General features: G+C 33.6%; 50 protein-coding genes and 2 pseudogenes (1 of these 52 running past the window's edge). 26 read left to right on the top strand and 26 right to left on the bottom strand.

All coding sequences use genetic code 11. The features are described from left to right. From A9G32_RS05020 to ilvA, 3 genes are all read left to right on the top strand, one after another. Positions 1-629: the 3' portion of a branched-chain amino acid transaminase gene (locus A9G32_RS05020; protein WP_065589311.1), read on the top strand. The gene continues 301 nt to the left of window position 1, outside the view; 629 of the gene's 930 nt are visible here — the last part of the coding sequence; its start codon lies off the left edge, out of view; its stop codon occupies positions 627-629. 116 nt (positions 630-745) lie between these two features. Continuing rightward, complete coding sequence (gene ilvD / locus A9G32_RS05015) at positions 746-2,596, top strand: dihydroxy-acid dehydratase (protein WP_065589312.1); 1,851 nt, start codon at positions 746-748, stop codon at positions 2,594-2,596. 2 nt (positions 2,597-2,598) lie between these two features. Beyond that, positions 2,599-4,134: a threonine ammonia-lyase, biosynthetic gene (gene ilvA / locus A9G32_RS05010; protein ID WP_065589313.1), complete on the top strand. Its 1,536-nt coding sequence runs from the start codon at positions 2,599-2,601 to the stop codon at positions 4,132-4,134. A 450-nt stretch (positions 4,135-4,584) separates the two neighbouring features. Here ilvA and A9G32_RS05005 read toward each other — a convergent pair whose 3' ends face one another. Both A9G32_RS05005 and radC read right to left on the bottom strand, forming a co-directional pair. Further along, positions 4,585-4,989 (bottom strand): helix-turn-helix domain-containing protein, encoded by a 405-nt coding sequence (locus tag A9G32_RS05005; protein WP_065589314.1) that lies wholly within the window; start codon positions 4,987-4,989, stop codon positions 4,585-4,587. Positions 4,990-5,133: 144 nt separating this feature from the next. Continuing rightward, the gene (gene radC / locus A9G32_RS05000) at positions 5,134-5,607 is read right to left on the bottom strand and encodes a RadC family protein (RefSeq protein WP_081296755.1); all 474 of its coding nucleotides are present in this window, start codon (positions 5,605-5,607) and stop codon (positions 5,134-5,136) included. An 89-nt stretch (positions 5,608-5,696) separates the two neighbouring features. On the opposite strand from radC, the gene A9G32_RS04995 reads away from it, so the two are divergent. From A9G32_RS04995 to A9G32_RS04970, 7 genes and pseudogenes are all read left to right on the top strand, one after another. Then, complete coding sequence (locus tag A9G32_RS04995) at positions 5,697-6,203, top strand: helix-turn-helix transcriptional regulator (RefSeq protein ID WP_065589315.1); 507 nt, start codon at positions 5,697-5,699, stop codon at positions 6,201-6,203. Then, a pseudogene (locus tag A9G32_RS13580) lies at positions 6,200-6,307 on the top strand (WYL domain-containing protein); the annotation flags it as partial. The gene A9G32_RS04995 and the pseudogene A9G32_RS13580, both read left to right, overlap by 4 nt. Positions 6,308-6,346: 39 nt before the next feature. Continuing rightward, positions 6,347-6,676: a helix-turn-helix transcriptional regulator gene (locus A9G32_RS04990; RefSeq protein WP_065589316.1), complete on the top strand. Its 330-nt coding sequence runs from the start codon at positions 6,347-6,349 to the stop codon at positions 6,674-6,676. A gap of 209 nt (positions 6,677-6,885) precedes the next feature. Next, a complete protein-coding gene (locus tag A9G32_RS04985; protein ID WP_065589317.1) occupies positions 6,886-7,194 on the top strand; it encodes a hypothetical protein in 309 nt (102 codons plus the stop codon). A 17-nt stretch (positions 7,195-7,211) separates the two neighbouring features. After that, a complete protein-coding gene (locus A9G32_RS04980; RefSeq protein WP_065589318.1) occupies positions 7,212-7,538 on the top strand; it encodes a hypothetical protein in 327 nt (108 codons plus the stop codon). A 63-nt stretch (positions 7,539-7,601) separates the two neighbouring features. Beyond that, a complete protein-coding gene (locus tag A9G32_RS04975) occupies positions 7,602-8,288 on the top strand; it encodes a hypothetical protein (protein WP_065589319.1) in 687 nt (228 codons plus the stop codon). Positions 8,289-8,441: 153 nt separating this feature from the next. Further along, positions 8,442-9,059, top strand: a complete 618-nt coding sequence (locus A9G32_RS04970) for a hypothetical protein (protein ID WP_065589320.1) — start codon at positions 8,442-8,444, stop codon at positions 9,057-9,059. Between the two features lie 78 nt (positions 9,060-9,137). Here the strand turns inward: A9G32_RS04970 and A9G32_RS04965 are convergent, their stop codons facing one another. Beyond that, entirely contained in the window at positions 9,138-9,656 is a 519-nt protein-coding gene (locus A9G32_RS04965) for a hypothetical protein (RefSeq protein WP_141672659.1), read from the bottom strand. Between the two features lie 490 nt (positions 9,657-10,146). Between A9G32_RS04965 and mutS the strand changes: the two genes are divergently transcribed. Then, the gene (mutS, locus tag A9G32_RS04960; RefSeq protein ID WP_065589322.1) at positions 10,147-12,705 is read left to right on the top strand and encodes a DNA mismatch repair protein MutS; all 2,559 of its coding nucleotides are present in this window, start codon (positions 10,147-10,149) and stop codon (positions 12,703-12,705) included. Between the two features lie 109 nt (positions 12,706-12,814). Here the strand turns inward: mutS and dld are convergent, their stop codons facing one another. The 3 genes from dld to A9G32_RS04940 all read right to left on the bottom strand — a co-directional run bounded on the left by dld (position 12,815) and on the right by A9G32_RS04940 (position 17,101). After that, positions 12,815-14,509, bottom strand: coding sequence for a D-lactate dehydrogenase (gene dld, locus A9G32_RS04955; RefSeq protein ID WP_065589323.1), 1,695 nt, complete (start codon positions 14,507-14,509; stop codon positions 12,815-12,817). 275 nt (positions 14,510-14,784) lie between these two features. Beyond that, complete coding sequence (gene rlmF, locus A9G32_RS04950; protein ID WP_218055845.1) at positions 14,785-15,744, bottom strand: 23S rRNA (adenine(1618)-N(6))-methyltransferase RlmF; 960 nt, start codon at positions 15,742-15,744, stop codon at positions 14,785-14,787. A gap of 412 nt (positions 15,745-16,156) precedes the next feature. Beyond that, positions 16,157-17,101, bottom strand: coding sequence for a hypothetical protein (locus A9G32_RS04940; protein ID WP_141672878.1), 945 nt, complete (start codon positions 17,099-17,101; stop codon positions 16,157-16,159). 772 nt (positions 17,102-17,873) lie between these two features. Here A9G32_RS04940 and A9G32_RS04935 point away from each other — a divergent pair. From A9G32_RS04935 to mscM, 4 genes and pseudogenes are all read left to right on the top strand, one after another. Further along, positions 17,874-19,304 carry a sodium:proton antiporter gene (locus A9G32_RS04935; RefSeq protein ID WP_218055844.1) on the top strand — a complete coding sequence of 477 codons (1,431 nt, stop codon included), beginning with the start codon at positions 17,874-17,876 and terminating at the stop codon, positions 19,302-19,304. A gap of 288 nt (positions 19,305-19,592) precedes the next feature. Next, positions 19,593-19,811 carry a Flp family type IVb pilin gene (locus A9G32_RS04930; protein ID WP_065589327.1) on the top strand — a complete coding sequence of 73 codons (219 nt, stop codon included), beginning with the start codon at positions 19,593-19,595 and terminating at the stop codon, positions 19,809-19,811. A 773-nt stretch (positions 19,812-20,584) separates the two neighbouring features. Further along, positions 20,585-21,430, top strand: a pseudogene (asd, locus tag A9G32_RS04925) (archaetidylserine decarboxylase); the annotation flags it as partial. A 7-nt stretch (positions 21,431-21,437) separates the two neighbouring features. Further along, positions 21,438-24,056, top strand: coding sequence for a miniconductance mechanosensitive channel MscM (mscM, locus tag A9G32_RS04920; RefSeq protein ID WP_065589329.1), 2,619 nt, complete (start codon positions 21,438-21,440; stop codon positions 24,054-24,056). On the opposite strand, the gene A9G32_RS04915 is transcribed toward mscM, so the two are convergent. Beyond that, positions 24,053-24,583, bottom strand: a complete 531-nt coding sequence (locus A9G32_RS04915; protein WP_065589330.1) for a DedA family protein — start codon at positions 24,581-24,583, stop codon at positions 24,053-24,055. The genes mscM and A9G32_RS04915 overlap by 4 nt on opposite strands. 183 nt (positions 24,584-24,766) lie before the next feature. On the opposite strand from A9G32_RS04915, the gene fdhD reads away from it, so the two are divergent. The 5 genes from fdhD to A9G32_RS04890 all read left to right on the top strand — a co-directional run bounded on the left by fdhD (position 24,767) and on the right by A9G32_RS04890 (position 30,510). Beyond that, positions 24,767-25,573, top strand: a complete 807-nt coding sequence (gene fdhD / locus A9G32_RS04910) for a formate dehydrogenase accessory sulfurtransferase FdhD (RefSeq protein ID WP_065589331.1) — start codon at positions 24,767-24,769, stop codon at positions 25,571-25,573. 290 nt (positions 25,574-25,863) lie between these two features. Further along, positions 25,864-26,682 carry a purine-nucleoside phosphorylase gene (locus A9G32_RS04905; RefSeq protein ID WP_065589332.1) on the top strand — a complete coding sequence of 273 codons (819 nt, stop codon included), beginning with the start codon at positions 25,864-25,866 and terminating at the stop codon, positions 26,680-26,682. Positions 26,683-26,740: 58 nt separating this feature from the next. Then, complete coding sequence (locus A9G32_RS04900) at positions 26,741-27,979, top strand: nucleoside permease (RefSeq protein ID WP_065589333.1); 1,239 nt, start codon at positions 26,741-26,743, stop codon at positions 27,977-27,979. A 172-nt stretch (positions 27,980-28,151) separates the two neighbouring features. Beyond that, a complete protein-coding gene (locus A9G32_RS04895) occupies positions 28,152-29,096 on the top strand; it encodes an EamA family transporter (RefSeq protein WP_065589359.1) in 945 nt (314 codons plus the stop codon). 937 nt (positions 29,097-30,033) lie between these two features. Beyond that, positions 30,034-30,510, top strand: a complete 477-nt coding sequence (locus A9G32_RS04890) for a hypothetical protein (RefSeq protein WP_065589334.1) — start codon at positions 30,034-30,036, stop codon at positions 30,508-30,510. A gap of 504 nt (positions 30,511-31,014) precedes the next feature. Here the strand turns inward: A9G32_RS04890 and A9G32_RS04885 are convergent. The 11 genes from A9G32_RS04885 to A9G32_RS04835 form a co-directional block, all read right to left on the bottom strand. After that, complete coding sequence (locus A9G32_RS04885; protein ID WP_065589335.1) at positions 31,015-32,622, bottom strand: hypothetical protein; 1,608 nt, start codon at positions 32,620-32,622, stop codon at positions 31,015-31,017. A 779-nt stretch (positions 32,623-33,401) separates the two neighbouring features. Continuing rightward, positions 33,402-34,310: a hypothetical protein gene (locus A9G32_RS04880; protein WP_065589336.1), complete on the bottom strand. Its 909-nt coding sequence runs from the start codon at positions 34,308-34,310 to the stop codon at positions 33,402-33,404. Between the two features lie 882 nt (positions 34,311-35,192). Further along, the gene (gene amtB / locus A9G32_RS04875; RefSeq protein WP_034912125.1) at positions 35,193-36,473 is read right to left on the bottom strand and encodes an ammonium transporter AmtB; all 1,281 of its coding nucleotides are present in this window, start codon (positions 36,471-36,473) and stop codon (positions 35,193-35,195) included. Between the two features lie 21 nt (positions 36,474-36,494). Then, on the bottom strand, positions 36,495-36,833 hold the full coding sequence (glnK, locus tag A9G32_RS04870; protein ID WP_065560700.1) for a P-II family nitrogen regulator: 339 nt from the start codon (positions 36,831-36,833) through the stop codon (positions 36,495-36,497). A gap of 255 nt (positions 36,834-37,088) precedes the next feature. Next, positions 37,089-38,579 carry a dGTPase gene (gene dgt, locus A9G32_RS04865; protein WP_065589337.1) on the bottom strand — a complete coding sequence of 497 codons (1,491 nt, stop codon included), beginning with the start codon at positions 38,577-38,579 and terminating at the stop codon, positions 37,089-37,091. Positions 38,580-38,620: 41 nt separating this feature from the next. Continuing rightward, a complete protein-coding gene (gene purK, locus A9G32_RS04860) occupies positions 38,621-39,697 on the bottom strand; it encodes a 5-(carboxyamino)imidazole ribonucleotide synthase (protein WP_065589360.1) in 1,077 nt (358 codons plus the stop codon). Position 39,698: 1 nt separating this feature from the next. Further along, positions 39,699-40,199 (bottom strand): 5-(carboxyamino)imidazole ribonucleotide mutase, encoded by a 501-nt coding sequence (purE, locus tag A9G32_RS04855; protein WP_034912110.1) that lies wholly within the window; start codon positions 40,197-40,199, stop codon positions 39,699-39,701. A gap of 169 nt (positions 40,200-40,368) precedes the next feature. Then, a complete protein-coding gene (locus A9G32_RS04850; protein ID WP_065589338.1) occupies positions 40,369-40,719 on the bottom strand; it encodes a RidA family protein in 351 nt (116 codons plus the stop codon). Between the two features lie 25 nt (positions 40,720-40,744). After that, positions 40,745-42,748: an excinuclease ABC subunit UvrB gene (gene uvrB / locus A9G32_RS04845; RefSeq protein WP_065589339.1), complete on the bottom strand. Its 2,004-nt coding sequence runs from the start codon at positions 42,746-42,748 to the stop codon at positions 40,745-40,747. Positions 42,749-43,131: 383 nt separating this feature from the next. Further along, entirely contained in the window at positions 43,132-44,604 is a 1,473-nt protein-coding gene (gene modF, locus A9G32_RS04840; protein WP_034912101.1) for a molybdate ABC transporter ATP-binding protein ModF, read from the bottom strand. Positions 44,605-44,619: 15 nt separating this feature from the next. Continuing rightward, on the bottom strand, positions 44,620-45,402 hold the full coding sequence (locus A9G32_RS04835) for a TOBE domain-containing protein (RefSeq protein ID WP_065589340.1): 783 nt from the start codon (positions 45,400-45,402) through the stop codon (positions 44,620-44,622). A gap of 291 nt (positions 45,403-45,693) precedes the next feature. Here A9G32_RS04835 and modA point away from each other — a divergent pair, with 291 nt between their 5' ends. From modA to modC, 3 genes are read left to right on the top strand one after another with little or no spacing between them, the layout of a single operon-like run. Beyond that, on the top strand, positions 45,694-46,437 hold the full coding sequence (modA, locus tag A9G32_RS04830) for a molybdate ABC transporter substrate-binding protein (protein WP_065589341.1): 744 nt from the start codon (positions 45,694-45,696) through the stop codon (positions 46,435-46,437). Positions 46,438-46,465: 28 nt separating this feature from the next. Continuing rightward, a complete protein-coding gene (gene modB, locus A9G32_RS04825) occupies positions 46,466-47,155 on the top strand; it encodes a molybdate ABC transporter permease subunit (protein ID WP_065589342.1) in 690 nt (229 codons plus the stop codon). 5 nt (positions 47,156-47,160) lie between these two features. After that, on the top strand, positions 47,161-47,841 hold the full coding sequence (gene modC, locus A9G32_RS04820) for a molybdenum ABC transporter ATP-binding protein (RefSeq protein ID WP_065589343.1): 681 nt from the start codon (positions 47,161-47,163) through the stop codon (positions 47,839-47,841). Here modC and A9G32_RS04815 read toward each other — a convergent pair. The 4 genes from A9G32_RS04815 to A9G32_RS04800 form a co-directional block, all read right to left on the bottom strand. Then, on the bottom strand, positions 47,820-48,572 hold the full coding sequence (locus A9G32_RS04815) for a UDP-2,3-diacylglucosamine diphosphatase (protein ID WP_202983960.1): 753 nt from the start codon (positions 48,570-48,572) through the stop codon (positions 47,820-47,822). The two genes, modC and A9G32_RS04815, sit on opposite strands and share 22 nt — an antisense overlap. Further along, a complete protein-coding gene (ppiB, locus tag A9G32_RS04810; protein WP_065589345.1) occupies positions 48,565-49,056 on the bottom strand; it encodes a peptidylprolyl isomerase B in 492 nt (163 codons plus the stop codon). Before ppiB ends, A9G32_RS04815 begins: the two co-directional genes overlap by 8 nt. A gap of 64 nt (positions 49,057-49,120) precedes the next feature. Next, positions 49,121-49,972, bottom strand: a complete 852-nt coding sequence (gene folD, locus A9G32_RS04805) for a bifunctional methylenetetrahydrofolate dehydrogenase/methenyltetrahydrofolate cyclohydrolase FolD (RefSeq protein ID WP_065560709.1) — start codon at positions 49,970-49,972, stop codon at positions 49,121-49,123. A gap of 63 nt (positions 49,973-50,035) precedes the next feature. Continuing rightward, complete coding sequence (locus A9G32_RS04800; RefSeq protein ID WP_065589346.1) at positions 50,036-50,725, bottom strand: DUF2884 family protein; 690 nt, start codon at positions 50,723-50,725, stop codon at positions 50,036-50,038. Positions 50,726-51,175: 450 nt separating this feature from the next. On the opposite strand from A9G32_RS04800, the gene A9G32_RS04795 reads away from it, so the two are divergent. Then, complete coding sequence (locus tag A9G32_RS04795; RefSeq protein WP_034912061.1) at positions 51,176-51,442, top strand: GrxA family glutaredoxin; 267 nt, start codon at positions 51,176-51,178, stop codon at positions 51,440-51,442. 60 nt (positions 51,443-51,502) lie between these two features. On the opposite strand, the gene tsaB is transcribed toward A9G32_RS04795, so the two are convergent. From tsaB to A9G32_RS04775, 4 genes are all read right to left on the bottom strand, one after another. Further along, entirely contained in the window at positions 51,503-52,183 is a 681-nt protein-coding gene (tsaB, locus tag A9G32_RS04790) for a tRNA (adenosine(37)-N6)-threonylcarbamoyltransferase complex dimerization subunit type 1 TsaB (protein WP_065589347.1), read from the bottom strand. Between the two features lie 22 nt (positions 52,184-52,205). Next, the gene (locus tag A9G32_RS04785; RefSeq protein ID WP_065589348.1) at positions 52,206-54,116 is read right to left on the bottom strand and encodes an ATP-dependent DNA helicase; all 1,911 of its coding nucleotides are present in this window, start codon (positions 54,114-54,116) and stop codon (positions 52,206-52,208) included. Between the two features lie 242 nt (positions 54,117-54,358). Continuing rightward, complete coding sequence (locus A9G32_RS04780) at positions 54,359-55,336, bottom strand: glycosyltransferase family 8 protein (protein ID WP_065589349.1); 978 nt, start codon at positions 55,334-55,336, stop codon at positions 54,359-54,361. Between the two features lie 11 nt (positions 55,337-55,347). Next, positions 55,348-56,325 (bottom strand): glycosyltransferase family 8 protein, encoded by a 978-nt coding sequence (locus A9G32_RS04775; RefSeq protein WP_065589350.1) that lies wholly within the window; start codon positions 56,323-56,325, stop codon positions 55,348-55,350. Between the two features lie 151 nt (positions 56,326-56,476). Between A9G32_RS04775 and A9G32_RS04770 the strand changes: the two genes are divergently transcribed. Together A9G32_RS04770 and A9G32_RS13210 are read left to right on the top strand one after the other, a co-directional pair. Further along, entirely contained in the window at positions 56,477-57,418 is a 942-nt protein-coding gene (locus tag A9G32_RS04770; protein ID WP_065589351.1) for a glycosyltransferase family 8 protein, read from the top strand. A gap of 30 nt (positions 57,419-57,448) precedes the next feature. Continuing rightward, positions 57,449-57,671 (top strand): hypothetical protein (locus tag A9G32_RS13210; RefSeq protein ID WP_218055843.1); only part of this gene is annotated, 223 nt, incomplete at its 3' end.

The raw sequence follows: 57,671 nt of genomic DNA, 5'->3' as shown, positions 1-57,671 counted from the left end.
TAGTCTTTATTGGTGATGTGGGTATGGGCGTTAACCCACGTGAGGGCTATAAAACCGATGTTATGATAGCTGCATTTCCATGGGGGGCTTATCTAGGCGAAGAAGCATTAGACAAAGGTATTGATGCAATGGTCTCATCTTGGCATCGCGTTGCATCAAATACAATTCCTGCCGCAGCTAAAGCAGGTGGTAACTATTTATCATCATTATTAATTGGTTCTGAAGCGAGAGCAAATGGCTTCCAAGAAGGTATTGCGTTAGATGTTCATGGTCACTTATCTGAAGGTGCTGGTGAAAATCTCTTTATTATTAAAGATGGCATTTTATACACTCCGGTTTTATCGTCATCGGCACTACCCGGTATTACACGTGATGCAGTATTAACGCTAGCACGTGATATTGGTATTGAAGTGCGAGAACAAACACTATCACGCGAATCACTTTATCTGGCAGATGAAGTCTTTATGACAGGTACTGCAGCTGAAATCACACCTGTGCGCAGTGTTGACCGCATCCAAGTTGGCATTGGCCGTTGTGGTCCAATCACCAAACAAATCCAACAAACATTCTTTGGTTTATTTAATGGTAAAACTGAAGATAAATATGGTTGGTTAGATCTTGTTAAATAATAAATAAAACCAAAAATCCGCCAACTATGTTGGCGGATGACTTTTTAACTTGGTGATTAATATTAAAAACTACAAACCGTTAAACACGGTTACTTGCATAAAATTGGGAGCAGGAAATGCCTAAATATCGTTCAGCAACCTCGATCGAGGGTAGAAACATGGCTGGTGCCCGCGCATTATGGCGTGCAACTGGCGTTAAAAATGAAGACTTTGGTAAACCCATCATTGCGGTGGTTAACTCATTCACACAATTTGTACCAGGACATGTCCACTTAAAAGACATTGGACAACTAGTTGCCAAACAAATTGAAGCATCGGGTGGCATTGCCAAAGAGTTCAATACAATCGCAGTTGATGATGGTATTGCCATGGGACATGGTGGAATGCTTTACTCACTTCCTTCAAGAGAACTCATTGCTGATTCTGTCGAGTATATGGTTAATGCACACTGTGCCGACGCCATGATCTGTATTTCTAACTGCGACAAAATCACACCGGGAATGTTAATGGCTTCGCTTCGTTTAAATATCCCAACCATTTTTGTTTCAGGTGGACCGATGGAAGCAGGCAAAACCAAACTATCTGACCAAATCATTAAATTAGACTTAGTTGACGCAATGATTCAAAGTGCTAACCCAAATGTTAGCGACGAAGATAGCAAAACCATCGAAGAATCAGCCTGCCCTACTTGTGGTTCTTGCTCAGGTATGTTTACGGCTAACTCCATGAACTGCTTAACCGAAGCATTAGGACTTTCATTACCGGGCAATGGTTCACTTATTGCCACTCACAAACAACGTGAACAACTTTTTTTAAACGCAGCTAAACGCATTGTTGAAATCACCAAACGTTATTATGAACATGATGATGTATCTTACCTGCCTCGTTCAATTGCAACAAAAGCGGCATATGAAAATGCTATGTCATTAGACATTGCTATGGGTGGCTCAACCAATACCGTATTACATTTGTTAGCCACTGCACAAGAAGGCGAAATCGACTTTACCATGTCAGATATAGATAGATTATCGCGAAAAGTCCCACATTTATGTAAAGTAGCGCCAAGTACAGCGCAATACCATATGGAAGATGTTCACCGAGCTGGTGGCGTTGTGTCAATTATGTCAGAACTAGATAAAGCAGGATTACTAAATCGCAATGTGCACAACGTTTTAGGACTAACATTACAAGAAACTTTCACCAAATACGACATAACTCAAACTACCGACGAAGCAGTAAAAAAAATGTATCGTAGTGGACCTGCAGGCATTCGCACCACTAAAGCTTTTTCACAAGATTGCTATTGGGATTCACTTGACGATGACCGTATAAATGGTTGTATTCGTGATAAAGCTCACGCCTATAGTCAAGACGGTGGACTTGCAACACTCTATGGTAATGTGGCACAAGATGGCGCAATTGTTAAGACCGCAGGCGTTGCTACTGAAAATTTAATTTTCCGAGGCCCAGCAAAAGTATTTGAAAGCCAAGAAGATGCTGTTGATGGCATATTAGGAGGCAAAGTGGTTGAAGGTGATGTCGTTGTCATCATTTATGAAGGACCAAAAGGCGGACCGGGTATGCAAGAGATGCTCTACCCAACCAGTTATTTAAAATCCATGGGTCTAGGCAAAAAATGTGCATTGATAACAGATGGACGTTTTTCTGGTGGTTCCTCTGGCTTATCGATTGGTCATATTTCTCCTGAAGCAGCAAATGGCGGCGTTATAGGTCTTGTTCGTGATGGTGATATTATTGATATTGATATCCCAAATCGTAAATTAGTACTAGATGTCCCAACTTCTGAACTTGAACGTCGACGAGTTGCAGAACTAGAACGAGGTGAAAAAGCATTTACGCCTCATAATCGAGATCGTTACGTCTCATTTGCGCTTAAAGCTTACGCCAGTTTAGCAACAAGCGCAGACAAAGGTGCCGTACGAGATAAAAGTAAATTAGGTGGCTAATTGTGAAACAAGAAAATACTCAACTTACTGGTGCAGATTATTTAAAAGCAACGCTTTGTAGCGCCGTATATGATGTAGCAGAAGTAACTCCACTTGAAAAAATGGAAAAAATATCGGCAAGAATACACAATCAAGTTTTTGTCAAACGCGAAGACCGCCAACTCGTCCACAGCTTCAAAATCCGTGGAGCACAAGCCATGATAGCCAGCTTAAGTGAAGAAGAACGCAAATGCGGCGTTATTGCCGCGTCGGCTGGCAACCATGCGCAAGGAGTGGCTTTTTCGGCTACGAAATTAGGCATCAGTTCTTTAATTGTTATGCCACTAACAACTGCCGATATCAAAGTTGAAGCTGTAAAAAGTTTTGGTGGTGAAGTATTACTTTATGGTGCCAACTTTGACGAAGCCAAAGCCAAAGCAATGGAACTGGCTAAAGAACAAAATCGCATCTTTATTCCACCATTTGATCATCCATTAGTAATTGCTGGGCAAGGCAGTATTGCTATGGAACTATTACAACAAAATGCCAAACTAGACCGTATCTTTGTACCTGTTGGTGGTGGTGGGCTTGCCGCAGGCATTGCAGTATTAATCAAACAAATCATGCCATCAATCAAAGTTATTGCTGTTGAGCCTAAAGACTCAGCTTGCTTAAAAGCTGCATTAGATGCAGGTCACCCTGTTGATTTAGAGCGTGTCGGACTCTTTGCTGAAGGCGTTGCTGTCAAACGAATTGGCGATGAAACATTCAGACTTTGCCAACAATATATTGATGATATTATTACCGTGAATAGCGACGAAATTTGCGCTGCAGTGAAAGACTTATTTGACGATGTACGTGCAATAGCTGAACCATCTGGCGCAGTAGCATTAGCTGGACTAAAAAAATATGTCGATCAGCATAACATCTGTGGTGAAAAACTTGCTCATATACTGTCAGGTGCTAATTTAAACTTCCACAGCTTGCGCTATGTATCAGAACGCTGTGAATTAGGCGAAAAACGTGAAGCGCTATTAGCAGTCACCATCCCAGAAAAGAAAGGTAGTTTTTTAAGTTTCTGTCAGCTATTAGGTGGACGCGCAGTAACCGAATTTAATTACCGCTATCATGATGAAAAATCTGCTTGTATTTTTGTGGGAATAAAAATCTCAAAAAGTGAAGAAAAAGATGAAATTATGCAAGAACTTACTGCTGCAAAATACCCTGTTGTGGATCTAACCGAAGACGAAATGGCAAAACTACATGTACGCTACATGATTGGTGGCAAACCTTGCAAACCGCTTCAAGAACAAGTATACAGTTTTGAGTTCCCTGAATCGCAAGGAGCGTTGCTTAAATTCTTACAAACATTAGGGACTAATTGGAATATATCAATGTTCCACTATCGTAGCCACGGTACCGATTATGGTCGTGTACTTGCCGCATTTGAAATCGACGAATCAACCCTTAACCAGTTTAATCAACACCTAACTGAACTCGATTATGGTTTCCACAACGAAACACATAATCCTTCGCTTAAACTGTTTTTAACTAATTAAGGTTAAAATTAGTAATTACTATTCACCTATAAGGTGGATTAGCGAAGAGTACTTTTTTGTTGTAGTAAGTTTTATTTTTTTGAAAAGCGCTTTTGCTACTCAGTTGCAAAAGCGCAAGAATCGCAGACTTTGTCTTCTATATGCGCTTATGTATTGGTTGATGGCGTTGTAATACTACACCGGATAACTTTATAGCCAATAACGCAGAGGTTATTGCCTTTGTTTTCCTTCATAAAATATTAAATACAGAGTATTACCATATAAATAGTATGGTTTTATTTACCATTAATACCTGTACACGGAAATAACAATAGAGCATCGACGGTAAAAATTACTGTAAAAACGTCAAGGTTATAGCCTATTGAATAATAAAGTTAATTAATTTTAAAAATTTGTTAGCGTACGGTAACTTTTAAGAGGGAATTTCATTGTTTTAGTATATTTTTAGATTTATTTTAAGGTATCTAAAAATAGTATGAATGCTCGTTTCTGTTCTATAGATAATACTCGCCAGTGTTGCAATAAACGAGCGTCAAGGTCATTATGTTGTTTGTCGGTAAATTTCATTTCATAACTTTGTTGCTGTTCCCCAATTTTATTATTTAATACCGAACCGTTAGGATAGGTATCAAAATCAATAAAAAACCAACTTATTGGTGTTTTTAGGTACTCTGCAATTTTAACAAAATGATCGAAGTTAATTTTATTTTCACCTCGTTCATAACGTGCTAATTGTTGCGGAGATAAATTGATTTTTTCGGAAAGTTGAGCAACGGTCAAATCCATTTCTTTACGACGCTGTTGTATTCGTTTACCTACTATTTTATCTGTATTTGACGCTGCTAGTTTTACCATGCTGGGAATATCTAATATAAAAAATCATGGCTATCATTGTCTGAGATTAAAATAATAATTAAATACCTTTTTAGGATTAAAAAAACGAATAAATTCCACTAATAGATTTTTTGGTGTTTTAATCGCCAGATAATCAGCTAAATATCAATTAAACAGATTCATTGAGTTATATTTTGTATTTTCCTTTATTGAAATAACGTTATCTCTAGCAACAATCAAATGATCTAATACAACAACATCGATCAACGCTAATGCATTTTTAATTTTAGAGGTTAATAAAATATCCAATAAACTAGGCTCTTTATCGCCACTTGGATGATTGTGAACCAAAATAATGGCCGTTGCTTGATAATATAATACTTGCTTTACAATTTCTCGAGGATAAACACTTGACTCATTAATTGTGCCACGAAATAGCTCCTCTAGTGCAATAATTCTATTTTGACTATTTAAATACAAAACACAAAACGCTTCATAATCATATAATCCTAAATGAAATATAAAATAATCCTTAACATGATCTATTGTGGATATCTTTTTCCCTACTTGTATATATTTTTTCATGATTTTTTTTGCTTGATCAATTATAGCTAACTCTTTTTGATTGATTATCATCATAAATATCTACTTTGTTATTATTATTGTTTATCTTAATATAAAATAATGACAGATTTTGTCATGTTTAATATCTGAGTAGGAAAATAAAAATGTACGAAAAATCATGGGATTTGTTTGATCTTGCTTTTGAATTACAAAATAGTGCTGAGGGGTTATCATTAGATGAGATCCAACGACGTTATAACGTATCACTACGAACAGCACAACGAATGTGTGCAGGGTTGCGTGATTATTTTCCAAATATGGAAGAGTATTCAACAGACGGACGCTGCAAACGATGGCGGATTTCATCTCAACAGATGAATGCACTTTTTACTTTTTCCCCACAAGAGCTTTCTGCCTTGCAAGCTAGTGTGAATTTTTTACAGCAACATAATTTACACGAGCAAGCCAAATCACTAGTTAGTTTAGAAACAAAGGTTAAAAATTTATTACAATCTAAAAAACGTAAAAGAAGCCTTGAAGATGAAACAGAAGCATTATTGAAAATTGAAGGGTTAGCTTTTCGCCCTGGACCTAGGTTTCATTTAGATGTAGAAATACTCAATACATTACGAACAGCTTTGCTTAATAAAAAACAAATAAAAAACAAATAAAAATAAAATACTACAACAAAAATAGCGGAAAATATAGTCACAACACTTTAGAGCCTTACGGAATTTTATATAGTGAAAGAAATCATTACCTTTTAGCAAGGCACAGCGATAATTATTATGGCCAACAGATCCATCATTTTATTTTGCATAATATAGAAAAAATTAATATTTTAGAACTTAGTTATACAATCCCCAATTCATTTAATTTAACTGATTACTGTCAAGATATGTTTGGTACCTTTAAAGAGGAACCTTTCGATGTGGAGTGGTGTTTTAGTCCTGAAGTAGCAAAAGAAGTTAGACATTATATCTTCCACCCAACTCAAACTATGATAGAAAATAAAGACAAATCAATAACCGTTAAATTTAAAGCAGGCGGTGCCCTTGAAATGTCTTGGTATCTCTATATGTGGGGCAATATGGTGGAAGTTATTAAACCCGTTGATTTTTGGGATTGGTTTGATGAAGAATAACAAAAACACCTCAAATAAATATACTACTCAATAGTAAAAATTATTCTTTTCTATGTCAAATTTTGACATATATCATTATTAATATAATCAAACTTATCATTAATAAAAAATCCATTAATGGATTTTTTATTAATTTAATTCCAGTTATAGACTTATAAAAATAACTAGTCTACAATTGAATTTTTAATATTCATAAAAAAGGAAAAATGATGAAGAAATTACTATATATCTCAATATTAGGGCTTTTTTTAACAGGTTGTGGGGATGGTATGCCGCCTAGCTGTGATAGCAAAGATACAAAAAAGCTATTGAATCAAATAATGGCAAAACAAGGTGGCGGTCAACTTTCTTTTATTAACATTAGCGATCAATTAACACTTAACGAAGATAAAGAACAAAAGAGATACTTATGCCAAGCAAACGTTTCTTTTGGTGGTAATGGAGCATTCCCTGTTAAATATTCTGTATTTTTAGACAAAAAAAATAAAAACCAATTTTTTGTTCAAATTGTTAACTAATAAAAAAGGAGTATAGCATGTCATTACTAGATAAAATAAAAGAACAACAAAATAAAAGCATGTCTTCACACATTAAATATATTAAAGGAGAATATGGACTTGCAAAAACATTTTGGTTGTTTTGGTTTCTTCCTGTCGTTGTTATTACAATTGTTGATATGTTTACACGTTCAAGTTCAGGGTTATTTAATGGCAATATTTTGATTATCATTTGGTCAATAGCCACGTTATTCGCTGTCTATAATACAACCAATGATAATAATAAAAATGTATGGAAAATCATATCATTAATATTTGTAAGTTTAACAGTTATCACTCGAATATTTGCAATTTTTGTTGAATAATTATGAATAAGATCCTACTTAGGATCTTATCGGTTTATTAAATATTATGCTGAAAGGAATAATATGAAAAATAACTTACGCCACTTATTAGTTTTTTGTTGGCTAATTTTTACTACTCTTACCGTTGGTGCTGATACCTCCTATTCTTCAACCAAAACACCTTTATACAAAAATTTGTATTACAATATGCCTAAAAATGAAGTAATGCAGCAATATAGCACTGAACAAGATCCTGACGATCAAAATCAGCTGATAAGTTACAACCAAAGCTTTCTCGGTTTTCAATGGACAATGGTACTGATTTTTAACCAAAATAATCTTTTAGAATCTGTTTATCTTGAAACAGATTCAGACGATAACGGTAATAAATTAGGAACATTACTGACTGCGATAAGCAAGAACTTTTCTATTATTTATGCTACAGATGATTCTAACAATGTTGACTTTGTATCTATCATAAAAGAAAAAGGTCAAAATGCTACTCAAAAAGCTTTTGAAGAATTTTGGCTAGATGCTATTTCTCATTCTACATCGTTAAATATTATAGCTATCAGCAATGATTCTCTACAAGGTGTTTTTGGCAAAGCCAATAATTATATGTCATTACTTCACCGAATACCTGATACAGCAAGACAAGCAGAGCTCATTGTTATATCTGATGAAGATGATAATATCCGTTTAGGTGTAAATTTTACATTGCCTAAAAAACAACTTATAAACTTTCAAAATCAATCAAATGAAGATTTTTAATATTCTTTTCTGATACAAACCTATTTATGGGTACCCAAATATTTTACATATTGGTACCCTAAATTATTTTTACAATAACTAATAGAAATATTAAAAATAACTTTTATAAACTAAAAAATAAAAATATATTTAATGACATAAGGTATATTTAAAATGAGAAAAATCTTCGCAACAATAATCTTTACATTGTCAATATTAATCTTGCCAACTTCAAGTTTTGCAATCACACAACAAAACACCTCTGAACCTAACTACCTATTATGGTTTATTTCGACCGTTGTACTACTTATAATTGCAGCCTATGGGATTTATAAAAGTAACAAGCGCGAAATTACAGTTTTTGCTAACTATACTGATGTCGGATTTGTGATAGCGTCAGTGCTATTACCTGTTGTATTTTTTGTCATTATGCATTGGTTAAATGTATCACCAAACATAACGCTATACGTCTGTATTGCAGCATTTGCTATATTCTTAGTTGCTATCGCCAAAGCAACGTTTTTATATAATAACAATATTCAAGATTTTATATTGGCTTTCTATACAAAGATGTTTATTCCTTTTATCGCAATAACTTGTATTATTATCGCTTTAATAATTTCTATGGCTTTAAAAAGAGAAAAATATGAAAGAAGAACCAAACATTCGCAAAGAGTAACTGGCACGGCATTAGCGGGATTTACATCAGCTTTTTTAATCATAACTTTAGTATTACATAATGATAAATTTGTATCTATTTCAGATTATTTATCGGGAAAAAATGAAGTGTAGGAATTCATCAAGTTGTTTACAGTAACTTGAAAAACTACTACTGTAAACAACGCTAATAAATCCTACAATTTATATTAATTATTTACGTTTATAAATTTTTGTTAAACGACATGTTCCGTTACGATAATTAGAATGATATTCATCTTTAATTAAATCATATTGATATAGTAAAATATCACAGCCTATTCCATACATAAAGCTATGTACAATGTCATAACTTTGTTTTCTCTCGTCATCGTGATAAAAGAATTTATGATTAATATAACGTATTTTTTTTATTGGTCCGCTTCCATCTTCTTGAATATCTATAGAAAAACTAATAGAAGCAAAAGCACCTTTGTTTCGATAAATAGAAAAAAATTTTATTTGAGAAAATAAAAATTCTTTTTTTCCCAATTTAGATGATATAAATGTTATCTTTTCATTATCATAAAATATTTCCAAATGTTCATCTAAAAAATTTTCTGCTATAGCTTGATACATTATACCAATCAACGCTGCAAATAAAAAAGGTAAGAACAAAGGAAAAAGAGACTGAGAGAAACTATTTGTATAACTACACAAACAAGTAAAAAAAATTGCTTGTACTACAATCATTGACCAATAGATTAGGAAAAAGTGAAATATTTTTGATAATTTACTGAATAAAATTGATAATAACGATCCATTGGTTACTTTTGCCCATTTTATTAATTTAAAAGTCTTAACTAATCATAAAAAAGAATTAAATTGTAACTATCTGGTTATTAGTACAAAAATGATGTAAAAAATTATGTTGCAACATGAAGATAAAAACCACATAAAAAAGTACATAATTTAGAATAATGGACTCGTAATGAGTCCAATTTTTTACTTAAATGCAAGCATATCCATTTTACATTAAGCCCCAAATAGCCCTCTGTAATAAACCAATAATCAGTTATAATAAAATTATTATATAAATGATTACATTATACAACTTACATTTATCATAATTTATAATTAAACTAAAAATAAGAACCAGTACGAATTTATGCTTTTTAATGGTTCTTTGTTAGACTAATGAATTTACTTATTACGTTGAAAGATAAAAAAAAGAAAAACCACCATGACTAATAAAGACAATTTTGCCAACCACACCCCAATGATGCAGCAGTATTTAAAACTTAAAGCTGAAAACCCTGATATTTTATTGTTTTATCGTATGGGTGATTTTTATGAGATGTTTTATGATGATGCCAAGCGTGCCTCGCAACTTTTAGATATTTCGCTCACAAAGCGTGGCTCGTCAAATGGTGAACCGATTCCTATGGCGGGAGTGCCTTATCATGCGGTTGAAAGTTATTTAGCAAAATTAATCGCACTAGGGGAATCTGTTGCTATTTGTGAACAGATTGGCGATCCAGCTACTAGTAAAGGACCAGTAGAACGAAAAATTGTCCGTATTGTAACTCCTGGTACAGTAAGTGATGAGCTATTATTAGAAGATCGCAAAGACAATTTACTGGCATCAATTTGGCAATATAAAAATTATTACGGCTATGCCACGCTCGATATCAGTTCAGGACGATTTTATATTTTTGAATGTGACAATTTCGAGGAAATGCAAGCCGAATTACAACGTACAAGTCCTGTCGAATTACTATATCCAGAAGATTTTCAATCCATGCCATTAATTGAAAATAACTCTGGATTGCGCCGTCGCCCACAATGGGACTTTGATCTTGAAACAGCAAAACAACAGCTTAATCTACAATTTGGTACTAATGATTTAATTGGATTTGGTGTGGAAGAGTGTAATTATGCACTTTGTGCAGCTGGCTGTTTGTTACAATATGTAAAAGATACTCAACGCACAGCTCTACCTCATATACGTTCAATTATCAAACAGTCGGCTTATGATTTTATCGTGTTAGATGCCGCAACACGTCGTAATCTAGAAATCACCGAAAACCTATCTGGTGGAACTCAAAATACTGTAGCTGAAATACTTGATAAAACTCAAACACCAATGGGTAGCCGTATGCTTAAACGTTGGTTACATTCACCAATTCGTAATTTGACTATATTACAAAATCGACAACAAGCTATTGGCGAATTACAAAATTATATTGATGAAGTTAATCCATTATTAAAACAAATTGGTGATTTGGAACGTATTTTAGCAAGACTTGCATTACATACGGCTCGACCTCGTGATTTTGCTCGTTTACGTGATGCTTATAATTTATTACCACAATTACAAACACTATTAAGTGGTCTTACTTCACCTGCGTTAATTAGCTTGTGTAAAAAAATAAATCAATTTGACCATATAGCCGAAATATTAAATCAGGCTATTGTCGAAACACCGCCGGTAATTATTCGTGATGGTGGGGTTATTGCTACTGGATATAATGCAGAACTAGACGAACTACGAAGTTTAGCGGATGGTGCAACCAATTATTTAGAACAGTTAGAAATCCGAGAACGTGAAACACTTGGCATTGATACATTAAAAGTTGGATTTAATGCTGTACATGGCTACTATATCCAAATCAGCCGTGGGCAAAGCCATTTGGCACCAATTCATTATACTCGTCGTCAAACACTGAAAAATGTTGAGCGATATATCATCCCCGAACTTAAAGAATACGAAGATAAAGTGCTAACTTCTAAAGGGCGAGCATTAGCACTCGAAAAACAACTTTACGAACAGCTATTTGATCTATTAATGCCCGACTTAGCTAATATGCAAACTAGCGCAGAAGCGATTGCAGAACTTGACGTTTTAACTAATCTTGCCGAGAGAGCATTAACGCTCAATTACCAATGTCCAACATTGTCAACACAAGCAGGTATTGAGATCCAAGACGGACGTCATGTTGTCATTGAACAAGTGCTACAAACACCATTTATTGCAAACTCGCTCTCATTATTACCAAGTAGACGTATGTTAATTATTACGGGTCCAAACATGGGCGGTAAAAGTACTTATATGCGTCAAACTGCTTTAATTGTATTACTGTCTTATATTGGTAGCTTTGTCCCTGCATCAAAAGCAGTAATTGGACCTGTTGATCGCATTTTTACACGTATTGGTGCTTCTGATGATTTGGCATCTGGACGCTCTACTTTTATGGTCGAAATGACCGAAACGGCTAACATTATGCACAATGCAACTCAACAAAGTTTAGTATTAATGGATGAAATTGGTCGAGGAACTTCAACATATGATGGACTTTCATTAGCTTGGGCTTGTGCCGAAAATTTAGCAAATGAAATCAAATCAATGACGCTTTTTGCCACTCATTACTTTGAATTAACCCAATTACCCGAACATATGCAAGGTGTTTATAATATCCACTTTGATGCCATTGAACACGATAATACCGTTGCTTTTATCCACGAAGTATCTGAAGGCGCAGCGAGTAAAAGTTTTGGTATTGCTGTTGCTGGACTTGCCGGTGTGCCTAAGGCAGTACTAAAACGAGCTAAACAAAAATTGAAAGAGCTCGAGATTATTTCAAAACAAACGGCTAACAGTGGCGTTGCTCAATCTCAACTTTCTTTTATCAACGAACCTGAACCTTCGGAAGTTGAAGAAGCGTTAAAACAGATTGATCCTGATGCTCTAACACCAAAACAAGCATTAGAAATTTTATATCAATTAAAAAAGTTGGTGTGATTTAAATAATCACTAATTGTTTTATTGCGATATTATTCTAAAAAAAAACCGCTAGATGTGATTTCTAGCGGTTGGTTTTAATTATGAATAGCATCTAGAATTTAAAAAATTAAGCCCAATTTTTCTTCTTAGATGTTTTACCTATGCCCGGATTAAGACTGTTTGTAGGATCAAGCTCTTGATAGAATTTTTTCAAATCCTCATTGGCATGATACAAATGCCCCACATTGTGCTCGGCTGGATATTGCGCACCACGCTGATCAAGCAATGCTAAAATCTCCGCCTTAACTTTATCACAATCCACCCCTTTTTTAGCTATATAATCTTGATGAAATACATAACAGAAAAAATGCCCATAATACATTTTATAAATAAAGTTTTGATCAATGTTTTCTGGCAGCGTTTCAAACCAATCGGTATCATTACGTCGTAGTGCGATATCTAATGCAACAATGTTTTCCACTGTTCTATGTACATTACGATAAGCCGTTGCAGCACCCGCAGCTGCAAAACGGTGTAACATTGCGGCTTCGGCTTCTTTTTCGTTACATAAAAAATAATTACCATTTTTATTTTGAAAATAGTCTTTTAAAAAAGCCTCGGCTTCTGCAATCCCATCATCTGCCGTTTTTAAAATAAGGTGATGTTCATAACGATCACGATAATCACGCATTGATTTTGGTAAATGATTTGGCAAAAATTTGCAAGCAAATATAGAAAACCGATCCGAAAAATTCTTTGGAAAAAATGGAATTTTAGCGGTAACACGATCAACAAAGTTCTTAAACACAAACATGCGTGGCATCATATCTGTACCTAGCTTTTTAATGGCTAAAAAGGTCGGTTTTCCATAAATCGCGGCAATATCAAACGCCACACGGTGTATATACTCGCCCGATACAGGCAAGGTTTTAAATTGGCTTAAAATGTGGCGACGAATACCATTTAATTCATTAATATCATTTGTACCAATATAAAATACGGCTGATTTTTTCTCTAACGGAAATGTATCAAGGCGCACAGCAAATACCATTAATCTACCAGCACTACCTGATGCTTCATAATGACGAGCAGGATCAGCATTAAATCTAGCAGGCGTATCAGCATCTACTTCACGAACATGATCACAATAATGATGATCATGACCTAAGCCTGCATCACGCTTAATGTCTTTATCACTATAAGCATGATTTTGCAGATTTTGCAAAATCGTTTCTGGTTCATCACCTAATTCAATACCTAAATGATTGACTAAGTGCAACTGACCTTGCGCATCTAATTGAGCAAACACCGCCATTTGCGTATAAGCAGGACCACGCTGAATAAGCGCCCCACCTGAATTATTACATACCCCACCCATCACAGAAGCGCCAATGCAAGATGAACCTATAACCGAATGTGGACCTCGATGATATTTTTTTAATTCCTTTTCTAGACGAAAAAGTGTACTACCCGGTAAGCAGACAACTTGTTCACCATTTTCTATCACTTTGATACCATCCAAACGACGAGTGCTAACAATAACAACAGGACGATCATAGTCATTACCATCAGGCGTTGAACCACCAGTCAATCCAGTATTTGCGGATTGTGTGATAACAATCACATCCGCTTCAACACACGCCTTTAACACCTGCCACTGTTCAACTAACGTTCCCGGTAAAACAACTGCCAATGCATCACCTTCACCAAAGCGAATACCTTGACGATAAGGTAATGTGCGTGCTGGGTTGGTTAAAGTGTTTTTAGTACCAACAATTTCTTGTAACTTTTTAATAAGTATAGCTGACTCGTTGCTATTCATAGGGATTTTCCTTTGCGATAAAAATGGCGCTGATTATTTTATAATCAACACATCTTAATCGAATAATCACCAATTTACTATGCAATTTTTAGTCAACAACGATTCTGTTGGGTTTTAATTTTATTATAATAAACAACAAGATATAAGTAACAACCATTTATTTGTGAATAAAAACAACAATGATAGATTTATACTATTAATTATTAAGGTCACATAGTAGTAAATAGCAAAATTTAGAATTTTTTATAAAATAAAAACAATAATATTTTACCTAATTACTTTTTATTTGTGCTTTTTATTCGTGCCTTTCTTTCTACTTGATTAAAAAAAGTCCACGCTACAAACCTACTCACTTTTTGCCCTTGCGCCATGGGAATAATACGGCTTTCAACAACAGCAGCTTGTTTTAATTTTTTGTTAATTATTGACAAGGTCTCTTTTTTTGAAACTAATGAAGTAAACCACAGGCATTGAGTTTTATATTGAGTACTTTCATTAATCATATTACTAATAAAAGCACTTTCACCACCTTGACACCAAAGCTCGGCATGTTGTCCACCAAAATTAAGCACAGTTTTTTGAGTGGAATTTGTTAGCTTGCCTAACTTCTTCAATTTGGTTTGCGTACTTGCCAATGCATCTTCTGCTGAAGCATGAAAAGGCGGATTGCACAGGGTTAAAGCATAAAATTCATTGGGCTTAATAATATGCTTAAAAATCGATCCACTGTCTTTTTGTAATCGACACTGCAAAGTGTTTTTTAATAACGTATTGGCTTGTGTAATTAGCAAAGCAACTTTGATCGCAACTGGATTAATATCACTCCCTACAAATGACCAATCATATTCGGCACAACCAATAATAGGGTAAATCACATTAGCCCCAACGCCGATATCTAAAACCCGAATTTGTTTACCTGTTAGAATGCTATTTTGGTTGTCTTGAGCTAATAAATCAGCCAAATAGTGAATATAATCAGCTCGACCAGGAATGGGCGGACATAAATAACCATCTGGAATATCCCAATAATTTATTTGATAATCATTCAATAACAAGGCTTTATTTAACTGTTTAACAGCCATAGGATCGGCAAAATCGATCGATAAATTGCCATAGGAATTCTGATTTACATATCGAGACAGCTCAGGCAGTATTTTAATGAGCTTTGCAAAATCATAGCCATTCCGGTGTTTGTTTCTGCAATGTAATTGAAGCTTTTTTAATGGCGTTTGCACGATTGTCCTATTTTATCCAAAATCAAATAACCGCTATTATAACGACTTAACAGCAATATGCGAAAACCGAACAAATCAATTAATCAAAATGACTACGGTGTAGCGTTGTTTTTTTACTCTAAAAACGTTCAGGTAGACCATTGATTTTATTGAAGTTTTTATTTGATTTTTTAAATAAAATCAAACAATTATAGACTAATTTTTTATTACGTTGAATTTGGCTTTTTAATAAAAGCGCTTTTGTTATTTGATAATAGCTATTTAATAATAATTTGTTAATAACAGCCAGTTGATAGCGAAAGCGCAAGCTTGAAAATTGTATCAGTCGGAGCATTGTTTTTACTTTCAGTCATTAAAGCGCTAGGTTCACAAGCTTTGCCTGCTTAGCGCCCTAAGTATTAAAAAATAAAAACTAAGGTGTGGTGCAAATAGCATTGAAGGGGAGGCCCTCACCACTGCTGGAGACTCGGCCATCGAGCGAAACATGAAACGGGGTGGTGCTACCTGCCTTGTCACTCGTCCAGCATACAGCGTAGGGGCTGTTGAAGTCCTTACCACCAAAGTAACTGTGCGGTTCGCCCCACTCTGCGAAAAATCCACCGCCAATTCGACGCTGGTAATAATTACCTGATGAGCTAGAGTCGTCTATGCCATTTGAACAGAACGGCCAATTAATACCACACTTCGCATTACTTAAATCCCTTACCCTCGACATGCGATACCCCAAACCATTACACCATGCTAACTGGTCACTATAATGTGGATATCCATTTAGATTATCTCGATAGACGAACCACTGCCTCAACTCAAATCCATATTTTACTACCTCTACACCATCTCTATCTCTACCCACTAACTCAAACGTCTGTGGTAACCTTGGCTTAGCTATTTGACTAGGTTTAGGATTATTCCTTTGAGTTCTTGCCTCTGGACCTGTTAACTTAACACGGGCTACAACTCCCCTATCTTCATAAGGAATCCACCAATCCTCAGCTACAACATTTGTCACTGTTGCAGTAATTCCCCCCAAAGTAACAGGTTCCCATGTCAATTCTTCTGGTTCTATTCCTGTTATGAGTAAATCAAAATATAAACCATCCAAACCAGTGGTCGGGAAATTTTGATTATATGATTCAGGATGAATTGATTCGAAATCAATTGATTGTACTAAAAAGCCCTTATCAGGATTCCATATGTCAGCTGGGCCTGCAAATTTTCCCTTACCATTATATAGATTTGGCCTTACATAATTGATAACTGGCGACGGTATTATTATTGCATCACTACGATTACCTGTTCGATATTTTTTGCTATTCGCCTGTAAATTCCATGAAGATAACAATAATAACAGTCCCAATACCAATAAGCTTTTTGGGGACAATTTCGATAAAACATAGAGAGGTAATTTGGAAGATATAAATAAGCTTCGTGTAAAAACTCGTCGAATAGGATTATTTGATAAATTTAATACATAGGTTTGCCAGTGCTGGTGTCTGGTGTCTGGTGTCTAAAATGATAATGCATTATGGTTTACCTGTCAAGTAATTATTTGTTTTATTTTATTTTTTATAATTATTCGCTTATTTAATGAGCTTATTTTCCTATAGCGGTTAAAGTATAGCCATTTAAAAAATAGTTGGCTAGTTTTTTGGCGGATTTTTTTGTAAAGAAATGTAAATAAATTTAAATAAACATAAAGATAGAAATGATTCAGTTATAAAATAGGTGAATTTTCTAATTAAAATATGGTGTTAGTTTTAGGAGCTTTTAGTTTTTGTGGAATGATTAATATTGGTGATAACATCTAAAACGCAAACACCGCCAACAACCTTGTTTGGTGTTCTAGCTTTACTTCGTTATCGGTATATTTTGGCGCTCTGATAGGGCAAATTTATTAACATTGTGGTGCTATAAGTGTGTTTCTTTCTCTAAAATTGCTCAGATAGACTATTGATTTTATTGAAGTTTTAATTTCAAATTAAATCAGATGGTTATAGCTAACTGTGGTGTTGTTTGTGGTGGTTTTTATATTATTAAATTCCCGTTACAATATTATTGCTCAATCCTTATTAAAAATCTTAAAATTCGATAAAACTAAAACACTTTGTTATAATTTGAGCTCTTTAAAAATGAAAATACAAAAATTAATGAAAGCCCTCTGTTCCTTTATTGTTTTAACACTAATACCTTTTGATCTTTTAGCTGCTGATTTTAGCGGTGATGATTTATCGATTTTTTGGGGTATTCCGTTTGTAGGGATTTTATTTTCTATTGCATTAATGCCGCTATTTTTGTCGCGACTTTGGCATTATCATTATGGCAAAATTATTACTTTTTGGACAATGCTGTTTGTACTGTTTGCCTTATATTCTTTTGGTCTACAAACCACCATCAATCTTACTGCTCATGCAATTATAGCTGAATATATTCCTTTCATTTTGTTATTGCTTGCACTATTTACCGTTTCAGGAGGGATTTTAATTAAGAGCGATGTGCTTAGCACACCCAAACTAAACGTTGGTTTGCTTGCAATAGGTACTTTGTTAGCATCAATCATGGGGACAACAGGCGCAGCTATGTTAATGATTCGACCTGTAATTAGAGCTAATCGTCAGCGAAATTATGCCGTACATACCATTGTCTTTTTTATCTTTTTAGTGGCGAACATTGGTGGTGGATTAACACCACTCGGCGATCCACCTTTATTTATTGGCTTTCTAAAAGGTGTTAATTTTGGATGGACAATTCAACATATGTTGTTGCCAGTTTTGTTTAGTTCAATTTTGTTATTAGCAATTTATTATAAGATTGATTGCTACTACTTTCGTACCCAATATGGTGATTCGTTTACATTAACTTCTGCTAAAAAAGCTAGCGCTATTAAGGTTTATGGTGTAAGCAATATCTTTTTATTGGCAATCATTATTGCCTGCGTGTTAATGTCTGGTATTTGGCATTCATCGGTTAATTTTACGGTTTTAGGAACACATATTGCTTTACAAAATTTAATTCGTGATACTATTTTTATCATGATTACCCTATTTTCTATGTTAATTACCCCTAAACAAGTACGTGCCGGTAACGAATTTAATTGGGAGCCTATCATTGAAGTTGCTAAGCTGTTTATCGGGATTTTTATTACTATCGTCCCTGTACTTGCTATTTTACGAGCAGGTAGCCATGGTGCATTAGCCCCAATAGTATCACTAGTAACAAATGAACAAGGACAACCGATCAATAGCATGTATTTTTGGCTATCAGGTCTACTTTCAGGATTCTTAGATAATGCCCCCACTTATTTGGTCTTCTTTAATCTAGCTTCGGGCGATGCCACTATTTTAATGAATATATTAGAAAAAACCTTACTCGCTATTTCAATGGGTTCAGTTTTTATGGGAGCTCTTAGCTATATAGGTAATGCACCTAACCTTATGGTCAAAAGCATTGCAATTCAAAATAAAATTAACATGCCAAGCTTTTTTAGTTACATGAAATGGTCTGTATGTATTTTAATCCCAGTGTTTATCATTGATAATTTGGTGTTTTTTCTACTCTTTTAATTTAGGCTACTAACAAACTAAAATAACTGTGTAATATAGCGCAATTTTTTTGGAGTTGTTTAGATTACTGTAAACTTTACAAGTACTTCCTAAAGTTAAAAAAATTTACTTAAAGGCAACATATCAATTATCAAACTGATGTTATTGAATACTATTTAACAAATAATCGATTACATAAAAACCATTTGCTTGAATTTTATTCTATTTGTCGTTAGAATTGTAAAATAAACATTAAAAGGAATTCATTTACATAAAAATACAAATAATATTAAATGAAAGGATAAAGTGATGAAAGAATGCATAATGAATATTCTAGTTAATACTTTTCTAGCTAAATTTATTCAAAATAAGCAAGGCATAACGGTGGTTGAATATGCGGTTATTATAGCTGGAATCTCTGTAATCGTATTTACAATATTTAGAGGACAATCAGGTCCAATGCATGATATGTTTTATACTGTATTTTCATCAATACATAGCAAATTAGTTATTATAGTAAATCAGTAATTGAGGTTTGATCAAACTAAACGTCATGCTCTGCTAACTTATTTTTATGAAATAAATCTTTAAAATAAGAAAAGTGGTTGTTGACTGAATATAGATAGTTAATATGCATTTTAGTATCAATAATTATTATCGGTACTTTTTGATATTTTTGGTCTTTAAAAATGTCGACACCACCTATAAGTTACACAAAAAATATTATAAATTGTAAGAAAATATCAACTCCAAGGTTAGATTAAACTTGTGGCATTATATCATCAGTGCACTCACGATATGAGCAAGTAGACTCAGCAACTTGATCATGTTTATCATAGCAAAACTTAATCCCCCCAAGTATCAATATCAATACTATCGAGTTTTATGCTCTATTTAACAATTTTATTAAGCTCCGTTAATATCTCTTTTTATAAATGAATAGTATTCCTGCAAAAATACTGCTCTTAAATCCATTACTAAATCGATGTATTTCTTAGGGTGTTAAATGCTAATATGATTACTTATAACATGATAATATAACTATACTTGCTTAATGTAACTAAATCTAGCTTTTATGCTTCTAAATGCTATTAATACTGTCCTTAATTATTGGTAATGACCGCAGTTTAAGTAACAATAACGATAAAAGTTTTTAAACGATTGCTATTATTGAACAGAATTGGCAAAATTTATATATGTATATGTTCAATTATACAAATTATTGATTTAAGTTGGTTTTACACTTTGTCTATAAACCTTGGTATAATGTATTATTTATAACATAATTTTGAGAGTTATCTATGTTAAATCAGTTAAAAGCAATTATTCAGTATCTTCTTCCTAAACAGCTATTAACCGTTATTTTTGGTTGGTTGGCAAAAAAACAGTTAGGTAAAGTTACAACATGGATGATTATGCTTTTTTGTAAAGTGTATAAAGTGGATTTGAGCGAAGCAAAAATTAGTGATGTAAAAGAATTTAAAACCTTTAATGACTTTTTTGCTCGTGAATTAAATGAGGATGCACGGCCAATTGATACCACCGATAGTGCTGTTGTTATGCCTGCTGATGGTGTAATTAGTCAGTTTGGTACTATTCTTGATACACAGCTGTTACAAGCTAAAGGGCATTTTTATTCTTTAGAATCATTACTTGCCTGTCATCCTGATATGATCAACTTTTTTAGAAATGGTTTATATGCAACCACTTATTTATCTCCTAAAGATTATCACCGTTTTCATATGCCTTGTGATGGTATTTTGCGTGAGATGATTTATGTGCCTGGTTCGCTATTTTCAGTTAGCAAAGCTACAACCGAAAGTATACCTAATATTTTTGCTCGTAATGAACGTGTGATTTGTTTGTTTGAAACCGAATTAGGTCCAATGGCGCAAATTTTAGTTGGGGCAACTATTGTTGGTAGTATAGAAGTACAATGGGAAGGTATTGTTACCCCTCCACGAGAAGGAATAATGAAACGTTGGACTTATACCAACGGGATAAAATTAACTAAAGGACAAGATATAGGTTGCTTTAAGTTAGGTTCGACAGTAATTACACTGTTTGCCTCAAATTCGATTGAGTTTAATAACCACCTTAAAGTTGGTGATGTTACTCGCGTGGGTCAAAAATTAGCTGACAGGATATAGCTTTATGTGGATTCGTGGTGTTGTGTGCTTTGTTGTTGTGTTGTTTTCTTCACTGACTTTTGCCGAAGAAACCACACCAGTCATTAATGATGAAAATGATCTTTCGCTAGTTGTTCATCAGTTAAGTGATAAAAATGATGAACTCAGACAAAATATGGAGTTACAAAAAACACATCTAACTAGTATTGTTAATGAGCAAAACAATATCACGACACAAATTTCACATGTTCAAAATACACTGGCAACACTTGATGAACAAGGAGAATGGTTGAGTTTTTCGACCGCTTTGGGCGAAACCTTACGTCAACAGTTATTGCGTTTGCCAGAAAAACCTAAATCGCAAGCGCTTGATGCCGAAATCGCCGAGGCAAAAGCGCAACAACTTAATTATAGTAATATTTTAACATCTTTGGACAATTACCCAACTTTAACAAGCCCACTTAATAGCATCAAAGAAGCAACCCAATATCGTCGTTTAATTCGAGAACAGACCGAATTACTTAAGACTCTTATTTCGGGAACTGATACTACCATTCTAGAATTGACTAAACTAAAAATTGCCAATAAGCAATTAACCAATGCGATTGACGAAGTAAACGATGCTGCACACAGATATTTCTTCTGGGTAGCTGATGTGAATCCAATATCATTGAGTTATCCAATTGATTTAGCCAAAGATGTTGTGTATGTGATTTTTTCTGTCGATACCATTTCGCAACTTTATAAAGCTAGCATTGAAGTACTTAGTTCGCCAAAACCGTTATTTTTAATTATTTTGTCGTTGCTATTCGTGTTTGCACACTTTAAGATGCGCACGAAATATAATATTTTTCTCAATAAATCAGCTAGCCGTGTAGGAAAAGTTACACAAGATAGTTACTCTTTAACCTTAAAAGTAATTATATTTTCATTAATTATGGCATTACCTATCCCTATTTTGTGGGCAGTGTTTGGTTATGCTTTACAGATTAATTCAGATTATCCTGTCGCATTTGCCTTGGGTTATGGTGTGAATGCTGCTGCGCCTATTTTGTGGGTATTTATTATTTCAGCGCATTTTGCGTCAACTAATGGACTGTTTATTACCCATTTTGGTTGGTCTGGACTTAGCGTACGCTCAGCGATGAAATATTATCAACTTTCAGTTTGGCTGGTAATTCCACTAGTGATGATAGTAATGAGTTTTGATCAATATAATAATCATCAATTTGCAGCCACAATTGGTCGAACGTCGTTTATTTTGCTCTGCTTTGCTTTGGTGTTTATGACTAATTCTATCCATCGTGCTGGTGTTCCTCTTTATATTGATAAAAAAGGAGCTGGTGATAATTTATTAAGTCATATTTTGTGGTTTATTTTATTAAGTGCACCATGGCTAGCTATCATTGCGGCTTGTTTAGGTTATCTTTCGACAGCTCAAGTACTATTAGGACGTCTTGAGGCCTCTGTCATTATTTGGTTTGCTTTGTTAGTTATTTATTTTATGATTCGCCGTTGGATGTGGATCCAAAAACGTCGTATAGAATTTGAACGAACCAAGCAACGTCGCTTAGAACGTATGCAACGAGCCAAATCACATGAAGATGATCTCAATTCACTTAACGAAAGTGTTGATGAACCTGTTATCGATTTAGATGTCATCAGTGCGCAATCCTTACATTTAGTCAGATCGATTATTATGATGATTGCACTAATTAGTATGATTTTGCTATGGTCTGAACTGCATTCGGCCTTTGCCTTTATGAATAATATTAAACTTTGGGGAACCAGCGCCATTGTAAATGGAACTGAAATCGAACAATACATTACCCTTGGTGCAGTTTGTATTGCGATTTTAGTGATGACAATTACCGTTCAGTTGGTCAAAAATCTGCCCTCTTTGTTGGAGTTAGGCATTTTGCAACATTTAGATTTATCACCAGGAACAGGGTATGCTATTTCCACAGTTTCAAAATATATTACTTTGATGATAGGCTGTATGATTGCATTTTCGTTTATTGGTATCGACTGGTCTAAAATTCAATGGTTAATTGCCGCATTAGGTGTGGGGCTAGGTTTTGGTTTACAAGAGATCTTTGCTAATTTTATCTCTGGCTTAATCATTTTATTCGAAAAACCAGTACGTATTGGCGATACGGTGACAATTCGTGATTTGACAGGTAATATTACAAAAATTAATACCCGTGCAATTACCATCGTCGATTGGGATCGTAAAGAAATTGTGATGCCCAATAAAGCTTTCATTACCGAACAATTGGTGAACTGGTCATTGTCTGATTCGATCACTCGAATTGTATTAACTATTCCTGCTACCATCGATGCTGATAGTGATTTGGTTATCAAACTTTTACAACAAGCATCAGATGAATGTGAATATGTGCTTAACGATCCTGAACCTCAAGTATTTTTGGTGGATATCCAAGAAGGTATTCAGTTGTTTGAACTACGTGTTTTTGCTGCCGAGATGGGACACCGAATGTTACTGCGAAGTGCTATACATAAATTGATACTTGAAGCTTATCGTAAACATCATTTAACGCTACCATTCCCACCATTGCAAACCAATTTAGAAGCATTGGGACGCAAGAGTGGGCGTCGTAGTTATACCATCGGCACGCTTTAACCAAAAAGAGTTTCTAACCAAGGCACACCAAATGCTCCTGGCGCAAGCAATACAAAAGCCCAAACTGGTGCTGAAGCAATGTTTGCTAGGTTAAATTTGGTGGTTGGCATATGCATTGTGCCAGCAATTAAAGGGACTATGGCTCGTAGTGGTCCAAAAAATCGACCTATAAATACCCCTAACGTTCCATAACGCTGAAAAAATTGCTCAGCACGATAAACTAATTTAGGGTGCTTATTAAGCGGCCATGAAGCAATAACTTGTTGATGATAGTGTTTACCCAACCAATAAGACAGTAAATCTCCAAAAACAGCACCTGCCGAAGCGGCAATTAATACGGGTACAAATGATATTGCTCCTCCACCGATTAAAGCCCCTGCCCCTAATAAAATAGCCGTTGCAGGCACTAGAAGCGAGATAATCGCTAATGATTCACCAAATGCCAATAAAAATATAATGGGTAATGCCCAAACTTGGTGGTGCTCAATAAACTGCATGATAGTCTGTGTAATTTCTTGTAATGACATAGAGTTAGCTTATGAATTATCAATTGCTTATGGTGAACTATTTTATCATAATATTGCTTAATAAGTGCTGAGCACGCCATCTATTGATAAAATATTACACTGCGTTAACATTTTAGAATTATTAATGGTTAATCTTGTGCTGATAGCAGTCTTAATTATAACCAAATTAGCAAGAGGCAATTAATGACGATCGGTGTTAAATCAATTCCAGTACGTAAATTTAAAAACAGTAAGTTGCAACATTTTCAACCTGATATGTTAGCTATCGAAAAGCCAGTTGCTTTAATTTATAACGGAATTTCACATGTAGTGATGATGGCGACACCAAAAGATTTGGATTATTTTGCCATTGGTTTTTCGTTAACGGAAAATATTATTCATTCGGTTAATGATATTTATAGCATTGATGTTATTGATACCCCAAAAGGCATAGAAGTACACATTGAACTTTCGTCACGACGCTTTAGCGAGCTGAAAGAAAAACGACGTAATTTAGCTGGACGAACAGGATGCGGCATTTGTGGTACTGAGCAGATAGAGCAAGTCTACCAAGATATTCCTACTTTACCATTAATAAGTCAGATTGATTTAGCTGATTTTAGTGACAGCTTAAGCTATTTATCGCATGTTCAACAAGTCGGTAAACAAACTGGTTGCACGCACGCAGCTGTATGGCTAGATTTGAAAGGACAATTTATGGCAGGGTTTGAAGATATCGGCCGGCATGTCGCATTAGATAAACTACTTGGCTTTAGAGCTATGAAATTGTTAAATAACCCTGAGTATCAACACGGTGTGGTATTAGTATCAAGTCGTGCTAGCTATGAAATGGCACAAAAAACCGCCAATTGTGGCGTAGAATTTTTGTTAGCGGTTTCGGCAGCAACCTCAATGGCTGTCGATTTGGCTAAACAATGTCATTTAACTTTGTTAGGATTTTTTAGGGGCGATAAAGGTGTGATCTATTCTGGCGATGATCGTTTTATCTAAGAAAATCTTTTATATTATTCATTTTGGTGATTAAATTAATCTAAATTTAATATATTGAATAATAAAAATAAAAAATAAATTTTACTAATTCATTCTAAGATATACCAATTCACATCTTCCTTTATTAGACGAAGATCATCATAATATATGCCGAAAACAAAAATTATTTTGTTTTTTAATTATTTTATGGGATTTTACCCAATTAAACTAAGCAATAGGTTATCACTGTTTTATTATATTCACCTATTTTACTTTAGCTTAGCATTAATTTTTTTTGAAAGGATACTATCATGCATCAGACTTCAGATATTCAACAAGCCGTTAATTTTATTCAGAAACACACAAATAAAGAACCAACAATTGGGATTATTCTTGGTTCAGGTTTAGGACCTTTTGCCGACACTCTTGAAGATGCTGTTCATATTCCTTATGACACAATTCCACATTTCGCCAAATCAGCAGCCGTTGGCCACGCAAATGAATTAGTCATTGGCCAATGCGGAGACAAAACAGTTGTGGCAATGAAAGGGCGCTTTCACTATTACGAAGGTTTTTCGTTAGATCAAGTTACTTTCCCTGTTCGTGTGATGAAGATGCTTGGTGTTGAAAAATTAATTATCACTAATGCATGTGGTGCAGTCAATACGAGTTTTAAACCAGGCGATTTAATGTTGATTACCGATCATATTAATCTTACTGCCAACAATCCTCTTATTGGACCAAATAACCCTGATTTAGGTGTGCGCTTTTTAGATGTAAGTGAGGTTTATAATAAGCAATTGCGTTCAACAGTAATTGATGTAGCCAAAGAACTTAATCTTACCTTACAACAAGGTGTTTATGCTTTGTGGACAGGTCCAACTTATGAAACACCTGCCGAAATTAGAATGATTCGTGTTTTAGGTGCCGATGCAGTTGGCATGTCAACTGTACCCGAGGCAATTATCGCACACCATTCAGGCATTAAAACCATTGGAATTTCGTGTTTAACTAATATGGCTTGCGGAATTTTAGATCAACCATTAGGACACGAAGAAGTTATAGAGACAGCAGAAAGAGTTAAATCAACTTTTTTACAACTAATAACAAAAACGATTGCACGTTTCTAACCAATACTTTTTATTGGTAATTTTCTATAAAAAGTTCACTTTATTTTAGGAATAAACAATGAACATAAAGAATAGATTGAAAATAATGATGTTTTTCCAATATTTCATTTGGGGAAGTTGGTTAGCCACTTTTGGTGCTTATCTATTTAATACTTTACACTTTTCTGGTGTTGAAGTATCTATGATTTTTAGTACCAAAGGTTTAGCGGCATTAATTACACCATTTATTATTGGTATTATTGCCGATAAATTTTTGCAGGCTAAATATCTATATATGCTTTGTCATTCTGTTTGTGCCATTGCGCTTTTTTATGCTGCATCAGTTAATAATTCAGCTATTTTATTTTGGGTAATGTTAGGCAATGCGTTAGCTTTTATGCCAACTATTGCATTATCCAATTCTATTAGCTACCACTGTTTGGCTCAACATAACTTAGATTCGGTAACCGTTTTCCCTAAAATACGAGTATTTGGTACTGTTGGTTTTATTATTGCAATGTGGACAATTAGTTTATGCAAATTCGAGTTGAGTAATGCTCAACTCTATGTTGCATGCGCAGCATCCGCTATACTTGTTGTTTATAGTGCAACATTACCAAATATTACTGTATCTAAAAACCAAAAACAGTCTTGGGTTTCTTATTTAGGATTAGATGCTTTTGTATTATTCAAAAAACCCGTTATGGCTGTTTTTTTTCTTTTTGCTATGTTACTTGGTGCAATACTACAAATCACCAATACTTTTGGTGGCGCTTTCTTGCATGATTTTGGTAAAGTCTCAGAATTTAAAGATAGCTTGATTGTGCAATACCCAGCTATTTTATTATCGGTTTCACAAATGGCTGAAGTCGCATTTATCTTAACCATCCCATTTTTTCTCAAAAAATTTGGCATCAAAAAAGTCATAATGATAAGCTTAATTGCTTGGACTTTACGATTTGGTTTATTTGCATTTGGTGATCCAACACCTTTTGGTTTTGTGCTATTAATGCTTTCAATGATCGTTTACGGCTGTGCATTTGACTTTTTTAATATTTCAGGCTCTATTTTCATTGAAAAAGAAGTCAGTTCAAATATTCGAGCCAGCGCTCAAGGACTATTTATGACCATGGTTAATGGTATTGGTGCTTATTTTGGCTCCATTTTAAGTGGTTATGTTGTTGACATGTGTACACATGATGGTCTTAAAGATTGGCAAACAATTTGGCTAATTTTTGCTACATATGCACTTGTGTTAGGTATTGTTTTTTATTATTCATTTAATTATGACCATACTAAAAGTAAGTGTGCTGCATAATCACTTATCCGTTTAGATTAATAGATATTTGAAATATTAATTATCATTGTAATTTGATTAATTTATTAAAAAGACACTGGGGATGAATTGTATAATCCTTCCCCTAATGTCTTTTATTGTGTTTTTTAGCCGAAATTATCGGCAATGTTATTTTTTGTTACGAGATTTAGATATGAAAGATAAATTTTTAGGCGGTTTACTGGTTTTATTAGGTGCATGTAGCTTTGGCGTACTATCTTCTATCGTTAAGACGGCTTATCAAGACGGGTATAAATTAGGTGAAGTCACTGGTATCCAATGTTTTTTGGGAATGTTAATGTTATGGAGTATTCACTTTATTGTCAAAATAATACGCTCCCCAAAAGTATCTACATTAACGAATGCACAATTAGCAACTCCAACAAAAAAGCATACAAAATTGACAAAAAAATGGAAGGTCTGCGCTGTTGGTCTATTTCCTGGATTAGTCGGTATTTGTTATTACCAATGCGTACAACTAGTGCCTGCATCAATTGCAATTATTTTATTAATGCAATATTTGTGGATTAGCGTCTTTATTGATTTTATTTTTTTCAAAAACAAACCTAGTATTATTCAACTTTCAGCGATTATTGTAATTATCTTAGGTAGCTGCTTAGCAGCAGGTATTTTTAATCAAGATATTAGTTTAAATTTAGCTGGTTGTTTTTTTGGTTTTTTAGCAGCACTGATGTATTCACTCTTTATTAGTACTAGCAGCAATATTGGTAACGAATTACCTAAGCTTGAAAAAAGTGCGTGGATGATTACCGGCGCATGTATTGTTACTTTTTTGATATTTCCACCTTTATTTTTCTTCAAACTTGATATTAGCGACAAACTGTATCAGTTAGGATTTTTATTAGCATTGCTAGGTACTGTATTGCCTCCTTTTTTGTTTTCGGTAGGAATTCCAAAAATTGGAATTTCATTAAGTGCCATTTTGTCGGCAGCAGAACTGCCTGTAGCGGTCACTTGTTCATATTTTTATTTACGCGAATCGGTCCATTTTAATCAATGGATTGGAGTGGGTATTATTCTTTTGGCAATTGCTTTACCTAACTTAAAACATGTCAAAAAGAACAAACTTGAAAAATAGTTAGCTCATCTGACATTTTCGACTTAAAATGTAGGAAAACACCAATTTGTTTATATTTCACGGTTAAAATAATCCTCTAAAAACTCATAAGGTATTTTATTTAAAATCGCCTTATGTGGTTTAACTTTACTATTATAAAAGTGAGCAAATCACTTAAAATTTTGTTTGTATCTGTTGTATCACTAACTATTTGCTGATTATGCTGTATTTCTTTTAATTCCAATAAACAGCGTAAGGAAATCCTATATATTAAGTTGATTATTTATAATATCCAAAAGCATTGAAAACCCAACAATCATCACCATAATTATGATCGTCTTATAATTTGACCAATATTGCTAGTTTTTTACTAAAAAATAAATCATTCCGTGCTCTACACTATTTTAGATAGCTTTAATAGTTAAATATATTAAAACTTATTGTGATATATTGATCTACTTCGTTATGTATTTGTCTATAAAATTAGAAGTAAAATCTTTAACTAAAAGATGAAATCTAGCAATATTATTGAACTTTCCAAAATTAAATCTGTCTTAAAAAAGTGATTATTTTTAAATATGTTAAATAGTACCAGCTTGCTATTTAAAATAGGTAGTCATTCGCTTATTAAGTTTTTACTATTAAGTAATAATGTTTTACTGTATTGATAATATACCGTAATTAACCTTTAAATAAGGTTTATAAGTAAATAAGACTTTTCATTTTCTGATAGCAGTTGTTCTTAATAGTATTTTTTTATTTTAAGTACCTATGCTTTGAAACTTAATTTCATTAATTTAAATATTCATTATAACATAATGAATTATTTTGATTTTGTTGTTTGTTTTTATATTTAAGTATTATGTCAACCAAAAACTTTTTTACATAAAATTAACAGCCTATTTTCTTTATTAAGGTCTTGTTATCTTTTTATTTTAATTAAAAGGAAGTTACAAAAATGAAGATATTAAAAAAACCTTTATTTACCTTAGTGCATAGTAATAGCGCAATACCTGAACACAGAACGCTAGCTTATTTAGATCCCACATTAAATTATTATACCGATCATATCGACGAAATTATTGCTTTGCGTGTTAAAGAACTTAAATTGCATCATCCTGAATATAGAGAATGCCCCAATTGTGACAGAACCAATAACAAAAAGGGATTTTCTTTTGTTTTTCATGAAATATTTGAGTCAGAGCATCATAAAAAACAAATTGGCATGCTAAAAGACGAAATAGCTATTACAAAAGAATCAAATAAAATAAAGGAATTACTTGATTCCCGTATAAAAGAAATTGCTAATGTTTATCCTGAGTTACAATTTAACTTTAATGACATGCAGGTTTTACCAGCTAAAGTCAAAGAGTATCTTTTTGCACCGCCGTTAATATTAACTGAAGATCATGCAATTATGCTTTGGGATGATTAAATAAAGCTGTTAACAAAAAATCAATTGCCGTGATGTGCTATTGTAAAATTAAGCTGTTATGCTTACTATTATCGACCTAAATTATTAGATGTTCCAATAATTACTTTAATATTTAGCAAGATAGCAAAAAAAACATTACCCTGATTTTTTTCTAAATGTTTTCATCGTATTCAAAAGCTAGGCTATCAATGGATATCACAAACGTGTTTATCGGGAATATTGTTAATTAAAACTTAATGTTGGACTAATCCTCTAAAAACGCATAAGGTATTTCCTCTGAAATTACTTTATGCGATTTAATCGTATTATAGTAGTTAATAAATAGCTTAAGTTCTTGTTCTCTATCTTTTGAATAGCTAAATTGTAAGAATTACTCACCATGGATGGACATAACCTTTTACAGCTAAATTAATCTAAAGAGTTTATAGCAGAAGGGTTCAATCTACTATTTAAAACAAAATACTAAGTATTTTGTTTTAAATAATTATTTTTGAAGGTAAGGAATCAAGGTGTAACACAAGCCACTCTATAGTATTGATCCGAATGAAACCTACTGCCAACTATACCGACATTAGCTTCTACAACATAATTTTCTACAATGCCATTGTCCACTCGTTGGTCTGAAGTCCAATAATGCGCCAAATTAATGTTATCCCAATCGGGATCTCCTACCCTAAAAAACTCCCAATCACTGTCTTTATAGTAAAGCTGTGTCATACGTCCCCATTCGCTAAGTAATCCTCCCATCCAATAACCATTCACTTTATAACTAATTTTTCGTAAATAGCTTCCGTCTGTTATACCATTTTGCCAATTTGGCATACCATCATTTCTATTTGCATTGGTAAAATCAAGCACTTTGGGTATACGATACCCACCACCATTAAAGTTATTACAAAACGCTACGGCATTTTGATAACCGCCTGCACCGCCTTTTTTAGCTACATACCAACGCTCTAATCTAAAATTATACAATGGGTCATTGTTTTTATCGTGTAAATAAAATGTTGAAGGAATAAAAGAACCAGGATTACTCTCCTTAGGACCCGTTAAGTTAATTTTTACAAGCCCTGTAGGTAGCGTATTTTCAGCATTTAACGTTAATGTTACCCCTCCTGTCGAAATTGTTCGACCATTCGTATTAACGATATCTTGTGCTTTCATTCCTGCAACACTCAAGTAAAAAAATAAATTATGAGAGCCTGTGGTTGGAAAGTTTGCTCCAGGGTTCGCTGGATTATAGGCATAAAATCCTCTATATTTATTCCACTCGCCATTCGGATCGTTAAGAGAAGAAACTGCCCCATCGTAAGGTATATTATTTGAATGCCAATCATATTCTAAGTTAGGCATAGCATAACAAAATTGTGGTTTATCCATTTTGGGATAAAGATAATAGGTATGCCTATTTCCAGTAAATTTATCACTTTCAGAAGGAATACCATATTCTGTCTTAATGCTCACATCTTCCACTTCTAACGTCAATTGATAAGGTGCATCACAGCCATTTAATGCTTTATCTGAGTTATCTTTCACATAATTAGTAATATCTTGATCATATAAATTCTGCCATTTAATTTTTAATTTACTTGAATTGACACGATGAAGTGTATCGCCATCATCATCCTTCCAATAACCATTGTCAGCAATAACTTTATCTGCCAATACTTCTGGATAATCCCCATGAGGTACTAATGTCTTAATATCTGCAAAAGTGGCTAAAAGTTTATCTAACACTAATGGATTTTCCATACTTGAGCTATCATTTGATACAGTAATAATTTTGTTTCCGGGCAATGTTACTGATAATAAGGGACTAACTGAATCGGCATGAGTCGCACCGCCATCAAAGGTTAAATAAGGCGCAGTACCCTGAATGTAATTAGAAGTAGTAGCCGATAATGCCTGCGATTCTAAAGAGTACGGCAATAACAACAACGGCACTAATGCTAATGGGATTTTTGAAAATAATTTTGTGAATAATTTCGATAATAATTCGAGAGATAATTTCGATGATATAAATGAGTTTTGTGTAAAAACTCGTCGAATAGGATTATTTAATAAATTTAAGACATAGGTTTGCCAGTGCTTGTGCCTTGTGCCTTGTGCCAAAAATGATACTGCATTACGTTCCTCGTGTCAAGTAATATTTTGTTTTATTTTAATTTTTTTAATTGTTTGCTTATTTTCCTATAGCAATAAGAGTATAGCCGTTAGAAAAATAATTAGCTAGTTTTTTGGCAGGCTTTTTTGTAAAGAAATGTAAATAAATTTAAAGAAAAATAAAGATAGAAATGATTCAGTTATAAAAGTAGGTGAATTTTTTAATTAAAATATGATGTCAGATTTCAGGCATTTTAACCTTTGGTGGAATGATTAATATTGCTGATAACATCTAAAACACAAACACACCCAACAGCCCTGTTTGACGTGCTAGCTTTACTTCGTTATTGGTATATTTTGGCGCTCTGATAAGTCAAGCTTATTAATATTGTGGTGCTATAAGCGTGTTTTTACTCTAAAATCGCTCAGGTAGACTATTGATTTTATTGAAGTTTTTATTTTTATTTTTAAATAAAATCAAACACTTATAGGCTAGCTATTTTTTTATTACGTTGAATTTGGCTTTTTAATAAAAGCGCTTTTGTTATTTGATAATAGTTAGTTAATAATAACTTGTTAATAACAGCCAGTTAATAACAAAAGCGCAAGCTTTTAAGGCGTATCGGTCGGGGTGCTATTTTGGTTTTCTGCCATTAAAGCTCAAGGCTCACATACTTTGCCTGCTCAGCGCCCCAACTTGTGCTGGGGCTTTATTCTTTGTTATATTATCCTCTCAAGCACCGTAACCCCCTTCCGCGCCCTAAGGATTAAGAACTAAACGCTAAAAGCTAAGGTGCGGTGCAAAGGCCATAGAGGGAGGCAATGCCGTTGCCGTCGACGTAGCCGTGGAACGAGTAGACATTGAACTGGAAGATACCTGTAGCGTCGCTCGTCCAGTAGAAATAGGGGACGAAGCCCGCATCAGTGTAGCTGTGCACGGGGCCCCACTCCGCGAAAAAGCCAGCGCCTATGTGACGCTTGTAATGATTACCTGATGAACTAGGTGTGGCGCCTACTGCGCCTTGACAATGGCTTCCTGAACCCCAACCAGAACAAACTGCATTGGTTAAATCTCTTACCCGTGGCATTCGATAACCCAAACTATTACACCATGCTAACTGGTCACTATAAGTTTTAAATTGACTACCACGATTGACGAACCACTGCTTTAACACAAATCCATATTTTACTACCTCACCGCCATATATATCTCTACCCACTAACTCAAACGTCTGCGGTAACTGTGGCTTAGCAATTGGGCTAGGATTAGGATTGTCCCATTGATTTCTTGCCTCTGGACCTGTTAGCTTAACACGGGCGACAACTTGTCCCACGTTCCCAGAAGGAATCCACACATCATTAGCTACAACATTTGTCACTGTTGCAGTAATTCCCTCATGCGTGACTGGTTCCCATGTCAATTCTTCTATATCTCCAGTTATGAGTAAATCAAAATATAAACCATCCAGACCAGTGGTCGGGAAATTTAGGCTGTATGACTCAGGATTGATTGATTGTACTAAAAAGCCCTTCTTAGGATTCCATATGTCAGCTGGGCCTGCGAATTCGTCATGACCCCAAAATAGATTCGGCCTTGCATAATGGATAACTGATGACTCTGATAGCATTATTGCATCGCTACGATTACCCGCTCGAGCCTTTTTACCATTCGCCTGAACATTCCATGACGATGACAATAATAACAGTGCTAATACTAGCAAAGCTGTTTTAGGTGATTTGAGCGATAATTTCGAAGATATAAATAAGTTTTGTGTAAAAACTCGTCGAATAGGATTATTTGATAAATTTAAGACATAGGTTTGCCAGTGCTTGTGCCTTGTGCCTTGTGCCTAAAATGATAATGCATTACATTCCTCGTGTCAAGTAATATTTTGTTTTATTTGAATTTTTATAATTGTTCGCTTATTTAATAAGCTTGTTTTCCTACAGCGATAAAAGTATAACCATAAAAAAAATAGTTGGCTAGTTTTTTGGCGGACTTTTTTGTAAAGAAATGTAAATTTTAGAAAAAAACCGAGTTGTTTATACTTTATAGTTAAAATAATCCTCTAAAAACTCATAAGGTTCCTTTCCCGAAATCGCTTAAGATTTTGCATTCTATCTTTTAAATCGATAAATATTTGCTGATTATGTCATATCTCAATTCAAAGTTTGTATCACTTTTTCCACTTTGTCATTCGCTTGTGGATTAAGTGGCTTAGTAAATTTGTGATTGATTCGATGCTATTACACGCTCTAACATAACGTTCTGCTGGTTAAGGAAACAAAAAACTTCAACAAGGCATTCTTACACGCTATAAATGATTGAATAACTAACCATAAAGCATTTAACAAAATTAGTGACTGTTATTTTTTCTTTATAATATAAGCGCCATATCACTTATTTGTGATATGACGTTAATTTTGTTTTTATATATTTTTTGTTACAGTAGTTTTTTAAATTACTGTAAACACCACGAGATATTCCTATAATTATAGGAATATCTCCCTGTAAATTATTTTGAGTTTAAATCTGTTTTTATATCTAATTTTTAATTAATGACTGTTTCGGTTAGTGATTAACTATTGAAAGCACTTTCACCATGGCTATTAATATCCAGACCTTCTCTTTCATGTTCTTCTGATACTCTTAAGCCAACAATGATATCTGCAATTTTATAAGCAATATAAGCAACCACTGTAGTCCAAACTACGCAGGTAATAACACTCATCAATTGTATTCCTACTTGAGTTGCCATTGTAATGCCTTCGGCATAACCAATACCTCCTAACGATTCTGATGTAAATATACCAGTTAATATACAACCCACAATTCCACATACGCCGTGTACGCCAAATACATCACATGTATCATCAACTTTTAGAATTCTTTTGAGTGTTGATACTCCCCAGACACCAGCAAAACCACAAATAAGCCCTATTAACATAGCACCACCTACACCAACAAGACCTGCCGCAGGTGTTACACCAACTAATCCCGCTATCACTCCTGATGCCGAACCAAGGCAAGATGGTTTACCTCGTAAAAACCATTCTGCGAACGTCCATGCCAAAACCGCTGCTGCTGTTGCTGCAACAGTGTTAATAAAGGCTAAACCTGCGATTTCATCTGCATGCGTTGATGATCCTGCGTTAAAGCCAAACCAACCAATATAAAGAATAGCAGCTCCAAGGTAGACATAAGGTAAGTTAAATGGTTTTAGTGGTTCACGATTATAGCCTATACGATTTCTAATCAGATAAGCACCCACTAGTCCTGCAATCGCAGCATTAATATGTACTACCGTACCACCAGCAAAATCAAGTGCTCCTTCATCACCTAAAATTCCGCCTCCCCATACCATGTGCGCCATGGGAATATATGAAAATGTAAACCATAACACCATAAATATTAATACTGCTGAAAAACGAATTCGTTCAGCAAAAGCACCTGGAATTAAGCAACAAGTAATGCAAGCAAATGATCCTTGGAATGCTATCCAAATTAGCTCGTAAATCGATCCTGACACATCTGTAATACCTATCCCTGTTAATAGAAAATGGTTAAAGTTGCCATAAAACCAGTTCCCTTCACCAAAAGCAAGTGTATAACCGTAAACAATCCATAGCACCGCTATTAACGAAAAAGTTACTAGTACTTGTGTTAACATCGATAACACATTTTTAGAACGTAATAATCCACCATAAAACAAAGCAATCCCTGGCACCGACATAAAAAGTACTAGGGCGGTACAGATCATCATAAAGCCGTTATCCGCTTTATCAACTACAGCAGCTTCTTCGGCAAAAGCTGAACTTGAGAATAAAATAACTAAAAAGGGAATAATTTTTTTCAACATAATGATTTCCTTAACAATCAATTACAATGCCGAGTCATCGGTTTCACCAGTACGTATACGCACTACATGTTCAAGTGAAGTGACAAAAATCTTTCCATCACCAATTTTGCCCGTATATGCTGCTTTAGTAACTGTACTAATAACTTGGTCAAGTTCATCATCACGAATAGCTAAATCAATTTTAACTTTAGGTAGAAAATTGACATTATATTCTGCACCACGGTAAAGTTCGGCATGACCTTTTTGTCGTCCAAAACCTTTAACTTCGGTAACAGTTAATCCTGTAACACCTATATTGGATAAGGCTTCTCGAACTTCTTCTAATTTGAAAGGTTTTATAACTACAGTAACTAATTTCATCAATCGCTCCTAAAAATTGTGAGTTACAGATTAAATTATGCAAAGAGTGTGCCAAAAAAATTAACTTGAATTGAATTTGCTACTGCAACTTAATTTATAAAAATATAGCTATCATAAAATTAAAGTTCGGCTGTTTTGATTGGAAGGTTAAAACAAAAGATAACAAATAGTTAATTAGATTTATTATTTAACAGCGCACTAATATGGTGCCAATGCATATTAGTGGTGCTTAGCTGTTATAAAAATTACTTGGATTTAGAATGTTACCATTAACTTGCGATATTCGTCATAAGCAAAGTGATCTGTCATGCCACTAATATAATCCTGCAATAAGCGACATCGATAATAGAATTCCATACACGCAAAACTTTCTGCTTTATTTGAATTTAGTTTGTTAACTGCTTGTTTATAAGCGACACAATGTTTTGAGGATAATTTATGATATAAGCGAGTTTCAATAGGATAATTTTTGTGATGTTTATCCTCAACCAATTTCAAAAAGTCGTTGGTAGGCATATCAAGCAATGGGCTATAAATATCGAGCAATCCACTAATAATTCGGTACCCTTGAAGTTCAATATTTTCAACCGATTCATGATTAAATATATGTTCAAGTCCAACTGTTTTAAAAATATTAAGTAATTTATATTCTGCGCCATGATCTTCAAGTAAGGCATGATTAAATGAGCCGTGATAAATTTCTTCAATATTTTCAATAAAACGTTCAGCAGCATGTGGTACCAATTTGCCAATAGTGTTGACACGTAGGTACATAAAAAATTGATCAATGCCTATCGCATCAAATCCATTTTGATTTAGATTTTCATAAGGGCGATTGACAACAGTATCAAACAGATCACCTTTTTTAATCGGTCCCCATGCCTCTGCTAAGTAAGTATAAAGCTGTTTTACCGTTAGAATTTTCTTTTCAACCGCATCTTCTAGATCGGCAATGCAATATGAGATATCGTCGGCTGCTTCCATAATATAGGTAAATGGATAACGATGAAATGGTTTGATATCAAGCTGTTTAGATAGCGCTTCAATAAATGGTTCTTCTGATAAATAATAACCTGCTTTTTTCATTAAATATGAAAATTCTGGCAGTACCGGCTTAGACCAATAAGCTGGTTTAGAATATTTCATAATTGAAGCAATCTGAGAGTAAGTTAAATTGAGACGTAATATTGTATGCACTAAACGAATTGCTTGTGCATTACCTTCGAAACTTGATAAATCTTGGCGAATTTTAGTTTTAAGTTCTTTTATTTCTTCTTTATCACTAACATTTATTTCAAGAAATCGATAATCTGTTGCTCTGCCAAGACCCAAACGGAGAGTAAACCATTTATTAATGGCGGCCTCACCAAAATGACCAAATGGAGGATTACCAATATCATGCATTAAACAAGCCATTTCAACTAGGCTTTCAATCGCCATTATACAATTATCAAGCCCGTATTTTTTTAATTTTCCAGCATTGCCTAGGCGATTAACGATTTCTTTGACTATGTATCGCCCAACTTGTTGCACTTCCATAGAGTGAGTAAGTCTTGTTCTAACTACTGAGTTTCGTTCTAATGGAAAAACTTGCGTTTTTTGCTGTAGGCGACGAATAGCGGCTGAGTTTATGATGCGTCCACGATCACTTTCAAAACAGCGTACTATTGAGTACTCATCAGACAGAGCTTCACGCTGTTTGCTAGCATAACGCTGATAATTAATTTTTTGGTTAAAGTTGATCATGGTTTCATCCTTAATTTAATCACTCAAATTGTTTTAAGTTTTCAAATTGCTAATGTTTGTTTTGCCCATTCAATACTTTTTTGATAATCATTAGGTAATAACGGTATTAAATTCTCTAATGCTTTTAACAATTTGTTTGTTTGGTTATGGGTTAAATTTAAATGCCCTACTTTACGTCCAACTCTAACTTCTTTTTCATACCAATGAAGATGTACCAAATCAATTGATAACCAATTTAAATTTAATTCTGTGCCAATTAAGTTAACCATAACTGATGGCGTAAATACATCTGGCTTAGGCAAAGGAAGTCCCAATATAGCCCGAAGATGTAATTCAAATTGGCTAATTGAAGCTCCATTTTGCGTCCAATGACCACTATTATGTACCCGTGGAGCAAGTTCGTTGATCAGTAGTTCATTACCAACAATAAAGCATTCCATTGCCATTACGCCAATATAATTCAATTTATGCATAATAGCAGATAGCATTTGCTCCGCTTTTATTTGTAATGAATGAGATTCGTTAGGTTGTACAACACTTATTTTTAAGATGCCGTCTTGGTGGAAGTTATTGGTAAGGGGATAAAATACTGTTTCACCTTTTGCATTACGAGCGCCTATTAATGACATCTCTTTTTCGAAAGGGATAGCCTGTTCAACGATAGCTTGTTGATAGATATCATCAGGTACAGTTATTGGACCATTAATAGCAATTCGCCATTGACCTCGCCCATCATAACCGCCAGTTCTACGTTTAACAATTAATCGATCGCCAAGTTCAGTAAATAACGTTGACCAATCTTGAGGGTGATCAAGCGAAAACCATTTCGCTGTCGGTAAACCAAGTTCGTCAAGTAGCTGTTTTTGCGTTAAACGGTCGGCAATAATAGGAAAGACATCTCGATTAACAAAATGCGGATGCTTGGCTAAAATCTGTGTAAATGACGTATCGGACCATCGCTCAATTTCAGCTGTTATTACTGACTGTTGATATGGAATGGCGGTAGGATCTACATCTAATCCAACTGGATAAACTTTTATACCTATTGGTTCGCCTGCTTGCTTAAGCATTCGCCCTAATTGCCCGTTACCTAGTACACAAACAGATTGAAGTTTCATATTATGCATTCACTCTTGGATCTGGGTTATTTAGTACCTCATCAGTTTGAGTTAATCGCCATGTTGATAAACGTTGATATATTTCTTTATCATGTAGAGCTAGAATCTGTGCAGCAAGTAATGCCGCATTCGCTGCACCAGATTTACCTATTGCTAAAGTACCAACAGGAATACCTTTAGGCATTTGAACAATAGAATAGAGACTATCTACTCCACTTAATGCAGCACTTTGCACTGGAACACCTAATACAGGAATCAGCGTTTTAGCAGCTAACATACCTGGCAAATGAGCCGCACCACCAGCACCAGCTATGATTACATCAAAGCCTTTTTGTTTGGCATCTTCAGCAAAACAAAATAATTTATCAGGGGTACGGTGAGCAGAAACGATTTCAACATGATAAGGAATTGTTAACGCATCAAGGATGTCGGCTGCGTGTTGCATAGTAGTCCAATCGCTTTTGGAACCCATTACAATGGCAATTCTAGGTTGAGTATGCATGGCAAATGTATGAATAATTAAAATAAGATGTATGTGAAGTATACACTAAAATTTAATTAATGGGGATAGTAAGGATTTTATCTGTTAGCAATTAAAACACATGTTCCCAGAAAAATGAAGATGATAAACAAAGTAATACCGCCGAATAGTATCGGCGGTGAAGAAAGAGTTAGCCTTTTACTGCTGCCACGATTTTAATTTCTATCAAATATTCTTTTTTCATTAACCCAGCTTGCACTGTACAACGTACTGGTGCACTACCTTTAGCTACCCATTCGTCCCATGCTTTATTCATAGCGGCAAAGTCACTTTTATTAACTAAAAATAATGTTACATCTAATATACGTGATTTATCACTGTTAGCTCGAGCCAATATTTTGTCAATTTCAGATAATGCACTTTTGGTCTGTACATAAGCGTCATTTTCAAGATCAGCTGGAACACTTGTGTAATAAATAACGTTATTATGGATCACTGCTTCAGACCAGCGGTTATCTGGATCAATTCGTGTTATTGTCATCATATTTTCCTTGTTAGATGAGTTATTAAGATACTTTAATAAAATCAGCACGCAATTTTTTTATTTCATCACGCAGTACACCAGCTTTTTCAAATTCAAGATTCTTAGCCGCTTCGTACATCATTGCTTCAAGCTCTTTGACTCTTGCCTGCACTTCTTTAACTGAAACATACTGATAAGGTTTGCCTGGTTCAAATGCTTGTACTTTGGTTGTTGATTTTTTGGTACTTAAACCTGCCTCTAATACGTCTTTAATTTCTTTGCGTACTGATTTTGGTGTAATGCCGTGTGCTGTATTAAAGTCTTCCTGTTTTTTACGACGACGGGCAGTTTCATCAATCGTTTTTTGCATAGCAGGGGTTATTCTATCAGCATATAATATGGCTTTACCATTTACATTACGAGCTGCACGCCCTACGGTTTGAATTAGTGAACTTTCTGAACGTAAAAAACCTTCGCGATCAGCATCCAATATTGCTATTAGTGAGACTTCAGGTATATCTAAACCTTCTCGCAATAAGTTAATGCCCACAAGTACATCAACTTTACCTAAACGTAGGTCACGAATAATTTCCATACGTTCAACCGTATTGATGTCTGAATGCAAATATTTTACAGTTACATTATGTTCTGACAGATAATCAGTTAAGTTTTCTGCCATACGTTTAGTTAATGTGGTCACTAAAACACGCTCTTCGTTATTAATACGAATTTTGATTTCTGATAATAGATCATCAACCTGCGTTGCAACTGGTCGAACTTCGATAATAGGATCTAATAAACCTGTAGGTCTAACTACTTGTTCAATAATTTCATTACCTGATTTTTCAATTTCGTATTTAGCTGGTGTTGCTGACACATAAATCGTTTGTGGCATGATGTTTTCAAATTCAGCAAATTTTAGCGGTCGATTGTCTAGTGCTGATGGCAAACGAAAGCCATATTCAACCAGATTAAGTTTACGTGAACGGTCACCATTATACATTGCCCCTAATTGTGGAATAGCCACGTGAGATTCGTCAATAAACAGTAATCCATCAGGTGGCAAATAATCAAATAAGGTTGCTGGCGGATCGCCTGGATTACGCTGAGCTAAAAAGCGTGAATAGTTTTCAATCCCAGAGCAATACCCCAATTCGGTCATCATTTCGATATCAAATAATGTCCGCTGAGTTAAACGTTGCTCCTCTAATAGACGATTATTGTCTAACAATACTTTTTGACGCTCTTTAAGTTCCTGCTTTATTTGGGCAATAGCGTTTTCCATAATGTTTCTTGGTGTGACGTAGTGCGTTTTTGGATAAATTGTTATCCGCGATACTTCATTTATGCTATTACCTGTAAGCGGATCAAACATAACAATTCGATCGACTTCATCATCAAATAACTCAACGCGCACAGCAAGATCGTCTGAATCAGCTGGAAAAATATCTATAACATCTCCTCGAACACGAAATGTACCACGACTAAAACCTATTTCATTACGAGTGTATTGCAATTCAGCTAATCGAGTTAAGATTGAACGCTGATCGGTTATGGTGCCTTTTGTTAGGTGTAATATCATCGACATATAGGTTTCTGGTGCTCCTAAACCATAAATTGCCGACACCGAAGCAACAATTACAACATCACGTCGTTCTAGTAGTGATTTAGTGGCAGAAAGACGCATTTGTTCTATATGTTCATTAATTGATGCATCTTTTTCAATAAATGTATCGGTTGACGGTACATAAGATTCAGGTTGATAGTAATCATAATAAGATACGAAGTATTCAACCGCATTTTCAGGGAAAAAGGCTTTCATTTCGCCATATAGCTGAGCGGCTAATGTTTTATTTGGTGCTAAAATAATTGTAGGGCGATTATGTTTAGCAATAACATTTGCCATGGTAAATGTTTTACCTGATCCAGTTACGCCTAATAGTGTTTGATGCGCAATCCCATCATCAAGATTTTGATTAATCCTTTTTATTGCTTCTGGCTGATCACCCGCTGGCTTAAATTCGGAACATAATTTAAATTTTTTCATTACATCGCAACCTAATATTTTACCTATTAATAAAAATTATCCCCAAAAGGACTTGACCTTTTAAAATTTACTATTTTTTGTTCAATTAACATTTTCATTTATAAAAAAGACAACTAATTTATAACTTGATTTACGATAACATGTTGATATAAAACAAAAAAATATTTCATGATTAAGTTACAATCAAATTAAGAAAAATCCTGATAGTTACTGAGGTTAGCGCTTTTTTCAATAAAATACTCACAGAGTTATCCACAGGCAACGGGGATAACTTTATAAATATAGTCTTTATAAACTTTTTTCAATTATCAAGATAAAATTTCAAAAAAAAATCCCTTTTATTTTAATGTTTATTCCTATCTTTAACACTAATTTTGATAGTTTTAACTAATCATTCGATTTATCTGTTCGATTTGATATTGATAGCTATGATCCAAGTTTTGGATGAAAGTCAATCGGTGAGTGATGCATTTTGGCGCATCTTCTGCGTGATGAGACACGAATAGCAACTGCGTGTACCCTTCACTAATTAAACGATCTATCCAACGTTTTACTAATTCTCGATTAAGATGATCGAGCCCTTGCAATGGTTCATCTAAAATAAGCAGTGTCGGATGTTTAACCAACGCTCTGGCAATCAATACTAATCTTTGTTGTCCCCAAGAAAGCGATTGAAAGGGTTTATCCGCCTGCGTTTGTAACCCTAGTAATTGTAGCCATTCATCAGCCAATTTAGCTTGTTTATCACTGGTAGCTTGGTAGACACCAATCGAATCAAAATAGCCTGACAATAACACAGTTTTAACGCTAGAACTAACTCGATAAGCCAAATGTAAGCTGCTACTAACATAACCAATATGGCGTTTAATATCCCAAATCGTTTCACCCGAACCTCGTTTACGACCAAATAAAGTGAGATCATTGCTATACCCTTGCGGATGATCGCCAGTTATTAAACTTAATAACGTTGATTTACCTGCGCCATTAGGTCCAACTATTTGCCAATTTTGTTTGGCTTTTACTCGCCAAGTTAATCCATTAATGATTGCTTTATCATCATAATATACATAACCATTATTTAATATGACTCGATCTAATTGATCCGCTAATTGAGTTGGTGGTTCGTCGGCTTCTGGTAATGGCATATTGGAAATATTTTCCAAATCAGCTAATTGCTTAACAGTTGTATCGTTTAATATTGTATCTTTTGTATCAATTTTCAATAGTTGGCAGTCGGCTAGTATGCCAATATTTTCAATAAATGTAGGAATTTCATTAAATCGATTTAAAACAAGGACAATTGTGATACCTTGCTTAGCAAGATCTGCTAGTATTTCGGCTAAGTTTTCACGTGATGTCACATCTAAGCCATCAAAAGGCTCATCTAATATCAGAAAATCAGGTTGCTGCATCAAAACTCGACAGATTAAGGCTTTGCGTGTTTCACCAGTTGAAAGGTATTTAAAGCGTTTCGTTAATAGGTGTTCAATTCCAAATTGTGTTGCTAATTTTTGGCAAAGTACTTGATTAAAATTATTTTCTTGTATAATTTGCTGAGTGGTTAATCCTGTATCGTTTTCACCTTCGCTTAGCATATCTGTATTATTGCGTTTCCATTCATCATCAATTAGTTTTTGTAGCTGTTCAAACGATATGTGTGCTATGGAGTTAAATTGATTAATTACTTTGCCTGATAATAATGTTTGCTCACCAGCCAATGCTTTAACTAGTATAGATTTACCGCTGCCATTACGCCCCACAAATGCAACATTACTGCCTTGATTTATTGTAAGTGATTCAATGGTAAAAACTAGGTAGTCACTAATTTTAAAATGTGCGTTTTCTATTTGTAGCATGATAACCTCATATTGCTAAACTAATGTCGCAACAATAATATTTTGTGGATTAATAAATAGTTTTGATTGTTTGCCTGTAGCTAAGGCCGACTTTTTTACTTCACTGGCTAATTTGTTAGCATAAAGCACTATGCCAGAAGATAGTGTAAAAGCAATTTCACTCCAATTGCCATCAGTAGTTATTTTTTCAACGGTAACCGACAAACAGTTTTCGTTCTCGATTTCATTTTTTAATTCAATTAATGGAGCTTTAATTAACAGCAATACTGTTTTGTCCGTACTCAACTTTAGCCGTTCAATACTTGATTGAGTAATGTAAACTTTTAACTCAGTTTGATTATCACTAAGTAGCACTGTAATAAAACCAGCGACATCGTTTGTTTGAATCTGCTTAACCGTACCATATAATTGATTTCGTGCACTAGTTTGTAATGATAGTCTAGCTGTTGCTTTTAAAATATCATCTAAAGGTACTTTGTCATCATTTAGTATGTTAAAAGCATTTTGTTGTAGTTGAGTTAATAGATCATAGAGTTGAATAAATCTTACTGCATAAGCACTCAGTTTAGTGCCTCCTCCATTTTTACCACCAATTGCAGTAATTAAAAAAGGTTTAGGTGCTAATTTATTTATATCATTAATGGCATCCCAAGCGGTTTTATAACTAATACCAATTTGCTTGGCAGCCTGACTTAATGACCCCGTCTGTTCAATTGCTTTTAATAACGCAATACGCCTTGGATCAGTAAATAACTGCTGTTTTATATTTAACGTTAATAAAATTTCAGGAGAAAACATATTTAACACCATGAAGAACCGACTAATCAATTTGGAAGAGATAATAGTGGTTATTGTAGACCCTTTTTGGCATTCCTTCAAAACTTGGTAAAAATTTTGTTGATTGTCATATCGTATCAGCTTAAATGAATTTTAATTGTACTTTATATATAAATTCTGCTAGCATCGATATGTTATATTTTATATAGCGGTTATTTAATAATTTACCAAATAACTTAATAAATCATAATAATCAATTAGATAAATAATATTAACAGTTAAAATTAACTCAATTTTATTGTGAGGAACAAAATGAAAAAAATTATTGGAATTATCTTAATGATGGCAATAACTTTTTCAGTTTCAGCTGCTGAAAAAATGACTATATTTGCCGCTGCCTCATTGACTAATGCTATGCAAGATATCGCTGCAGCTTATAAAACAGAACATAAAGATGCAAATATTGTATTCTCATTTGCTTCATCATCAGTATTAGCTAAACAGATTGAACAAGGTGCACCTGCGGATATATTTATGTCAGCTGATCAAAAGTGGATGACTTATCTTATTGAGCATAATTTAACTAAAAATAAACACGATTTATTAAAAAATACATTGGTGCTTATTGCTCCTCAAAATTCACATTTAGAGAATGTTTCAATTAATAAAAATACCAATTGGGAAATTATTTTACCTAAAGGTGAAAGAATAGCTATTGGTGATCCTGATCATGTACCAGCAGGAATGTATGCAAAAGAATCATTAACTAATTTAGGGGTATTTAATAAATTATCGCCACAATTTGCCCCAGCGAGCAATGTAAGAGACGCTTTGGTACTAGTTGAGCGTAATGAAGCTACGCTTGGTATTGTATATAGTACCGATGCAAAAATAAGCAATAAAGTAAAAATAATTGGATCCTTTCCTGAAGATACATTTAAGTCTATCGAATATCCCATCACTTTGTTAAATCCGAAAGCAACTGATTTTTATCAATATTTAAATTCACCACAAGCTAAAGTTATTTTTGAAAAATATGGATTTATAACAAAGTAATTTAATAAGTAAATAATTTTATAAAACTATGTTATTAACTGAATTTGAATGGCAAACCTTGCTACTTAGTGTAAAGATAGCCGCCACAGCAATTGGTTTTAGTTTGCCAATAGGAATTTTAACCGCTTGGATATTGGCACGCTGTCAATTTTTTGGTAAATCGCTATTTGATAGCATCGTACATCTTCCTCTTGTTTTACCACCAGTTGTTTTAGGTTATTTGTTGTTAATAACCATGGGACGACGTAGCGTTATTGGCGAGTGGTTGAGTAGCCATTTAAATATTAGTTTTAGCTTTAATTGGCAAGGTGCAGCTTTAGCTTCGGCAGTAGTTGCATTTCCATTAATGGTGCGTTCAATTCGTTTAGCCATTGAATCAATTGATACACGCCTTGAAAACGTTGCTCGGACTCTTGGAGCCCATAAGTGGCGAGTTTTTATAACTATTACTTTACCATTAGCCTTTCCTGGTATTCTTATGGGAATTGTATTGGGTTTTGCCCGTTGCTTAGGGGAATTTGGTGCAACAATCACTTTTGTGTCAAATATTCAAGATGAAACTCGCACCTTACCATTAGCAATGTATACGTTGTTACAAATTCCCAATGGTGAACAAGGTGCATTGCGACTGTGTATTATTTCGATTGTGTTATCACTAATCGCACTTTTTTTATCCGAATTGTTAAATCGATGGCATAAAAAGAAGTTAGCAGGATAATCAATATGTTAAAAATAGATGTTCGCAAACAACTTGCTTCGTTTTCGTTCCAATTCAATCATGAAATAGCCTGCCAAGGGGTTACTGCTATTTTAGGCGTTTCTGGCTCAGGAAAATCCACACTAGTAAACCTTGTTAATGGATTAATTAAACCTGATCAAGGCCAAATCCAGTTGAATGGCTTACCACTAGTTGATTGCGATAAACACCTTTTTGTTACTCCTGAAAATCGGCATATTGGTACCGTTTTTCAAGATGCATTACTTTTCCCTCATTATAAAGTTATTAAAAATCTGATTTATGGTGCTAAAAATTTCAAGCAATCAAGATTTGATGAAATAGTTAATGTACTTAATGTCCGACCATTATTAAATCGTTATCCTGCTATGTTATCTGGTGGAGAAAAACAGCGAGTAGCAATTGGTCGAGCACTATTAACCAACCCTTTACTACTATTAATGGACGAACCGCTTTCAGCTCTAGATATGCCAAGAAAAAAAGAATTGTTAACTTATATTAATAAATTAACTAATGAGCTAAATATACCCATTATTTATGTAACACATAATATTAATGAAGTTAAACAAATAGCCGATAATGTTGCAATTTTAGATCAAGGCAAGCTGATTGAGTTTGGTAAGACCGAACATGTTTTACAAAGTGACTATTTAAAAGAATGGTTATAAAGTTCTAAAGTATTACTATTTTCCGCTTGTTTAATATATGTCACGCCATCATGCCAAGCACCAAGCACCGCACGAGTTGCAGTGTTGCCTTCAATTTGAAAATGATGTACAGCAGGTTTATGTGTATGACCGTGCACCATAATATCTGCATTATGTTTAACCATCATTTCAATAACTGCTTGCTGATTCACATCCATGATATTTTCAGATTTGAGTTGATTATGTTGACTACTTTTTTTTCGTAACTTAGCTGCAATTTTCAACCGAATAAAAAGCGGTAAAAATAAAAATAATTTTTGAAGCCATTTATTATGCATAACTTTTCGGAAATTTTGATATTGATGGTCGTCAATACACAGTAAATCACCATGTAAAAAAATGATGTTTTTTCCTTGATTAGAAAGGCAATTAATCTCAGGCAGTAAGGTCATTTCGCATTGTTGTGCATACTTTTTTCCCAATAAAAAATCACGATTACCATGGACGAAATATTTTCTTATATTACGTTTTGATAAGGCTTGTAAAGCCTGCGCAATTTGATAATGTAAGTTTGTTTTTACATCATCCCCAACCCAGTAATCAAAAAGGTCGCCTAGAATATAAAGCTCGCAGTTGTCGGGCAAAGTATCCAAAAAAGACAAAAAGCCTGCGGTTATATTAATATAACCTGAAGCAGGCTCATTATCTGCTAAATGGATATCAGCAATAAAATAACGAACAGGATTATTCAACCGTGACACTCGTAATAATAACATCTTCAACAGGAACATCAGAATGCATACCACTGCGCCCTGTTTTAACAGCTTTTATTTTATCAACCACATCAAGCCCATCAACAACTTGTGCAAAAACACAATAGCCATAACCATTAATGTCCGCAGAGCGAAAGTTGAGATAATCATTATCAACCACGTTGATAAAAAATTGCGCAGTTGCCGAATGAGGATCTGATGTACGTGCCATTGCTAAAGTACCACGTTCATTTTTTAGACCGTTATTTGCTTCGTTTTTAATTGGTGATTTTGTCTTTTTTTGGTTCATTCCTGGTTCAAAACCACCACCTTGAATCATGAAATTATTAATAACTCGATGAAATATTGTGTTGTTATAAAAGCCTTCTTTGCAATATTCAACAAAATTTTTAACAGTCTCTGGCGCCTTATCATCAAAAGTTTTGATTTTAATATCACCTAAATTAGTGTGAAATATGATCATTGCATAATCCTTTTTTTAATATATATCTTTTGAATAAAATTTAGTAAATCTTAATTAATATAAATTATTTACCAAATTTTTCACATGCTTCTAGTGTATTGCTCATTAACATAGCAACAGTCATTGGACCAACACCACCAGGAACAGGTGTGATCCATCCAGCTCTTTTAACAGCAACATCAAACTCTACATCACCTGCAAGTTTACCATCTGGCAAACGATTGATACCAACATCAATGACGATTGCACCTGGCTTTATCCACTCACCCTTAACATAATTAGCAATGCCTACTCCCGCAACGACAATATCCGCATTGCTAACATGTTTTGCTAAATCAATAGTACGACTATGGGTAATGGTTGTTGTGCAACCTAATAATAATAACTCTAATGCCATTGGACGACCCACAATGCTTGATGCTCCTACAACGGTAGCATTTAAACCTGACAGATTTATGCCGGTGGATTCTAGCATTTTGACTACGCCATAAGGAGTACATGGTCGCAAGATTGGATCACGCTGTAGCAAGTGTCCAATATTATATGGGTGAAAACCATCAACATCTTTACTTGGATCAATACGTTCAAGAACCTTTGTTTTATCAATATTATCAGGTAAAGGCAGTTGTACTAAAATACCATGCACATCTAAACGTTGATTTAGTTCATCAATTAATGCTAATAATTCATCGGTGGTCGTCGAGGTAAAGTCATAAGCAAATGAAACAAAACCAACATCATCACAAGCCTTTTGCTTATTTTTAACATAGATTTTTGATGCAGGGTCTGAACCGACTTGAATTACAGCTAATCCTGGGACTGATAGTCCTTTTTCAATACGCATTTTGACTTTATTAGCAATTTCAGTTCGTATTTGTTGTGCTAATACTTTCCCATCAATTATATGTGCAGTCATAAGCTTCCGTTTAACTATCTTATTAGAGGTATCATTTTCGCAAAAGTTTTTATTAATGTCTATTTAGTTATGAATTGATTGATTAAGTTGATTCAATATTTGTTTGTATTGAGCATCAATATCTGTAATAACTGAACAAATATGAGCATCAAAAGCTTTTAATTTAGGTTTTTGAGCCTTCCATTCATTTTTAGAAATTTGTTTAATTGCTCCATAATTTTTAAAAAATTCGAAATGCAAAATACTTCCGCCCACAACATTATAAAAAATGCGTTGACCAATATCTTCTCCATCTTTTTTGATATTATTAAAATGTCGGTAAGAAAATCGCGTATTACCATTTTCAGTAATAATTGATGCATGTAACAACTTGACTAAACGTTTATATAATTTGTTTAACTCGCTTTTTAGCTCATTATCATCGCCCAATTGATTTTTTATTGCTTTTTCAAAAGTTTCTTTAACTTCAGTTAAAAGGCTTAATGATTGTTGTTCTAGTAGCGGTAACTGTTGACGTAAATCTTGCTGAAATTGAATCAGTTCTTTTTGTAATGATGGATTAAGTGATATCGTTTCTTTATTTAAAATGACATTACCATTTGGCATGATAATTAAATCATTTTTTTTATCAAAAATATGTACACTTTCTCTATTTATCGTAATGTCATAACTGGGCTTAATCCCACACTCTTTTTTAGCAGCAAATACGGTGATAGGTAACAACAAAGCAATCAATATCAATTTTTTTAACATATTCATATCCAGCTAGTTAATTCATGAATGATTATAACGTCTACCTGAAAATAAACATAATAAAGTTGAACTTATGTTGTGATTGGAAAAACAAACAAGTCAAGATTAGCACAAGCTATTTTTGAATGATTTTTACAGAAATAGAACTATCTTTTTGTCTGAAAGTTAAAAGGTTGTTAAATTATGTTTATATTAGGTGTTTAGTTTTTTGATATCAAGTTTAATGAAGTATTAAGTGATAAATTTAAAAAATGCTAGCTTTCTGAATAATAATTCTAAATTATGAAAAAATAAGCAAATAGATTTAACTTTTCAAACATAAAACCAGATTAGCTTTTCAAGCCCAATATCAATAGGTATAATCTATTTAATCAACTATATTTAACAACTTTTTTTTAATTTAAAGTAACGTATAGTATCTATTTGTGAAACAATTTATTCGAGGTAAAAATGTATACTGTAATTTTTGGTCGTCAAGGTTGTCCTTATTGTGTTCGAGCTAAAGAACTAGCAGAAAAACTTTCTCAAGAGCGTGATGATTTTTCTTATCGTTATGTTGATATTAATGCAGAAGGCATTACTAAAGAGGATCTGTCTAAAAGTGTAGGTAAACCTGTTGAAACAGTACCTCAAATCTTTATTGATGAAAAACCAATCGGTGGTTGTACCGATTTTGAAGCTTATGCAAAAGAGCATTTAGGCTTATTTAAAGAATAATGTAAACGAGTGAATTAAATTCAAGCCACCGTTTGGTGGCTTTTTAATGTTTACTTGTTATTAACGACCTGGTAGTTTTTTCCAAGTGACCTCGTTACGTAAATAAGTTGGTTCTACTTGCTCAACATTAACTACTTCATTCTTTAACCATTTATTCTTAGCAAGAACGACTAGATCCTGTGCGTGAGGTAATAAGATATCACTCTGTCTTATTCCTTTAATCATATCTGGATAAGTTTGCCAACCAGTGCCAGCACAATAACTATCATTACCTATATTTTCCACTTTTTCTATTACTTTTTCAGGTGCAATAACACATTCTGAAATAACTGTTTGCCATTGATTATTGCTGTAAGAGTATTGTCCTAAATAGACTTCACCCATTCTGGCATCAATTGTAGCAATGACTTTTGTGGCTTTTTGTGTTCGATATACACCTTGAGCCAAGGTCATCAACGTTGAAACTCCTATCATTGGTTTGTCAATGCCTAATGCTAAACCTTGTGCAACACCAATGCCAATTCTAACGCCAGTAAAACTACCAGGCCCTTGCCCAAAGGCTATGGCATCAACTTGAGCAAGTGAACAATCTGATAGTACAAGAAGTTTATCCACCATTGGTAATATTTGCTTAGTATGATCGCGTGCTGATATGATGAAATCATGAGTGATTTCATTACGGTAAAGTAAAGCTACCGAACATGCTTCTGTTGAGGTATCAATAGCTAAGATAGTACTCATTTCTTTTCCAAAATATTTAATTTTATAAGTTAGTTTTAGATAATAAAAAATTAATAACTTTATTTACATCTCGTGTTCTTGGCGATGGAGGTAAACTATTAATAAAGGTTGCACCGTAAGGTCTCATAACCAAGCGATTGTCACAAATAATAATTGCTCCGCGGTCATTATGATGGCGAATTAATCGACCTACACCTTGTTTTAAGGTAATAACAGCTTCAGGTAATTGCACATCATTAAATGCATCTCCACCTTGCATTTGGCAATCTTCCATACGAGCTTTTATTAAAGGATCGTCTGGAGATGTAAATGGTAATTTATCTATAATAACACAAGATAAGGTATCGCCCCGAACATCAATACCTTCCCAAAAACTACTGGTAGCAATTAATAAGGCGTTTCCGCTATGTATAAATTGCTCAAGTAATTTTACTTTGCTTGTTTCACCTTGTACTAATACTGGTAATTTGGTGAGTTCTTTAAACTGTTTTGCTAAAGCATTCATCATGGCATAAGAAGTACATAGGAAGAAACAACGTCCATTGTTTGCTTCAATAACTGGCAATAATATATCGACCAATTTTTCAGCATTACCTTGTTCATTAGGAGAAGGAATATAACGCGGAACACACATGACAGTTTGATTTAAATAATCAAATGGGCTTTCTAAAATAAGGGACTCGGCATTTGTAAGACCAAGGCGCTTAGTAAAATAATCTAATTTATTATCAACAGACAAGGTTGCCGAGGTAAAAATCCAACTACCTTTACGTTCTGCTAATAGTTCAGAAAATTTATCGGCCACTGATAATGGCGTTATCGCAAAAACAAAATAATTATAAGTACATTCATACCAATAACTAAATCCTGTTACATATGTTTCACTTAATTTTTTTAATAAGCTGATGTATTGATTTACTCGTTCAAAGCAGTTATCTAATGCTGTAGATCGCCCTATTGCCAACATTAAAACCTCACGACAAAAATCTAATGCATCAAAAAGATAAGATAACTCTTTTTTTATTGCTTGCTGTTTGAATAACACTCGCAAATTACCTTTAGGTGGTTGCTGATTAATTGCAATACGCAAATCTTGAACACTTTTTTGCAATTTATCTGCACACTGCTGTAGCTGAGACATATCTTTTACTTCAGTACGATAGCTAAGCGTTATCTCTTTTGCAAGTTCTAGTAGCTGACGACTAGTTAACTGTTGTCCAAAATAGTGACAAGCCAGATCTGGTAACTGATGGGCTTCGTCAAAAATCATTACATCAGCCTTAGGAATAAGCTCACCAAAACCTGTATCTTTTACCACAACATCGGCTAAAAATAGATGGTGATTAACAACCACAATATCCGCATTTAAAGCACGCTTACGAGCCTTAACAACATAACAATCATTATAATGTTCGCAGTCACTTCCAAGACAGCTTTCGTTTGTACTGGTTAATACTGGCCAAATTGGGTTTTCTTCCGTAACAGTTATACATTTGCTAATATCTCCATCTTTGGTTTTAATTGACCAATTTTTGACACGAACTAAATCAACACGTAAATTTTTATCAAGATCTCCGGCAGCTGCATATTGATTATACAATCGTTCTAAACAAAGATAATTCGACCTACCTTTAAGAAGAGATATTTTGCCAGTGTAATTTAATGCTTTTTTGATAATAGGCAGATCTTTACTAAAAAGTTGATCTTGTAGATTCTTGGACCCCGTGGAAAGTATTACTTTCTTTTCACTACGTAAAGCGGGTACTAAATAAGCGAATGTTTTACCTGTTCCAGTTCCAGCCTCAACAACAAGAGACTGTTGCTTATTTATTGACTCTGAGACTTTACTTGCCATGTTTCGTTGTGGCTCTCTTGCCACAAATCCATCAATAGCTTTAGCCAATAAACCATTCTCAGAAAAATCATCAATCACTTAAAATATACCTAATAAAAAATAAATTCAAAATATTAATAAAATTAGAAAATTAATTTTGGAATTAAACAATGTTATGAAAACAATATCTCTATAATTTAAATAAAGATTTATTGTTGTAACAGAATTGGATCATGAATAACCTTAAAATCATTAATAATATAACAATAACTAAGCAAAAAAGATATATAAGAACATTGACATTTTAACAATGTTGAATAACAAAAAATGTATAAATATAATTATTTAGTCAAAAATTTTACTTTCAAATATATTAAATAATGTTTTATTGATAGCAAATATTTCTTTTCTTTAAACATCAATCGAGAATAAGCTCGGATTGAAGATGTTTTCTTTCGGCTATATAAAGGTAAAGCATTATTTCTCCATGGAGACTTTTCCAAATAATAATCAAATAATCTTGAACGATAAGGCTGATGCCATGGTTTATTTTTAGTTATGTAATGAATTAAAACAGTATCATCTGGAACATTAGAATCCTCATTACCATTTATTGATAGCGCCAATAATTTATTATATTTTTTTTCTAATATAATTCTTCTTTCACCTACAGAAATATTTAATACATCTTGATCAGGATAATGATATTTATCACCATTATTTAATAACTTTAATGTCTTAGAAGTAATGCATTCCTGACACCAAAGAGGTATGTTAATTAACATCACGCCAGAATTAAAATATGTTCCATATGTTATGTTATATTTAGCACACTGAGACTGTTGCATATAGGGTTCATCAGCAACAGCAGCAACAATTGCAGAATGTAAATTAACTTCATTAATAAAATTTAATTTTTTAAGGCAAAGTGTATCACTATCAATATAAAGCAATCTTTCAGCTATATCTTTTAAAATTATTGGAGCTATTAACCGAACACAAGCTGATATAGGGAATTGTTCAGTATTTTTTTGATCAATTTTAAACTCATCATTAATAACATATTCAGTTATTGAAGCATTATCAGAGTTGATTGTTGCAAATTTTTTTCTATTTTCTTCCGAGACATTGTGAGTAAAAATATGAAAATGAATCTGATTATTTTTATTATTTTCAATAACTGAAACAATATCTACACCTGCTGATAGAGCATAGTTATCATCAAAACACAAAAGAATATGTAATACATGTTCATTATTCAAAAAAACACATGATAATAATTCATTTTTTTGGTTAATAAATTTTTCAACATTAATCACGACATTATTCCTTAACGTCTTTTGAACGCTTTATGTTTCAAATAAAGTAGATAATACTTCAATGCAGAAAAATATTTATGCTGACTAGCAAGTAATTTAGCATATCTTCTGGTGGTTGACGGGGCATTTTCATTAGCTAGCAATAATTTATCATTTGCCCAACAAGAAGACTCTATATAATGTTGATAAAGAGGCGTCAAATATAGTTTATACCAAGGTTTATTACCAGTGACATAATGAATAATCACAACATCATTACCAATAAGATTATCTTCTTTTCCACCCGCAGTTAGCGCAGTAAGATAATTAAAGCGTCTAGGTAAGAATACTGTTTTACCTTGCATTAAAATATTTAGGACATCTTGATCTGCAAATTTATAAACTTTACCACTGTTAATCATCGCAAAAGCTTTTTCAGTAAGGTTATTTTGCACCCACATATCTGTATTAATATATATCATTCCAGCATTAAAGTATTCATCATAAGGAATATTACAGCTAGCACACTGTTTTTCTTGGATTTTTTCCAAATCAGGGACAACCGCTGAATATTTATCAGTTAAATCAATATTAATTAATTCATTAAGGTTACTTGTACACAGTACATCACAATCTAAATATAAAACTCGAGAAGTTACTTTATTTAGTATCTGTGGCACAACAAATCGTAAGCAAGTTGAAGCAGAAACATGTAAAACTAAAGTATCTGGATTAATTGAAAAATTATCACTAATTTCATAACAAATTATGGTAATATTTTCTTTATTTAATTGATTAAATCTTATAATTTTCTCGCTAGATACATTATTGGCAAATAAATGGAATACAAGATTTTTATCTGAATTATTCAAAATTACTGAAGACATAGCAATACCTGCTGGCATTGCATAGTTATCATCAAAACAAAATGCTATATGTATGGTATCTAAAGCCACTATTGTATTATTAAATAAAGTAGTAGTTTTACTAATAAAAAGTTTCTCTTTCATCTTATTATGCTAAGTTTTTAGTTTTGGTTTAATATAATTAGATTATTGTAACATATGTTAAAATAAACCATGAAATGATAATCAATTTTATATTGACATATGAATTTAGTAATGACATAAATAATGTAAATTTTTTCAAATAAAACTCGGCATGAAAAACAATATTATACACATAGCATATTGCACCGATTCTAATTATCTTGAACATGTATCAGTATCCATTCAATCAATTATTTTAAATAATTTAAATGAAAAACTACAATTTCATGTTTTCTTATATAATGCAAAAAAAGACGATATAGAAAGATTAAAAGAGACTTCTAAATCAATTGTTACTTACGAAATTAAGCAAACTGATCTTGATAGATATCGGCATAAATTTACAACTAACCATATTAATAAATCAACATTTATTCGATTAATGGTTCCCAGATTATTATCGGATAATGTAGAAAAATTACTATATCTTGATGCAGACGTGTTATGTTTTTCAAATATATCAGCTATAAGCGATATTTATATTGATAATTTTGTTTGTGCAGTTGGCCTAGATTCGATAAAAGAAGAAACCAATGCAAACTCATCAAGATTAAAATTAACTTCTAATGACTATTTTAATGCTGGAGTACTTTATATTAATATACCAAATTGGATAAAGCTTAATATTGAAGAAAAAACTAACGAAATTTTATTTAAAAATAACTCGTTAAAATATGCAGATCAAGATGCTCTAAATATTACATTACAGAATCATATAAAAATAATTGATTCTAAATGGAACTATTTATTTACTTGGATGACAGAGCAACAAAAAGAAGAATTTTTTTATAATAAAGAAAATTTACCCTACTTTGTTCATTTTACTGGACCAAGAAAAATGTGGTACGAAGAACATAATGGTCTAGCCCAAGATCTATATAACTTTTACAAACATTTTACTCCATGGGCGAATAATTCTTTAAAATCATATAAAAATAAAATGAGAACTGTTGATTTTAGAGTTTATGCTACACAATGTTTTAAAAAAGGGTCAATTATTAAAGGATTTAAATTTTACTCCACTTATTTACTAAAAAAATTCTTTTGCAATTAGATTATAGATAATGATTAAAGGCGGTATTTAATGTTTAAAATCAAAAATCTAAATCTTTTTGTTTTAACTAAACAAAAAGTTCTTATTACTTTATATTTTACAATTATTTTTATTGCATACAATAAAATAAATATAAATAATTTAACTAATATTAGTTATACATTATTAATTTATTTATTTTTTCTAGTAATTTTCCCTAAAACAAAATGGATAAGATTACCTATATTTGGAATCTTCAATTTCATTTTAGCAA

This window comes from Gilliamella sp. Gris3-2 (genome assembly GCF_001690345.1).
GTDB classification, from domain to species: Bacteria; Pseudomonadota; Gammaproteobacteria; order Enterobacterales; family Orbaceae; genus Gilliamella; species Gilliamella bombi.
Note: the sequence above shows the minus strand (reverse complement) of the source record. Positions and strands in the feature narration are given on the sequence as shown.

Excerpts from the sequence above, each read along its gene's own strand:
- A9G32_RS04905 (WP_065589332.1), top strand. The coding sequence starts at position 25,864 with ATGCATCAGACTTCAGATATTCAACAAGCCGTTAATTTTATTCAGAAA.
- dgt (WP_065589337.1), bottom strand. The coding sequence starts at position 38,579 with ATGATCAACTTTAACCAAAAAATTAATTATCAGCGTTATGCTAGCAAA.
- A9G32_RS04850 (WP_065589338.1), bottom strand. The coding sequence starts at position 40,719 with ATGACAATAACACGAATTGATCCAGATAACCGCTGGTCTGAAGCAGTG.
- A9G32_RS04975 (WP_065589319.1), top strand. The coding sequence starts at position 7,602 with ATGAAAAATAACTTACGCCACTTATTAGTTTTTTGTTGGCTAATTTTT.
- A9G32_RS04890 (WP_065589334.1), top strand. The coding sequence starts at position 30,034 with ATGAAGATATTAAAAAAACCTTTATTTACCTTAGTGCATAGTAATAGC.
- A9G32_RS04895 (WP_065589359.1), top strand. The coding sequence starts at position 28,152 with ATGAAAGATAAATTTTTAGGCGGTTTACTGGTTTTATTAGGTGCATGT.
- A9G32_RS04995 (WP_065589315.1), top strand. The coding sequence starts at position 5,697 with ATGTACGAAAAATCATGGGATTTGTTTGATCTTGCTTTTGAATTACAA.
- A9G32_RS04795 (WP_034912061.1), top strand. The coding sequence starts at position 51,176 with ATGTATACTGTAATTTTTGGTCGTCAAGGTTGTCCTTATTGTGTTCGA.
- mscM (WP_065589329.1), top strand. The coding sequence starts at position 21,438 with ATGTGGATTCGTGGTGTTGTGTGCTTTGTTGTTGTGTTGTTTTCTTCA.
- ilvD (WP_065589312.1), top strand. The coding sequence starts at position 746 with ATGCCTAAATATCGTTCAGCAACCTCGATCGAGGGTAGAAACATGGCT.
- modF (WP_034912101.1), bottom strand. The coding sequence starts at position 44,604 with ATGCTACAAATAGAAAACGCACATTTTAAAATTAGTGACTACCTAGTT.
- A9G32_RS04935 (WP_218055844.1), top strand. The coding sequence starts at position 17,874 with ATGAAAATACAAAAATTAATGAAAGCCCTCTGTTCCTTTATTGTTTTA.
- modC (WP_065589343.1), top strand. The coding sequence starts at position 47,161 with ATGTTAAAAATAGATGTTCGCAAACAACTTGCTTCGTTTTCGTTCCAA.
- glnK (WP_065560700.1), bottom strand. The coding sequence starts at position 36,833 with ATGAAATTAGTTACTGTAGTTATAAAACCTTTCAAATTAGAAGAAGTT.
- purE (WP_034912110.1), bottom strand. The coding sequence starts at position 40,199 with ATGCATACTCAACCTAGAATTGCCATTGTAATGGGTTCCAAAAGCGAT.
- tsaB (WP_065589347.1), bottom strand. The coding sequence starts at position 52,183 with ATGAGTACTATCTTAGCTATTGATACCTCAACAGAAGCATGTTCGGTA.
- mutS (WP_065589322.1), top strand. The coding sequence starts at position 10,147 with ATGACTAATAAAGACAATTTTGCCAACCACACCCCAATGATGCAGCAG.
- A9G32_RS04985 (WP_065589317.1), top strand. The coding sequence starts at position 6,886 with ATGAAGAAATTACTATATATCTCAATATTAGGGCTTTTTTTAACAGGT.
- A9G32_RS04970 (WP_065589320.1), top strand. The coding sequence starts at position 8,442 with ATGAGAAAAATCTTCGCAACAATAATCTTTACATTGTCAATATTAATC.
- uvrB (WP_065589339.1), bottom strand. The coding sequence starts at position 42,748 with ATGAAAAAATTTAAATTATGTTCCGAATTTAAGCCAGCGGGTGATCAG.
- ppiB (WP_065589345.1), bottom strand. The coding sequence starts at position 49,056 with ATGATCATATTTCACACTAATTTAGGTGATATTAAAATCAAAACTTTT.
- radC (WP_081296755.1), bottom strand. The coding sequence starts at position 5,607 with ATGATGATAATCAATCAAAAAGAGTTAGCTATAATTGATCAAGCAAAA.
- A9G32_RS04965 (WP_141672659.1), bottom strand. The coding sequence starts at position 9,656 with ATGATTGTAGTACAAGCAATTTTTTTTACTTGTTTGTGTAGTTATACA.
- A9G32_RS04900 (WP_065589333.1), top strand. The coding sequence starts at position 26,741 with ATGAACATAAAGAATAGATTGAAAATAATGATGTTTTTCCAATATTTC.
- A9G32_RS04915 (WP_065589330.1), bottom strand. The coding sequence starts at position 24,583 with ATGTCATTACAAGAAATTACACAGACTATCATGCAGTTTATTGAGCAC.
- A9G32_RS05005 (WP_065589314.1), bottom strand. The coding sequence starts at position 4,989 with ATGGTAAAACTAGCAGCGTCAAATACAGATAAAATAGTAGGTAAACGA.
- A9G32_RS04775 (WP_065589350.1), bottom strand. The coding sequence starts at position 56,325 with ATGAAAGAGAAACTTTTTATTAGTAAAACTACTACTTTATTTAATAAT.
- A9G32_RS04800 (WP_065589346.1), bottom strand. The coding sequence starts at position 50,725 with ATGTTAAAAAAATTGATATTGATTGCTTTGTTGTTACCTATCACCGTA.
- A9G32_RS04770 (WP_065589351.1), top strand. The coding sequence starts at position 56,477 with ATGAAAAACAATATTATACACATAGCATATTGCACCGATTCTAATTAT.
- A9G32_RS04835 (WP_065589340.1), bottom strand. The coding sequence starts at position 45,402 with ATGTTTTCTCCTGAAATTTTATTAACGTTAAATATAAAACAGCAGTTA.
- fdhD (WP_065589331.1), top strand. The coding sequence starts at position 24,767 with ATGACGATCGGTGTTAAATCAATTCCAGTACGTAAATTTAAAAACAGT.
- A9G32_RS04980 (WP_065589318.1), top strand. The coding sequence starts at position 7,212 with ATGTCATTACTAGATAAAATAAAAGAACAACAAAATAAAAGCATGTCT.
- amtB (WP_034912125.1), bottom strand. The coding sequence starts at position 36,473 with ATGTTGAAAAAAATTATTCCCTTTTTAGTTATTTTATTCTCAAGTTCA.
- A9G32_RS04930 (WP_065589327.1), top strand. The coding sequence starts at position 19,593 with ATGAAAGAATGCATAATGAATATTCTAGTTAATACTTTTCTAGCTAAA.
- purK (WP_065589360.1), bottom strand. The coding sequence starts at position 39,697 with ATGAAACTTCAATCTGTTTGTGTACTAGGTAACGGGCAATTAGGGCGA.
- modA (WP_065589341.1), top strand. The coding sequence starts at position 45,694 with ATGAAAAAAATTATTGGAATTATCTTAATGATGGCAATAACTTTTTCA.
- folD (WP_065560709.1), bottom strand. The coding sequence starts at position 49,972 with ATGACTGCACATATAATTGATGGGAAAGTATTAGCACAACAAATACGA.
- modB (WP_065589342.1), top strand. The coding sequence starts at position 46,466 with ATGTTATTAACTGAATTTGAATGGCAAACCTTGCTACTTAGTGTAAAG.
- dld (WP_065589323.1), bottom strand. The coding sequence starts at position 14,509 with ATGAATAGCAACGAGTCAGCTATACTTATTAAAAAGTTACAAGAAATT.